Here is a 55,153-nt window from a genome sequence, read left to right on the forward strand (position 1 = left end):
GCATCCCGATGACCGTGCCCTCGGTGACCATCAACAAGGTCTGCCTGTCCGGCCTGGACGCCATCGCGATGGCCGACCAGCTGATCCGCGCCGGCGAGTTCGACATCGTGGTCGCGGGTGGCATGGAGTCCATGACCAACGCCCCGCACCTGCTGCCCGACCTGCGCAAGGGCGTCAAGTACGGCGGTTCGCAGATCGTCGACTCGATGGCGCACGACGGCCTGTTCTGCGCCTTCGACCAGTGCGCGATGGGCGAGTCGACCGAGCGCTACAACGCCAGGCTCGGCATCGGCAGGGCCGAGCAGGACGAGTTCTCCGCCCGCTCCCACCAGCTGGCCGCCGCCGCCATCAAGAACGGCGTGTTCGACGAGGAGATCGTCCCCGTCGAGATCCCGCAGCGGCGCGGCGAGCCGGTGATCGTCAAGGATGACGAGGGCGTACGCGGCGACACGACGGTGGAGACGCTGGCCAAGCTGAGGCCCGCCTTCGCCGCCGACGGGACGATCACCGCCGGGTCCGCCTCGCAGATCTCCGACGGCGCGTGCGCCGTGGTGGTCATGTCCAAGGCGAAGGCGGAGGAACTCGGGCTCACCTGGCTCGCCGAGATCGGGCGGCACGGGAACGTGGCGGGGCCCGACGCCTCACTGCAGTCGCAGCCGGCCAACGCCATCAAGCACGCGCTGGGCAAGCAGGGGCTGTCGGTGGAGGACCTCGATCTGGTGGAGATCAACGAGGCGTTCGCCAGCGTGGTCATCCAGTCGGCCAAGGAGCTCGGCCTGCCGTACGACAAGGTGAACGTCAACGGCGGCGGTATCGCGCTGGGTCACCCGATCGGCGCCTCGGGAGCGCGGATCGTGCTGACGCTGGCGTACGAGCTGAAGCGGCGCGGCGGCGGACTCGGCGCGGCGGGGCTGTGCGGGGGCGGCGGACAGGGCGACGCTCTGATCATCCGCGTTCCCTAGGACATCGCCTTCCCTGAGGACGGGCTCGCGGGGCAGGAACCCGGTCAAGGAAAAGGGAAAGCCCGGCCGCTGAGGTGTTGGCGGCCGGGCTGTCGGACGGGGATCATGCGGCGCGGAGGCGGGCGAAGAACGAACGCTGGCGGCGCTCGGCTCGCGGCGCCTTGCGGGCCTCCCTTACCTGCCGCTCGTGCGCGGCGGCGGCGTGCAGATCGTTGATCCTGCTGCGCATGATCTGGAAGTTGACCTCGGGGTTCATCCGGTGCTCCCGTGATGTCGTGTTTCTTGCTGACAGTCTCTAGATTCGTGCTAAGTCCCACCCCGCCACATCGGACGGATGCCTTATCTCCCGGTCTGGCCCCGGCTCAGGGATGCCTAAGGCGGGGCGGTGGACGCCTAGGCATACGTGAAACAGGAGGTCGGTGCGGGATGGCGGACGCGGGCAAGCTGCTCAGGGATCTTGCGGAACGGTTCTGGGAGTGGCGCGTGGCCACCGCTCCCGACACCTCTGACGACATCACCAGGGTCGAACGCCCGCCGGGCTGGACGCCCGACTGGTCGCCCGCCGCGGTGGCGGCCAGGCGTGAGGCGTGGCGCGGCTTCGACGCCGAGCTGCGCGCGCTCGACCTGGCCGGCGAGCCGGTCGAGGTCAGGGTGGACGCCAGGCTGATGGGGTCGGCGCTGGCCAGGGTCAGGTGGGAGCTGGACGTGCTCGCCGCGTGGCGGCGCAACCCCTGCTTCTACGTCGACCAGGCGCTGGTGTCGGTCTACAACCTGCTGCTGCCCCCACCGCCGTTCACCGCCGAGAGGTCGGCCTCGATCGTCAGGGTGCTCGGCGCGATCCCCTCGGTGCTCGGGCAGGCGCGCGAGAACCTGGAGGGGCACGCGGCCGCGCCGTTCGCCCGCTCGGCGATGGCGCTGCTCGACGACGCCGGCGAGCGCCTGCGCGCCGCCATGTCCGCGCTGGCGCCCCTCCTCGAGTCCGGGAAGGGCTCCGGGGGCACAGGGAAGGGGCTGCTGGAGGCGACGGAGGCGGCCGTGGAGGCGCTCGACGGCTTCAACCGGTGGCTGGGGGAGCGGGTCGGGTCGTTCGCGTCGGAGACGGCGGTGGGGGCCGAGGGGCTGGCCTTCTTCCTGCACAGGGTGGCGCTGCTGCCGTACGGGGCCGAGCGGCTGCGCGCCATGGGCAGGCAGGAGTGGGACAGGGCGGTGGCGATGGAGGCGACGCTGCGGCACCGCCACCGTGACGCCGGTGATCCTCCGCTGCCGGCCGACGCCGCGGCACTGGTCGAAGGGGAGGCGGCCGACGAGCGTGCCGTCCGGGCCTTCTACGTGGACAGGGGGCTGCTCAGCCAGCCTGACACGCTGCGCCGCTACCGGTTCGCCGAGATGCCCGCCTACCTGGCGCCGCTGGCGTGGCTGGGCGTCCCGCACGAGATCGGCGTCGAGTCGCGCCCTGACGCCGACGCCTTCAGGTACGTCGAGCAGCCCAGGCAGGACCTGCCGTACTTCGAGCTCGCGGCGGCGCGCGACCCGCGCACCCAGATCGCGCACGAGGGCGTCCACGCGCAGCAGCTCGCGCTGTCGTGGCGGCACCCCGATCCGGTACGGCGCCGCTACTACGACTCGGCGGCCAACGAGGGCATCGCCTTCTACCACGAGGAGCTGATGCTGCAGTCGGGGCTGTTCGACGACGCTCCGCACAGCGCCGTGTTCGTGGCCAACGCGATGCGGTTGCGGGCGTTGCGCGTGGAGGTGGACCTGGCGCTCGCGCTCGGCGACCTGACTCTGGACCGGGCGGCGGACGTGCTGGCCGAGGCGGTGCCGATGGACAGGGCCACGGCCTGGGAGGAGGCGGTCTTCTTCTCCGGCAATCCCGGGCAGGGACTGAGCTACCAGATCGGCAAGCTGCAGGTCCTCGACCTGCTGGCCACGGCCGTGCGAGGGCAGGGCGAGGCGTTCGACCTCGGAGCATTCCACGACCGGTTGTGGCTGGAGGGCAACGTGCCGCTCTCGCTGCAGCGCTGGGAGCTGCTCGGCCTCGCCGATCACATCGAGGAGGCCGACAGGCTCGCGGACGGGATCGCGTAGGGAGCGGTCAGGTGGCGGGCGCCGCGCTGACCGTGACCTTGGTGAAGCCGAGCGACTTCAGCAGCCCCTCCAGCATCGCCTTGGTGTTGGCGTCGGCGCGGGCCCGCAGGTCGCTGGAGACCGCCGCCTCGGAGATCTTCTTCTCGGCCAGCACGTACAGCTCCTGCTGGTTCTCGGGCGAGGACGACAGGAAGCCCTGCACCCTGTCGAAAAGCCCGCGCTGCTGGGCGAAGACGTAGGAGCGCTTGTTGTCGAGGTTGGCCTTCTCGAGCTGGGCGGCGGGCAGGCGCACGGTGACCTCGGTGCGGTCGGCGTTGACGGTCACCGCGTCCTTCGCCAGCGACCCGAAGTCGACGTAGGCGTCGACGTTGCCCGCGCCGACGAACAGGGTGCGCGATCCCTTGACCGCGTCGGGCAGGAACGGCGCGTCCTTCTCCAGGTCGACGACGACCTGGAAGGAGCCGGTGGCCGCCTCGAACCTGGCCAGGTCGTGGATGGACTGCAGCAACACCGGCTGGCTGCGGTCCACGGTCCGCTCGTCGAAGGGATTGAGCCACGTCCAGGCCAGTCGCGCGCCCACCATCAGCAGGACCGCGAGCACCAGCAGTCCCGCCACATATCGCCAACGCCTGCGCTTGGCCACCGTCTGAACACTCATGCAGACACCCCTGCCCTCATAGAAACAGTGTCTACATGATCAACGCCAGCTCTGAGGTGACATCTCCGGACCCCAGCTCGCTCCGCTGGAGGTCGGATAGACGGGATAGCTCTGGGTGGCGCTCGGCACCGGCGAGGCGACGGCGGGACCGCCGCCGAAGTGCCTGGCCGACAGGTGGCACGACTGGAAGTCGGTGTAGAACATGCGCAGCCACTCGCGGCGCTGGTGCTCGGTCAGCCCGGAGAACCAGGCGGCGGCGTACTGGTGCTCGGTCAGCGGCCCGCCCGGCAGCGGCTCGCCGCGCAGCCACGCCATCACGATCTCCCTGTAGCCGCCCGCGGACGTGTCGGAGCAGGTGGCGGCCAGGCTCTCGACGAAGTCGTAGGCGACCTGGTCGGCGAAGCCCGCCGACAGGTCGGGCACGTGGATCGGCACGATGCCGGTCGAGGCGCGCAGGCTCTCGCCCAGCGGGCGCTGCTCGACCCTGGTGAACGCGGCGGGCGTCCCCGACAGCTTGGAGGCGATCTTGGTGAACTCGTCGCCAACCTCCGTCAGCCCCGCGCGCATGCCCGGGTGCAGGCAGACCGTGATCGGCCACTCCTGGCAGCTGTAGACCAGAGGCTGCGCGCTGGCGGCCTTGGGCTCGGTCACCAGCCGCGCCACACCCGTGCCCGCCGCCAGAACGGCCAGCAGCGCGAAGGCCAGCACCAGGGCCTGCCTCGTCACCGCCGCCGCCCAGCCGAGCAGCAGGGCCAGCGCGATGCCCAGCAGCCACAGCGTCTGGTCGAGGAAGGCGGCTCCGGCCAGTCCCTGGAACAGGTCGTAGGGCTCGCCGGTGCCGGGGGCGAGCTTGTCGACCCACGTCCTGCCGTCGGCCAGCCAGGTGAACAGCCCGTAGCAGCCCAGGCCCGCCACCAGCGGCGTCGCCGCGCGCGGTACGAGCCAGCCGGCCACCCACCCGATGACGGCGTAGAGGGCCAGCCCCGCCATGCCCATGCCGAGGCCGGCGAGGTTGAGCCGGCCCGCCTGCTCGGTCAGCACGGTCTTGACCGCCAGGACCAGCACAGTGGCCGTGAACGAGCCCACGACCACGACCACGATGGCCAACGGCGCCTTCAGCGCGATCCACGTCGAGACCGCCCTGCCGCGCAGCGCACGGCGCTTGCGGGCGGCGACCCACGCCGCGAACGCGGCGGCGACGGGACCGGTCAGCTTCAGCGACCCGATCACCGCGACCACGATGTTCTCCCATGCGTCGACGCCGGGGATCAGGACGCTCCAGGCGGCGACCAGACCCAACGCCAGCAGGACGGCCGTCGTGACGGCCGCGCTCTGCTTCAGCTCCTCGCGCGTGACGCCGGCGTGCTCACGCACGGCGAAACCCCCCGCTGAAATACATCAAGCACCCCCCGTGCCCCATCAGCGACCGCGGAACACCGGCTCATGGCCGTCCCCTGGGCTCCGCGTCACCGTTTCGTGCGAGAACCATAACTGAGCGTGATGATTAGCGCCCGGGTTCTTGGTCAAGCGGTGAATATGGTTGCGCTGAGTAATCATACGAACCAGGACGAGGGCACGCTAACGTAACGGTGTGTCGCTCAACCTGCCGTTCGATCCCATCGAGCGCGCTGCTGAGACCTGGCGTGTTCACTTCGGGCCGTCCTCCGCCATGGCCGCGGTCACTTCGATCATGAGAGCGCACCAGATCCTGCTGTCGCAACTGGACTCGCTCCTCAAGCCGTATGACTTGACCTTCGCCAGATACGAAGCGCTCGTGTTGTTGACCTTCAGCAGAACAGGCGCCCTCCCGCTGTCCAAGATCGGTGAGCGGCTCATGGTGCATCCCACCAGTGTCACCAACACCGTCGATCGCCTGGAGAAGGCCGGTCTGGTCGTGCGTCTGCGCAATCCTCGCGACGGCCGAGGGGTCCTCGCCCAGATCACCGGCAGGGGGCGGGAGATCGTGGAGTCCGCGACCGCCGATCTGATGAACGCTGACTTCGGCATGACCATGTACGGCGAGAGCGAACTCGACGACATGTTCGGCCTGCTCCGCACCCTCAGAGTGGCGTCGGGTGACTTCAGTGCCTGATGGTCGCGCCCGCCTCGGCCTCCGTTGGCTCCTTCGTCGCTCTCTCCGGCCGGGCTCCTGCGCTTGGTGCGGCGGCGATGCGGCAAGATGAGGAGCATGGCTGACATCTCTAGGCCCGGCTCGCTCTACGGAGCGGTGGATCTGGGCGCCAGGAAGCAGGCGTTCGAGGCGCAGGCCAGGCGGGAGGCAGCGGGTCCCCAGGCAGCCGCGTCGGTGGTCGACGTCACGGACGAGACATTCACGACCGACGTCATCGACAGGTCGATGAGCGTCCCGGTCATCCTCGACCTCTGGTCGCCGCGCGCCCCCGGCAGTGCCCAGCTCAGCCCCATCCTGGAGAAGGTCGTCACCGACCTCGGCGGCAGGGCGACGCTGGCCAAGGTCAACGTCGACGCCAGTCCCCAGGTCGCGCAGGCGCTGCGGGTGCAGGCCGTGCCGACGGTGCTGGCCATCTTCCAGGGTCAGGCGGTGACCGGCTTCCAGCAGGTGCTGCCCGAGGAGGAGGTGCGCCGCTGGCTCGACGAGCTGATGGGCGCGGTCGAGCAGTTCTACGAGGCCAACCCCGACGCCAGGCCGCCGGCCACCGAGCCGGGCGCCGCCGCGCCCGAGGCTCCTCCCGTCGACCCCGACCTCGCCGCGGCCGAGCAGGCCATCGACGAGGGCGACCTCGACGCGGCCGCCGCGGCCTACGAGCGCCTGCTGGCCCGCTCGCCGGGCAACGAGGACGCCAAGATGGGTCTGGCGGGGGTGGGCCTGATCAAGCGCACCGCCGAGGTCGATCCCGCCGACGTGCAGCGCCGCCTGCAGGATCCCGCCGACATCGAGGCGCAGCTGCTGGCCGCCGACATGGAGATGCTCTCCGGCAACGTCGAGGAGGCCTTCGACCGGCTCGTCGGTTTGGTCAAGCGCACCTCGGGCGAGGAGCGCGACACCGTGCGCAAGCACCTGCTCGGTCTGTTCGACGCGCTTCCTGCCGACGATCCCGCTTTGGTCAAGGGACGTAGAGCGCTTTCGAGCGCGCTGTTCTAGCCTGGAGGCATGCGGGTCGTCACCATCTCGGCGACGTACGGCACGGCTGGGAGCATCATCGGCCCGGCCGTCGCCGAACGCCTTGGCGTGCCCTTCGTCGACAGAGCGATTCCCAGCGCGGTGGCCCAGGAGCTCGGCTGCTCGCTGGAGGAGGTGCTGGTCCACGACGACAGGGCGGAACACGGCCTCGGACGGCTGCTCTCAGGGGCGATGCGGCTGCCGACGGTCACCTTCGGGGGAGTCGACATGTACCTGCCGGGGGCGATGCCGCTGGCGCCGGAGGAGTTCGTCAATCGCATCGAACGCATGATCAAGGAATCCGCCCGGTCCACGGGCGGGGTGTTCCTCGGTCGCGCCGGCGCGCTGGTCCTGGCCGAGCATCCCGGCGCCCTGCACGTTCGTCTCGACGCGCCGTTGCGCAGGCGGGTGCTCCAGACCGCCTCGCTCGCCGACGTGTCCGAGCGGGCGGCGCGCAAGCTGGTGGAGGACAACGATCGGGCCAGGTCGGCATATGTCCGGCATTTCTACCGGGCCGACCCGGCCGATCCGCAGCACTACCAGCTCGTCCTCGACAGCACCATGATCCCCGTGGGGGCCTGCGTCGAGATCATCGTCACGGCTGCTGAGGCGCTTGCCTGACGCGAGGCTCCAGCGTGTGGTCGCGGCAGCCGCGCTGCGCGATGACCGGGTTGCAGCGCGCGGTCGCGCCGCCCGGCAGCTCGGCCACGTAGTCGGTGCCGTTGCGCGCCGACAGGCCGACCACGGGGAAGTCCGTGCTGATCATCTGGGCGCCGCTGTCGAGCGCCGCCTTCAGCCGCGTGGTGTCGCCCGACCTGGCCTCGGTGAACGGGACGTCCGAGCGGGTGCGGACGTAGTAGCCACGCCGTACGAAGTCCTGGATCTGGGCGGTGTTGGCGCCGAGCGGGTCGTTCCAGCCGATGAAGGCGGCGTCGGGGCGGCCAGGCCTGGAGTTGGTGAACAGGACCCTGCCCTCCAGGTTCGGGTGGCCCGTGAGGTAGGGCGTCTGGACGGCGGGCGCCGAGTTGTCCATGAAGAACATCACCTTGCCGCGCGAGGACTCGAGGCGCGGCCAGCCGTGCTTCAGCACGCTCTCCTCCAGTGACAGGCCCGGCTTGCGCAGGTCGTCGGCGGTGATCAGTCTGTCCTCGGAGAACACGGTGCGGATCTCCGCGTCGAGCGCGCCGAGCAGGGCCGCGTCCCAGGCGGGGCTCTTGGCGCCGCCCATGGCCTCCTTGGCGGGGTCGGTGCTCTTGAGCTCGGTGAGGATGGTCAGCGGGACGTGCCCGGGGTTGGCGTCCGACCAGTCGCGCACCTGGCGCAGGCAGGCGGCCAGTGTCGAGCAGTTGGTGCCGTAGTCGTGGTCGGCCCAGTGCAGGACCTTGAAGCCGGGCGCGGCCAGGCTCGGGTCCTGCAGCGGCGGCAGCCCCGCGTCCCTGCGGACCAGCGGCTTGGTGTACAGGCCGCCCTGCGGGTCGGGGAAGACGTCGAGCTCGATCCCGCGCACCCGCTGCGTGCCGAACTGGTGCGGGATGGCGGGATGGGAGTACTGCAGGTTCCACCAGTTGGCGTCCGTCTTGCGCTGAACGTCCTTCTCGGCGTCGGTCAGTTCGCGGTGGTAGCTGTTGTGGGTGGCCATGGTCTGGATCTGGTTGATCCTGACGTCGGACCTGCCGGTGGTGCCGACGGCGGGGGCCGCCGACGTCAGTACGGCCAGTGCCGTCGCGGCGAGCAGGGCGGTCACGCGGGACATGGTGCTCCTTGAGGGGTTCGTGGGGGCGCCTCAGACGGTTGCCTGGGACGGTGAACACCCGATCAAGAAAGAGTTCTCCCTTTCCGGAAATGTCCGTAAACAAGCTCGTAAAGGCTGCTGTCGAGAGGACTCGTCGGAGGTGGCACCATGGATGCATCCTTGGTCAGGCGCAAAGGAGCGATAGACGTGGCCACCGTCCCGAGCGTGTCCTACTCCATCACCGTGCGGCTCGAGGTGCCGGCGGGAGGCAAGGCGGTCAGCCAGCTGACCCACGCCGTAGAGTCGGCCGGTGGCGTCGTCACCGCGCTCGACGTCACCAACGCGGGTCACGAGAAGCTCCGCATCGACGTCACCTGCGCGGCCAGGGACACCGACCACGCCCAGCAGATCGTCGACCAGCTCGAGGCGGTCGAGGGTGTCGTCATCCACAAGGTCTCCGACCGCACCTTCCTCATGCACCTCGGCGGCAAGATCGAGATGAAGTCGAAGGTGCCGCTGCGCAACCGTGACGAGCTGTCCATGGCGTACACGCCGGGCGTCGCCCGCGTCTCCATGGCCATCGCCCGCAATCCCGAGGACGCGCGCCGCCTCACCATCAAGCGCAACAGCGTCGCGGTCGTCACCGACGGCTCGGCCGTGCTCGGCCTCGGCAACATCGGCCCCGCCGCCGCGCTGCCCGTCATGGAGGGCAAGGCGGCGCTGTTCAAACGGTTCGCGGGCATCGACGCGTGGCCGATCTGCCTCGACACGCAGGACGTCGACGAGATCGTCTCCATCGTCCGCGCCATCGCGCCCGGCTTCGGCGGCATCAACCTGGAGGACATCTCCGCGCCGCGCTGCTTCGAGGTCGAGGCCCGCCTGCGCGACCTGCTCGACATCCCGGTCTTCCACGACGACCAGCACGGCACCGCCATCTGCGTGCTCGCCGCGCTGACCAACGCCCTGCGTGTCGTCGACAAGCCGCTCGAGGACGTCCGCATCACGATGGCGGGCGCGGGCGCGGCCGGCACCGCGGTCCTGAGGCTGCTGCTGGCCGCGGGCGCGCGCAACGTGATCGTCTGCGACTACCTGGGCGCCGTCCACCGCAACCGCGAGGACCTCGACGACTCCCTGCGCTGGATCGCCGAGCACACCAACGCCGAGGGCTACTCAGGCGACCTGCGCGGCGCGGTCAAGGGCGCGGACGTCTTCGTCGGCGTGTCGGCCCCCGGCATCCTGAACGGCGACGACATCGCCACCATGGCCTCGGACGCGGTCGTGTTCGCCCTGGCCAATCCCGAGCCCGAGGTCTCGCCCGACGACGCCCGCGAGCACGCGGCCGTCGTGGCCACGGGCCGCTCCGACTACCCCAACCAGATCAACAACGTGCTGGCCTTCCCCGGCGTCTTCCGCGGCCTGCTCGACGCCCAGGCCACGGAGGTCACCCAGCAGATGCTGCTGGCGGCGGCGGGGGCGCTCGCCGCGGTGGTGACGCCCGAGGAGCTCGGGCCCAACTACATCATCCCCAGCGTCTTCCACCCGGACGTGGCCACCGCCGTGGCCGCCGCCGTCCGCGACTCGGCCGGCGGCCGGGCTCGCGGCTTCACCGAGGCCTGATCCGGCCCGGAGGCCGGAGCCTCCTGGCTCGTCACCGCTGCCCCGCCGTGTCCAGGGCAGCAGCCGAGAAGCCGCTCTCCCCGGGTCTTCGTGCCCGGGGGAGCGGCGACGGTCGTGCGGCCGGAGCGCGGGTCATTCCGAGGCGGCCGGCTTCCGCAGGGTGGCGCTCACCGCGATGCCCAGCAGGACGAGGGCCGCGTTGACGAGGACGGCGACCCGGACGCCGCCGAGGACGTCCGCGTCCACCGACATCGCCGCCGTGACGACGGCGCTCATGACCGGGATGCCCATCGTGATCCCCACCTGCTGCGTCATCGTGGCCAGGCCGGTGGCCAGGCCCTGCTCGGAGTCGGGCAGGCCCGAGGTGGCGGTCACCATGAAGCCGACGATCGCGAGCATGTTCCCGACGCCGCCGACGAAGGTGGACACCAGCAGCAGCCAGATCCACTCCTGCGAGGTCCCGAGCAGTGCCAGCGAGGCGGTCGCCGCGGCCTGGACGGCGAAACCGGTGATCAGCGTGGCGCGGCTGCCGAGACGGGCGATGACGCGGGGAGCGCCGACGCCGCCCACCACCGTGCCGAGACCGAGCACCCCGAACGCGAGCCCGGTGGCCAGCGCGGAGTAGCCGAGCACCTTCTGCAGGTAGAGCGTCATGAGGAAGACCAGCGACGTCTCGGTGGCGAAGGCCAGGAGCCCGGCCAGGTTGCCCCACTTGACGCTCGGCCGCCTGAGGATCGTGACGGGCACCAGCGGCGAGGCGGCCCTGCGCTCGGCGAACCAGAACGCCACCAGCAGAACCGCGCCGGCGGCGAGCCCGCCGAGCGCGACGGGCGAGGCGAAGCCGTACTCGCCGGCCTGGGTGAGGCCGAAGACGAGCGCGAGCAGCCCTGCGGTCACGGTCACCGCGCCGGGGACGTCCATCGTGGGCCGCCGCTCGTGCCTGCTCTCGGCCAGTACGGCAGGCGCCGCGACCAGGACGGCGAGCGCCACCGGCACGTTGATGAAGAACGCCCAGCGCCAGCTCAGCAACTCGGTCAGCACGCCGCCGAGCACCGCGCCCGAGGTGAAGCCCGCCGACATCAGCGCGCCGTTCAGGCCGAGCGCCTTGTCGCGCAGGGGACCCTCGGGGAAGGACGTCGTCAGCAACGACAGGCCCGCGGGTGTGACGATCGCGGTGGCCAGGCCCTGGGCGACCCTGGCGACCAGCAGCATGCTCGGCGAGGTGGCCAGCCCGCCCACCAGGGACGACAGGCCGAGCAGCGCCATGCCGCCGAGGAAGAGCCGCCGCCTGCCGAACAGGTCGGCGATGCGGCCGAACAGCAGCGTGAACCCGGCGGCCGCCAACGCGAAGGCGGTGGCGATCCACTGGAGGTTCGACAACTGGAAGCCGAGGCCCTGTCCGATGACGGGCAGGGCGACGTTCAGGATCGAGAAGTCGACGGCGAGCATGAACTGGGCGCCGAGCAGCAGGACGAGGGTCAGTTTCTGCCGGCCCGCCATCGTGGTGGCGGGAGCGCGCACGGCCAACGTGGTCATCAGCATCCCCTTAATGGGTCGCAAGTTCCTTTAAGATGGAGCAGACAGTAGCACGCTCGCGGTCGTTAAGGGAACTGCAGACCCATTTGGCTGCAACGGGGGCCTGGGGGTAGTACGGCGAGTGCGCGCGGCCGGACAGGCGCGCCGCGGCTCGCCGTGTGACCAGCCGTGCGGCCGGGACCAGGGCGGGCTACGGCTTGAGCTTCGGGTAGCGGCGGCGCGGTGTGCGGGTGCCGGTGAGCGGTCCGTCGGGCGTCTGGCGCGGCCAGATCGACCCGTACCACCACACGATCCCGCCCATGAGCACCAGCCCGGCCCCGGTCGCCAGCTTGCCCATCAGGTCCGCGGGCGGCCCCGTGTACGGCAGGCGCCCGTCTCCGTCCCGCCAGTTCTCCCAGCGGCCGTGCCCCCAGTCGTCGTCACCCCATCCGCCTCCGGACCGACGGCAGCTGTTGTACACCCGCTGGGAGTCGACCAGCTTGTCGTCGGAGTCGCCGCCCACGTAGTTGGCCTCGATGTTGGCCGACCTGCCGCGGGCGAGCGGCACGTACACCGTCGTGCTCCTGCGCGCCCGCACCGTGCCGCGCTCCACCAGGTGGTCGTCCTTCTGTACGGTGAACCCCGCCGCGTAGTCGCTGTTGCTCCTCAGGACCACGGCGACCATGTTCGTGTCGCACTTGGCGTCGCTGAGCGACATCGTGAAAGGGTCGTTGTCGTGCGCGGAGACGGCGGTCCCCGGTGAGAAGAGTTTCGCCCCGATCGGAACGGACAGCGCGAGGAGGGCCAGTCGGCTTCCGGTGATCATGGCTCCTCCCGAGCGCGCAAAGATTACGATCTTTGCTACCTACGGTGCCCATTTGTGTTCGCTCTGTAACATCGCGAACCCGGGGGCGCGGGATGGCCCGTGCACCGGTCATGATGGATGCATGGCGGAGGCGATCTACGTCGGCGGGTTGTTGGTGGCGACGCCACTGCTCGACGATCCCAACTTCCGGCGGAGCGTGGTGCTGATCCTCGAACACGACGTCGACGGTGGCACCCTCGGCGTCGTGCTGAACCGGCCGAGCGAGATCGCCGTCACCCAGGTGCTTCCGGTGTGGGACACACTCGTGAGCGGGCCCGCCGTCCTGTTCGAGGGCGGTCCCGTGCAGACCGACAGCGCGCTGGCGCTGGCCGCGGTGCCCAGCGGGGAGGAGCCGCTGGGCTGGCGGCGGCTGCACGCGGGCACGCCGTCGGTGGCCAGGCTCGGCACCGTCGACCTGGACGCGCCGCCGGAGATCCTGGCGGGGGAGATCGCCCAGATGCGGATCTTCGCCGGTTACGCGGGGTGGACGTCGGGCCAGCTGGAGAGCGAGATCGCCGAAGGGGCGTGGTACGTCGTCGACTCGGAGGTGGGCGACACCTTCGACGCCGATCCCGGTCGCCTGTGGCGTGCGGTGTTGCGCAGGCAGCGGGGTGAGCTGGCCTTCGTCGCCACCCACCCCGACGATCCGACGATGAACTAGCCGGCCAGATCCCACCCGGGCAGGAAGCTGCGCTCGGAGAGGGCGAGGCAGGCCTCCACGCGCCCCAGCATCTCCTGCGTGTTGGTCACCTTCGGCCGCGGGCACTCGAAGCCGACGCGGATCGTCGCCATCGCGTAGGCGACGACGAGGTGGGGGAGCTGGTCGGTCTCGGCGTCGAGGCCCTGGCGCCGGGCGATCTCGACGGCCAGGCGCCGCTCGGTCTCGACCCCGCGCGCCACGCTCCTGCCCGCCAAGGCGGGATTGCTCTCGAGAAGCTGCTGCATCTTGAGGAATCTCTCGTTCTCCTCGGGCGTTGCCTCCCTGAACACTTGCATCATGGTTCGCAGGGCACGCAGGAGTGCGGTGTAGGGCGGCTCGTCGTCAGGGCACTCCTCGAGGGCCTCGGTGAGAAGCTCCTCACTGTTGTCGTGGAACCACAGCACGACGTGTTCCTTGCTGGTGAAGTAGCGGAAGAACGTCCGGGCGGAGACTTCTACCGACCCCGCGATCTGCTCGACCGTGGTCGTCTCGTATCCTTGTTCGAGGAACAGGTCGAGCGCCGCGTCGAGAATCGCCAGACGCGTCTTCTCTTTTTTACGCTCCCGTAGCCCCATGGCCACCTCCCTGTCACAGTGTGCCATATGTCGGAAGATGGCAAACAAACCCATTTGTCATCTGTCAGTCTGTGCCATAAATTACTCAGGCTACCGAATCGTCAGTACTTAGGGGGACTCCCATGGCTCAAGCCAAGACCGTGGCGGCGCCATCGCCGTCTGCCGATGAAGGGGATGCGAAGGGCAGTCCATGGTTGACGCTCCTGGCGGTCTCGCTTGGTGTGATCATGGTCATGCTCGACGGCACCGTGGTGGGCATCGCCAACCCGGTCATCGGCAGGGAGCTGCAGGCATCTCTATCCGACCTCCAGTGGGTGACGAGCGGTTACCTTCTGGCCCTGGCGGTCTTCCTGATCACCGCGGGCAAGCTGGGTGACCTGTTCGGCCACAAGCGGATCTTCCTGATCGGTGTCGCGGGCTTCACCGTGACGTCGCTGGCGATCGGCTTCACCGGTTCCATCACCGCGCTGATCTTCTTCCGTGTGCTCCAGGGCCTCTTCGGCGCGCTGCTGCAGCCCGCCGCCCTCGCCCTGCTCCGCAACGCCTTCCCCGGCCCCAAGCTCAACCAGGCGATGGGGGCGTGGGGTGCCATCATCGGCCTGTCCAGCGCCGCGGGGCCGATCGTGGGCGGCCTGCTGGTGGAGAACGTGAGCTGGCAGTCGGTCTTCTTCATCAACGGCCCTGTCGGCGTCGCCGCCCTGATCATGGGTGTCGTGATCATCAAGGAGAGCAAGTCCCGGCTGCTGTCGAGGGTCGACTGGCTGGGCGTGGTGCTGCTGTCCGGCGCGATGTTCTCGCTGATCTGGTCGATCATCAAGGCCCCCGAGTGGGGATGGGGCGACGCCAAGACCATCGGCTTCCTGATCGGTTTCGCGGTGCTGACGGCGGTGTTCATCTTCTGGCAGACCGCGGCGCGCACCCCGCTGGTGCCGCTGTCGATCTTCAAGAACCCCTCGGTCTCCATCGGCACGGGCCTGATGATGATGGTGGCCTTCGCGATGTTCGGCGCGATGTTCTTCCTGGGCTTCTTCTTCCAGGGCGTGCACGGCCTGACCCCGCTGGAGGCGGGCCTGCGCATGCTGCCGATGAGCGCCGGGATGATCATCGCCTCGCCGCTGGCGGGCATGGCGATCGGCAAGCTCGGCCCGAAGATCACGATGGCGTCCGGTCTGCTGATCACCGCCCTGGCGATGTTCCTCATGTCCCGCCTGGGCGTCGAGGCCACCTTCGTCGAGAGCGGCATCCCGTTCCTGGTGCTGGCCTTCGGCCTCTCGCCGGTCTTCGTCGGCGCCACCGAGATCATCGTGGGCAACGTCGACCCGCAGTACGCGGGTGTGGCGGGCGGCGTGCAGCAGTCGGCCATGCAGGTCGGCGGCGCGCTCGGCACCGCCATCCTCGGCGCGGTCATGGCCGGCGAGATCGCCGACAAGCTGCCCGGCCACCTCGGCCCCGCCGCGCAGGCGATCAAGCCGGAGCAGATGCACCTGCTGGAGAAGGCGGCGGCCTTCGGCACGGCCCCCACCCAGGGCCTGCCCGCGGAGGTCGCCCAACTGGTCACGACGGCGGTGCACAACTCGTTCATGGACGGCATGCACCTGGCGTTCCTGGTGAGCACCGGCGTCGCGATCCTCACCGCGGTCCTGGCGCTGTTCGTCAAGCGCGGCAGCGCGCCGACCGAGGGCGCTCCCGTCCACGTCGGCTGAGATCGCGCCTCCCGTACGGCTCCCGCCACCCTCGGCGGGAGCCGTCTCCTTTTCATGGACGGGCTCCGGATCGGCATAGACTCGATGGCGTGAGCACGAAGATCCTTCCCGAGCAGGAAACGACGCCGCGGCTGTCGCACGGCGACGGCGACCACGAGCGGTTCGCCCACTATGCCGACAAGCACAAGATCACCGAGAGTATGGTGACCGGCACGCCGATCCGCGCTCTGTGCGGCAAGGTCTGGGTACCCAGTCGCGACCCCAAGAAGTACCCGGTATGCCCCGAATGCAAGGAAATCTATGAGGGCCTGCCCAAGGGTGGCGGCGACGGAGACGACAACAAGCAGTAACACTCAGTGAGTGTCGATCACGGGTGATCGCCCCACGGTGGAGCTAAGGTCGCGATATTGACCAGCTCATGCCGTATCGGGGGATCGCATGGCTCGGCGCGCGTCTGCCGCTGCTCTGATGTGCCTGCTCGCAATGATCGGGCACATTGTCGTACCACCCGCGGACGCGTCCGCGGCCACATCTGAGGGCTGCTGGCCCGCCGTGCCGGACGGGCACGGCCGGGCCGAGCCTGGCCATGCGTCCGTCGCTGGCGTGCTCGGCGACCTCGGCCAGCGGCTGCGCAGGCTGCAGGCCGCCCCTCCCGCCGTCGTCACCGTGCCGACGTGGGTCCACGTGCTGACCGACGGCCAGTTGCGGCCGACCGACGAGGCGGTCCGTGCCCAGGTGGCCGTCATCAACGCGGCCTACGCAGGCCAGTACGGCGGCGTCGACACCGGCATGCGCTTCCGCCTCGACGGCGTGACGGTGACCAACAGGCCGCAGTGGTTCGCCAACCCGCTGGCCAACGACACCGCGATGAAGACGCGGCTGCGCCAGGGCGGGTCCGACACGCTCAACCTGTACATCGGCCAGCTGACACCGCTCATGCTCGGCTACTCGACCTACGCCTTCTGGTACCAGGCCATGCCCGTCAGCGACGGCGTCGTCATCGACTGGCGCAGCCTGCCGGGCGGCACGCTCGCCAACTTCAACAGGGGCGCGACCGCCGTCCACGAGATCGGGCACTGGCTCGGGCTGTTCCACACCTTCGAGAACGGCTGCACGGGCACGGGCGACGGCGTCGACGACACCCCGTTCCAGGACCAGCCGACGGCGGGCTGCCCGGAGGGCAAGGACACCTGCGCCCAGCCCGGTCTCGACGCGATCCACAACTACATGGACTACAGCTTCGACGCGTGCATGACGGAGTTCACCCAGGGGCAGGCGGTCCGCATGCACGAGATGTGGACGGCCTACAGGGCGGTGGAGAACAGGGAGGCCGCCGCTGCGGAGGGTACCGAGCCGGCCAGGTGAGATTTCGGTGCAACTAGGATGTTGGGGTGACAGCACCGAAGACTCCCGACACTCCATACGCACCCCCTCGCATCTTCGGTCCTGAGTACCGCACGGCCACCGTCGGCATCCTGCTCTGTGTCACTCTCGTGGCCTTCGAGGGGATGTCCGTCGGCGTCGTGATGCCCGCGATCTCGCGCGAGCTCGACGCCCTCGACCTGTACGGCATGAGCTTCTCCGCCTTCCTCATCGCCGGCCTGTTCGCCAACGTCGTGGCAGGCCTGTGGTCGGACAGGAAGGGTCACGCGCTGCCGTTCGTGGCGGGCGTCGGGCTGTTCGTCGTCGGCATGGCGCTGGCCGGCGCGGCGGGCAACAAGGAGCTGTTCGTCCTGGCCAGGGTCGTGCAGGGGCTCGGTGGTGGCTCGACCATCGTCGCCATCTACGTCATGATCGCCCGCGTCTACCCGCCCGAGGCCAGGGGCAAGGTCTTCGCCGGGCTCTCGGCCGCGTGGGTGGTGCCCGCCATGGTCGGCCCGGCCGTGGCGGGGCTCGTGGCCGACTCCGTCGGCTGGCGCTGGGTGTTCTACGGCATCTGCCCGCTCGTCGTGCCGGCCCTGGTCATGCTGCTGCCCGCGCTCAGGCAGAGCTCCCACGAGGCGGCCGAGCCGGAGCCGGGGGCGGCGCTGCGGATCCTGTCGGCAGCCGCCACGGCGGCGGGCGCGGGCCTGCTGCTGTTCGGCATCGACAAGCTGCACGCGGCGCCCCTCGCCGGCGCGCTGGAGACCGTCGGGGGCCTGGCCCTGCTGGCCATCGGACTGCCCAGGCTGCTGCCCAGAGGAGCGCTCAGGCTGGCCCGAGGCCTGCCCACCACGATCATGATGCGCGGCATGTACTCCGCCGCCTTCTTCGGCGTGAACTCCTTCATCCCGCTCGTCCTCATCCAGGTCCAGCACTTCGGCACCACGCAGGCGGGCATCGCGCTCACCACCGGCGCGCTCGGCTGGTCCACCGGCTCCTACCTGCAGAGCAGGCGGGCCCACGCGCCCGAGAAGCTCCTGCGCCTCGGCGCCACCGCCGTCCTGTTCGGCGTCCTGCTCACGATGCTCACCGCGCTGCCCTCCTTCAGCGGCTGGATCGCCGTGCCCGCCTGGATCGTCGCGGGCCTGGGGATGGGCATCGCCGTCACCACGGTCAGCGTGACCATGATGAAGCAGTCGCCCGAGGCGGAGCAGGGCAAGAACTCCGCGGCGCTGCAGGTCATGGACACCCTCGGGTCCGCTCTGGCCATCGGCGTCGGCGGCGCCCTCATCAACCTGATCGGCCACGCGCCCGACCGGATCTCCGTCGGGTTCGTCGTGATCGCGCTTCTCATGGGCGCCGTCGCGCTGACGGCCGTGGTCGTCGCCTCCAGGATCAGGTCCTGAACTCATTTCCCCCTCGCGTCCCAGCGATCACGAATCCTCTGATGGCGGCGTGAAGGAGTGATAAGACGGCGGCATGGAGGACGATCGCCGGGTGTGGCCGCCGGGTTCGCAGGATCCGGAGGCGCCCTGGAACCCCCGGCTCAGGCGCACGGTGGAGCGGTCGGCGCCGGAGCCGTTCACCGAGCCGCTTCCGCCGTCCGCCCGGTTGTACGGCGCCCCCACCGCGCCCAGGAGGGCGGGTGGCGGGTGGCGTGCCAGGGCGGGGGCCGTCCTCGCGCTGGTCGTGGCGGGCGGGATGGTGGCGGGGCTGGTCGTGGTCGTGCTGCGGCTGGCCGTACCGGAACGGGCCCAGGCGGCGCGGCTGAGCGACGCGGCGGCGGGCGTCACGATCCCGCTGCCCGAAGGGTGGCGGGAGGATCCCGTGCCGCCGGTCACCGGCTTCACCTCGGCCGCGCGTTCGGCGGGCGGGGCTCTGGTGATGGCCAGGCCGAGCGAGCCCGCCGGGAGCGCCCCTGGCGCCGCCGCCAGGGCCACCGCGGAGGCGGCCGAGCTGTACTCGCGCCTGCTGCTGCACGGCGACAAGGTGACCGTCGTCGAGGACAGATCCATCGCGATCGGCCCATACAGTGGGCACACGCGTTCGCTGCGCGCGGAGTACAAGGACGTGGTGAACCAGCCCGCGTATCTTCGAGTGATGCTTCTCACGAAGCCGGGGAGGAGTGTGGTCGTCGTCGGCCTGCTCCAACCCGACCAAACCCCCAGCAGGCAGGCGCTCGAGGCGGTCATGACGAGCGTGCGATAAGCCCAATAGCACGCAGAGGTGAGCTTGGCCAGGATCCCCATAGCACGGCACGTCTTGTCGGTGCCCCCGATTACCCTTGGGTCACTGTGAGAGAGCGAAGCACACGAGTCCCAGAGGTGATGGCGTGAGTACGTTCGCGGCATCCCACCTGTCGCCCTCCTATCCCGACCGCGCCGCATGGGGCACGGCGACCAAGCTGCGTGCCTGGCAGCAGGAGGCGTTCGACCTCTATTTCCGGCGCGAGCCACGGGATTTCATGACCGTGGCGACCCCCGGAGCCGGCAAGACCACCTACGCGCTGCGCATCGCCAGCGAGCTGATCGCCCAGGGCGTGATCAGGGCGATCACCATCGTCACGCCGACCGAGCACCTCAAGCGGCAGTGGGCCGACGCGGCGGGCAAGGTCGGCATCGCGATCGACCCCGAGTTCAAGAACAGCCAGGGCACCACCTCGCGTGACTACATCGGGGTCGCGGTCACCTACGCCCAGGTCGCCATGCACCCCGCGCTCCACAGGGCCCGCACGGAGGCCCGCAAGACGCTCGTCATCTTCGACGAGGTCCACCACGCGGGTGACGCCAAGTCCTGGGGCGACGGCATCAGGGAGGCCTTCGAGCCCGCCACCCGCCGCCTCCACCTGACGGGCACGCCGTTCCGCTCCGACGACAGCCCGATCCCCTTCGTCGAGTACGCCGACGACGCCGAGGGCTTCAAGCGCAGCGTCTCCGACTACTCCTACGGCTACGGTCCCGCGCTGGCCGACGGCGTCGTCCGGCCCGTCATCTTCCTGGCCTACTCCGGCGAGATGAAGTGGCGCACCCGCGCCGGCGACGAGATCGCCGCCACGCTCGGCACACCGCTGACCAAGGACCAGCTCTCCCAGGCGTGGCGGGCCGCGCTCGACCCCAAGGGCGACTGGATCCGCCAGGTCATGCAGGCCGCCGACCGCCGCCTCACCGAGGTACGGCGCGGCGTCCCCGACGCGGGCGGCCTGGTCATCGCCACCGACCACGAGGCGGCCCGCGCCTACGCCCGTCACCTGCGCAACATCACCGGCGAGGGCGCCACGGTCGTGCTCTCCGACGACCCGGGCGCGTCCAAGAAGATCAAGCAGTTCGCCGCCTCGCAGGACCGGTGGCTGGTGGCCGTCCGCATGGTCTCCGAGGGCGTCGACATCCCGCGCCTGTGCGTCGGCGTCTACGCCACCTCGACCTCCACCCCGCTGTTCTTCGCCCAGGCCGTCGGGCGTTTCGTGCGCGCCCGCAAGCGCGGCGAGACCGCCTCGGTCTTCCTGCCGTCCGTGCCGACCCTCATGGGGCTGGCCAACGAGATGGAGGTCGAGCGCGACCACGTCCTCAACAAGCGCCCGCCGGAGGACGGCCTCGACGACAGCCTGCTGGACGACGCCAACCGCAAGAAGGACAATCCTGACGTCCTCGGCGACGAGTTGCCGTTCGAGACGATGGAGGCCACGGCGACCTTCGACAGGGTGCTGTTCGACGGCGGTGAGTTCGGCACCGGCGCGGAGGTCGGATCGGCCGAGGAGGAGGACTTCCTCGGGCTGCCAGGACTGCTGGAGCCCGACCAGGTGGCCTCGCTGCTGCGCAAGCGGCAGGCGGACCAGCAGGCCGCCAAGCGGCGCGCGCCCAAGCCGGCCGAGCCCGTGCTGTCGCCGCACGAGCAGCTGGCCGAGCTGCGCAAGGAGCTCAACGGCCTGGTGGGCGCGTGGAACCATCGCACGGGGCAGCCGCACGGAGTGATCCACTCCGAGCTGCGCCGCGCCTGCGGGGGGCCGCCGATCGCCCAGGCGACGGGCGAGCAGGTCAAGGAGCGCATCGACAAGATCCGTCACTGGGCGACGCAACGCTCCCGATGAACGCGCGCAGAAGGGCGGCCACCGAGGATCACCTGGTGGCCGCCCTTCTTCGTGGCCTGGTCAGAGCACACCGGTCGTCCCGGAGCGGTGGGGCGATTCAGCGCCCCGATCGAAGGGACGTCACCGGCGCCTCGAAAAGGTCATTGCTCGTGTCTGGGGGCGATGTCCCTGCCGCTGCGCCCGTCGACCGTCCGGTAGTGGGCTCGCTCCGGCAGGTCGAGGGCGAGCCGGAGCGAGGCCGTGCCGCCCTCGACACGCACCGGAACCGTCCGCACGCCAACGTGGTGACCGCGCAGCGGGCCCTCGTGCACCCAGACCCGCAGCTCGCGTCCCCTGTGGCGCAGGACGACCTTGGCGGTCCTGCACTCGTCGGGCTCGGCCGACCAGAACAGCTCCAGGCTTTCGTGGCCCTTCTCCAGCCGGGCCGTCTGCGGGACGGGCGTCCGCTCCGCGCAGTCGGCGGCCGAGGGACGCGGGGGAGCGGGGACGTCGTGCGCCACGACCTGCGGGGCCTCATGGGCGGGGCGTACCGCCACCGTCGCCACCTCCATCGCGGCCAGCGTGAGCACGGCGCCGACCTTGGCTCCCATGCGGCCGCGGACGATGATCCAGAGGCACAGCGGCGACAGCACCAGCCAGGCGATGCCAAGAGCGATGGCGAGCATGAGGCGTTCCTCTACGCGTCGGGTGAGCTTGCTAGCTCTCCGTAGTAGTTCAGAAGCGGAGAGTTCTCATCGCCTTGACTATCACATATCCCGAGCGTTGCGCGCTGTCTACACGCCGTGACCTCACGCGACCATGGGAGCTCCGCTGAGGATCGCGCCCGCGTCCTTCAGCTGGCCCAACGCCGCCTGCGTGGTGTTCCTCGCCACGCCCGCCGTCAGGCCGAGCAGTACCCTGACCGCCAGCCCGTGCTCCACCGCGTCGAGCGCCGTGGCGCGCACGCAGTGGTCGGTCGCGATGCCGACGACGTCGACCGCGTGCACGCCCCGTTCTGCCAGCCACTCGGCCAGGGACACGCCCGAGCTCGACGCGCCCTCGAAACCGCTGTAGGCGGCCGCCCCCGCGCCCTTGCTGAAGACCTCCTCGACCTTCGAGGTGTCGAAGTTCGGGTGGAAGTCCGCGCCGCTGGTGCCCGCGACGCAGTGCGCCGGCCAGGTCGTGGCGTAGTTGGGATGGTCCGCGAAGTGGGCGCCAGGGTCCACGTGGTAGTCACGCGTGGCCACCACGTGGTCGTAGGGATGCGCGGCGACGTGCGCGCTGATCGCCGTCGCGACCGCCGCGCCGCCCTGCACCGGGAGGCTGCCGCCCTCGCAGAAGTCGTTCTGCACGTCCACGATGATCAATGCGGTGCTCACACCATCGAGCCTACTCACGCCGGGCGCGTCGTGCCGGGGGTGGTGGGGGTCCTGACAGGCCGCTCGCCTCAGGCGAACTCGGTCGAGATGGCCGCGTACCCCCTTCCGAGGTGGAGGGCCTCCTGCGGCAGCCGCCCGACGACCGCGCGATGCCTTTCGCGCGCCGCCTCCAGCGGCTCCCTGCCGACGAGTTCGCCGTCGCGCACCAGCTCGTGCAGCAGCGCGATCCCGCCCTCCGGGGCGACGTCCGACGTGGTGACCAGCTCAGTCTCGAAATGGCCCTGATCGTCCAGCAGACGGTAGGCGTACTTGCGCCCGCCGCGCGACGGCTTGCCCACCGAGCGCTTGGCGACCGGCTCCAGCTTGCCCGACGCGGTCTCCCTGGCCACCATCTTGTAGACCAGCGCGGCCGTCGGCACACCCGACCCCGTCACCAGCGAGGTGCCCACGCCGTACGCGTCGACGGGAGCCGCGGCGAGCGCGGCGATGGCGTACTCGTCGAGGTCGGAGGTGACCAGGATGCGCGTCTTGAACGCGCCGAGCGCGTCGAGCTGCTCGCGCACCTCCTGCGCCGCGGCGGCCAGGTCGCCGGAGTCGATGCGGACCGCGCCGAGCTCGTTGCCGGCCAGCTCCACCGCCGTCGCCACGGCCTCGGCGACGCTGTAGGTGTCGACCAGCAAGGTCGTGCTCTCGCCGAGCGAGGCGATCTGCGCCTCGAAGGCGGCCCGCTCGGTGTCGTGCAGCAGGGTGAAGGCGTGCGCGGCTGTACCGGCGGTGGGAAGGCCGTACTCGTACCCGGCCATCAGGTTCGACGTCGCGGCGAACCCGGCGATGTAGGCCGCGCGGGCGGCCGCCACCGCGGCCCGCTCATGGGTACGGCGCGAGCCCATCTCGATGAGCGGCCTCGTGCCGGCGGCGTTCGCCATGCGGGAGGCCGCCGAGGCGATCGCGCAGTCGTGGTTCAGGACGGACAGGACCAGCGTCTCCAGCAGGACGGCCTCGGCGAACGTGCCCTCCACGACGAGGATGGGCGAGGCGGGGAAGTAGAGGTCGCCTTCGCGGTAGCCGTAGATACTGCCGGAAAATCGGTAATCGGCGAGAAACGCCAGAGTCGGCTCGTCCACCACCTTGTGCTCGCGCAGGAAGGTGAGCTCATCGTCACCGAAGCGGAAGCGCTCCAGCTCGTCCAGCACTCTGCCGACGCCGGCGACCACCCCATACCGTCGTCCTCCAGGCAAATGGCGCGCGAACACTTCGAAGACCGCTCGCCGGTGCGCCGCTCCGCTGCGGAGCGCCGCCTGCAACATCGTCAGCTCATAGTGATCTGTAAGCAACGCAGTGCTCATGGTCATTCTCACGAGTTCGAGACTACGGCCCAGATAGGGCAGACTCGGGGATGTGGGTAGCACCGCTCCAATCGCCGTCGAGCGTCCTTCAACGGACGTCCGGCCCGATCTGCCGTGGGTCACGATCGTCTGGAACGACCCGGTGAACCTGATGTCGTATGTGACCTATGTGTTCCAGACCGTGTTCGGCTACTCCAAGGAGAAGGCCGAGAAGCTCATGATGGACGTTCACCACAAGGGTAAGGCCGTCGTGTCGAGCGGCACGCGTGAAGAAATGGAACGCGATGTGCAGATTCTTCACTCCTACGGCTTGTGGGCGACACTCCAGTCGGACTCGCTCTCGTGAGGTGGTGCCGGTGAGCTCGGGCTTCAAGTCCCGCCATGGCGGCGGGGTCATCGCGCAGTTCGAGGCCGCCGAGGTCTCGATCCTGCGGTCACTGGTGACGCAGGTGCTCGGCCTCGTCGCGCCGGGGGAGACCGGCGACGACCCGCTGGAGCGCGCGCTGGGCATCGGCTCGGCCGAGGCGCCCACCGACCCGGTGCTGGCCCGGCTGTTCCCCTCGGCGTACTCCGACGACGCGTCGGCGGGGGAGTTCCGCCGCTACACCGAGGCGACGCTGCGGGAGGGCAAGCGGGCCGACGCGCAGACGATGCTGGACACCGCCAAACCGGGGCGCACCGACCTCACGGCCGAGCAGGCACAGGCGTGGCTGCGCTCGCTCAACGACGTACGGCTGGCGCTGGGCACGCGGCTGGAGGTGACGGAGGAGGTGCACGAGGAGATCGCGACGATGTCGGAGGACGATCCCCGGTATCCGGCTTTCGTGACCTACGACTGGCTGACCTACCTCCAGGACACCCTCGTCCGCGCCCTCTGGTAGACCCGCCCGCCTCGGGCCCGGGTCCTGCTTCGGAGGGTCGCGCGACAGGCCCCCGGGCGTCGAGTCGGTCGCGACCGCCCGGGTAATCTCTGCAGCATGCTGACGATCTCGCAGGATCTTGTCGACAAGATCATTGCGCACGCCCGTGCCGATCACCCCGACGAGGCGTGCGGGGTGATCGCGGGTCGTGGCGGCGTTCCCGAGCGGTTCGTCCCGATGGAGAACGCCGAGCGCTCGCCCACCTTCTACCGCTTCGACTCGATCGAGCAGCTGAAGGTGTGGCGCGAGATGGACGACCGCGACGAGGAGCCCGTCGTGATCTACCACTCGCACACCGCCACGGAGGCCTACCCCTCACGCACCGACGTGTCGTACGCGTCGGAACCGAACGCCCACTACGTGCTCGTCTCCACCAGAGAGGAGCTGGGTGAGCGGGCGGAGCTGCGCTCGTACCGCATCGTCGACGGGGTGATCACCGAGGAGGAGGTGACCATCACATGAGACGGCGAACCGGGGCGATTCACGCCGTGGGTACACTGCTGTCCATGACGGTCCGGCCTGTGCAGAGCTTCCTCTTCGCGCACACTCCGTCCGTTGTCGTCTACGACTGTCGCTGACCGGCAGTTCTACGGAATCCCTTATCCCGCACCGGCGTTTGCCCGGTGGACGACGACATGAACGAGGAGACTGACCCGCGATGGCCATCGAGGTTCGCATTCCGACCATCCTGCGCAACTACACCGACGGCGCCAAGGCCGTCGACGCCGAGGGCGCCACGCTCGACGAGTTGATCAGCAACCTGGAGTCCCGGCACCCGGGCATCAAGGAGCGGCTGGTCGACCAGGGCGCGCTGCGCCGCTTCGTGAACGTGTATCTCAACGACGAGGACGTCCGCTTCCTCGGCGGGCTCGGCACGCCTGTCGCCGACGGCGACACCGTGACCGTGCTGCCCGCCGTCGCCGGTGGCTCCCGCTGACCCGGACGCCACCACGCCCACGGCCGCACCCGGCGCCAGTCGGTCCGGCCCGGCCGGTCGCCGTTCGCCCCGTCCGGTCCTGATCGGCACCAGGCGGTCGATCGGGGCCGAAACGGTCGGTCCGGCCCGGTCGGTCGCGACCCGGGCCGAAACGCTCGGTCCGGCCAGGTCGGTCGCGAGCCGGCCCGGACGGTCGCCACGGTCGCGGTCGCCGGTCGGTCGCCATCCGGCCGGACCGGCAGGGCCCGGATGGCCGGGCTGAACGACGGGCCGGGTGACCGGCTTCGGTCGGCCCGACCCCAGCCGGTGACGAACCGACGGGGCCCGCGCAGGCGCCGGTCTGACGGCCGGTCCACGTCGCGGGCGGAGGCGCCCTTGATGGACACAACCCAGATCCCTGTGAACGCCGAAGCGGAAGCCGTACACCATGCGCTTTGACTCCCTGATCGACTCCGTCGGTCGCACGCCGCTCGTGGGCCTGCCCAGGCTCTCGCCCTCCGACGACGTCCGGATCTGGGCCAAGCTCGAGGACCGCAACCCCACGGGATCCATCAAGGACCGTCCCGCGCTGTGGATGATCGAGCAGGCGGAGAAGGACGGCCTGCTCACGCCGGGCTGCACGATCCTGGAGCCGACCAGCGGCAACACCGGCATCTCGCTGGCCATGTCGGCCAAGCTCAAGGGCTACAGGCTGATCTGCGTCATGCCGGAGAACACCTCGGAGGAGCGCCGCCAGCTCCTGCGGATGTGGGGAGCGGAGATCATCTCCTCGCCCGCGGCGGGCGGCTCGAACGAGGCGGTCAGGCGGGCCAAGCAGCTCGCGGCCGAGAACCCGTCGTGGATCATGCTCTACCAGTACGGCAATCCGGCCAACTGGCGCTCCCACTACGAGTCGACGGGTCCCGAGATCCTCCAGGACCTGCCGACGGTGACGCACTTCGTCGCGGGGCTCGGCACGACGGGCACGCTCATGGGCGTGGGCCGCTACCTGCGTGAACACGTGCAGGACGTGCAGATCGTGGCCGCCGAGCCGCGTTACGGCGAGCTCGTGTACGGCCTGCGCAACGTCGACGAGGGCTTCATCCCCGAGCTGTACGACGAGTCGGTGCTGACCACGCGCTTCTCCGTCGGCTCCGGCGACGCGCTGCGCCGTACCAGGGAACTGCTGGCCGCCGAGGGCATCTTCGCCGGCGTCTCCACGGGCGCGGCCCTGCACGCCGCCCTGGGGATGGCGGGCAAGGCCGTGAAGGCCGGCGTGCGGGCCGACATCGTGTTCGTGGTGGCGGACGGCGGCTGGAAGTACCTGTCGACCGGCGCCTACGAGGGCACGCTCGACGAGGCGGAGACCAGGCTCGAAGGTCAGCTCTGGGCGTGAGCCCAGGGCCAGGCGCTCACCGCAGCTCGGACTCCAGCAGGCCCATCATGAGGAAGTCGTGCCGTTTGCCCCTGCTCCGGAACGCCTCCCTGCGCCTGCCTTCCTCGACGAAGCCGACCTTCTCGTAGACCCGCACGGCGGCGGTGTTGTCGGCGACCACCCAGAGCATCACGCGGTGCAGGCCGATCTCCTCGAAGGCGTACCTGCAGATCACCCTCAGGGCGTCGGTGGCGTAACCGCCGCCCCAGTGGTCGCGGTCGCCGATCGCGATGCTCTGCAGGATGGCCTCGCCGTGGACGAAGTCCGTCTCGCCGAGGGCGACGTAGCCGATCAGCTTCTGCTCGGCGAGCGTCTCGATGCCGAGCAGCATCTCCTCGAAGGTGTTGCGCGGCCTGTTCTCGCCCTTCTCCATGTTCTGCGCGAGCGAGATGGGGGGCGAGCCGTCCATCCATCGGCCGACCTCAGGGTCGTGGTACCAGCGCCACATGGCCTCGCTGTCGGCCGGCTCCAGGGCTCGCAGGCGGACGCGCTCTCCGGTCAGCATGGGACACACTTATCGAGCTTTCCGGCCGGGGTGCAATGGGTTTTCCGCTTTCGGGGGTCAGGCGAGGCGGGCTCGTCGACCGGCGGGGCGAACGGGTCGACCGGCGGGGCGATCGGGTCGAGTGTGCCGCGATGCCGCCGGCGCCCGTCAGCCTCTGACGCGGAACTCGTCCATGTCACGTGCCCTTCCTCTGGGTGGAACGGCGGTCACGCAGAGCCTCGATGCCGTCAAGCAGGCGGTTCATGCCGTGGTGGACGCTCGGGGTGAGGTCGCCGCCGTCGTCCTCGACGAGGCCGTCCTCGGCCATGAGCGACGACAGCACGGGGAAGCGTCCGGGATCGACGTGCCGGGCCAGAACCTGGCCGTAGGCGGCCGCGGCCGCGGGGTCGAGCTCGGTGGCCGCTCTCGCCAGGCCGCGAACGGCGCCGCTGATGAACGTGGCCATGGGGATCAGTTCGGCGCGATCCAGCCCGGCGCGGGACAGCGGGCCCAGCAACGCCTCGAGCCACGCCAGTTCGTTGGGGCCGACGGGCGCGCTGTTCGTCGGCACCCGCACGAGCCAGGGGTGACGCAGATAGACCTCCCACACCGCGTCGACCCACGACTCGATCTCGGCGCGCCAGGACGGCGGCGGGGACGTGGGCGCGGGCGGGCGGCCCGTGGCCACGTCGGTCATGGCCGCGACGAGCTGGTCCTTGCCGGGGACGTGCCGGTAGAGCGCCATCGAGGTGTAGCCCAGCACGGACGCCACCCGTTGCATCGACAGCGCGTCCAGGCCCTCGGCGTCGGCGATCGTGACGGCCGCCTCCACGATCAGCCGGGCGCTGAGCCTGACGCGGCCGTCGTCCGCCCGCTCGTCGCCCGCGCGCCACAGCAGGTCGGCGACGGCGTCCAGGTCGGTCGAGCCGGTACGGCCCGCAGCGCGCATCGCTCCTCCGTTCCGTGATGTTTATGTCATATACTCGGTTTATAACATAAACGTCAGCTACGGGGGAGGTGACGTCGTGATCGCACTGGTCACCGGCGGGAACCGCGGGATCGGGCTCGAGATCGGCAGGCAGCTCGCCGGGCTCGGACACACGGTCCTGCTCACCGCCCGCTCCATGGAGGCGGCCACGGCCGCCGCGGACCGGCTGGGGCCCGGCGTCCACGCGCTACAGCTCGACGTCACCTCGCAGGCCGACGCCGAGCGGGCGGCCGCCGAGATCGCCGAGCGGTTCGGGCAGCTGGACGTCCTGATCAACAATGCCGCCATCACCTACGACACCTGGCAGCGCGCCATCGACGCGGACCTGGACATCGTCAGGGAAGCGGCCGAGACCAACCTGTACGGGCCGTGGCGGCTCACCCAGGCGCTGCTGCCGCTGTTGCGTAAGAGCAGGCACCCCAGGGTCGTCAACGTCTCCAGCGAGGCGGCGTCGCTGGCGAGCATGGGAGGCGGCACCCCGGCCTACAACACCACGAAGGTCGCGCTCAACGCGCTCACCAGGATGCTGGCCGGTGAGCTGCGCTCCGAAGGGATTCTGGTGAACGCGATCTGCCCGGGGTGGGTCGCCACCGACATGGGCGGCCCGGGCGGGCGGCCCGTCGAGGAGGGCGCGGCCGGCATCGTCTGGGCGGCCACCCTGCCCGACGGCGGTCCCACGGGCGGCTTCTTCAGGGACGGCCGGCCGCTCCCCTGGTGAGCCGCACGCCCCATGAACCAGTCTCACGCGCCGTCTCGCGCGCCGGTGCCTGCCGTTCGGGGGTGGGCCTGCCGTTCAGGGGTGAAACGAGCAGGGTCGGGGTGGGCCGGCTGTTCAGGGGTGAAAACGAGCAGGGCCGCGCCCCGGGAACACCGGGAGCGCGGCCCTTCGGTCAGTCGCTCAGTTGAACAGGACGCGGAGCGAGAAGCTGGCCTCGCCGCCGCTCTGCTTGCCGCTGAGGCCCACCGCGCTGAGGACCTTGGCGTTGGCCTGGTCGTCGCCGGTGAGGTTGTTCAGGTACAGCGGCTCGATCTTGTCCACGTCCACGAACAGGGCGAAGGTCGCGCTGCCCGCGTCGGGGATCGCGGTCTTGAAGCTCTCGCTGTCGCCCAGCGAGCCGTCCTCCGACAGCAGCTTGGCGTACTCGGGCGTGGTCGCGATGGTCATCGTGCCGTCGCCGGGCACCTTGGCGAGCTGCGGGGCGGGCTGGCCCTGGTCGGTGAAGGCCTTCTCGATCTTTCCGATGACCTCCTGCGCCTTGGCGGGGTCGGTGACGATCTTCACGCCGGCCTTGGGCATCTGGCCGCTCTGACCGAGGTTGGCCAGGCCCTCGCCGTCGACCGCGAGGGTCAGGTTCTTGCCGAGCAGCGTCGACAGGTCGGCGGGCAGGGCCAGGCCGTACTTCTGCTGGGCCATGTCCACGAACTGCTGGAAGCCGGCGCCCTCCTGGGAGGAGGCCATGGTCTTCTGCAGCTCGGCCCACTGCTTGGTGATCGCCTCGTCCAGGCCGGAGATCGACAGCGCGCCCACCGTGGAGACGGGCAGCGTGGAGAGGTCGGCGGCCTGCGGGTCGCCCACCGCCATGGCCTCGGCGCCGCGGACGACGCCCGCGAACTCGGCGTAGGCGGAGTCGAAGCGCAGGGCTGCGGCGAACCGGGCGTTCTTCGCCTTCTCCAGCAGCTGCTTCTCCTGCTCGTTCATCTCCCCGGCCATCTCGGCCATCTTGCCGACGCTCATCCACGTCGACAGCACGCCGGGCTCGCCGAGCGCGTCGAAGTCGGAGCTGAAGTCGGCGTTCTCCGCGAGCGTGGGCCCGGCGGCGTACTTGTCGGCCGCGGCCTGGTCGGAGGACAGGATCGCGTAGTCCTCGCGGAAGGCGATGCCGTACTTGTCGTCACCCATCAGCTTGGCGATGCCGGCCTTGGCCGCCGCCTCGTCCTTGACCTGGACGGCCACGGCGAAGCCAGGCTCCTGGCCCTTGGGCGCGGGAAGGGCGGCGACGCCGATCCTGCTGCCGAGCCACGGGTCGACGTCCTTGGCGAAGTCGATCTTCTTCAGGTCCTCGCTGTCGGCCTTGATCGCGTCGAACAGAGCCTTCCGCGGGTCGTCGCCGGTGATCCTGTCCTTGGTGACCGTGAACTTCCTGGCCAGGTTGAACAGCGCGATCTTCTGGTTGGCGGCGGGGTCGAGGTCGAGGCGCACGTACGCCATGGCGCCGCCGGGGAGCACCTCGTGCGGCTGCGTGCCGCCTCCGCCAAGGAAGGAACCGGCGGCCCAGACGCCGCCGCCTCCGACGAGGACGACCAGCAGCGCCGCGATGCCCGCGATCAGCCAGCCCCTGCCGCTCTTCTTGGCAGGCTGCTGCTGGGGGGGACCCCACCCGTCAGGGCCCTGCTGCTGCCATCCCGCAGGCTGCTGCACGGTCTGGTCACCGTAGGAATACTGCTGGTTCTGCTGCTGGTACGGCTGCTGCTGTCCGTAGCCGGGCTGCTGCTGCTGGCCATAGCCCTGCTGGGCGTAGTCCTGCTGGCCGTAACCTTGCTGGGCGTAGTCCTGCTGGCCGGGGTTCGACTGCCCGTAGCCCTGCTGGGCCTGGCCCTGCTGGCCGTACTGCGGCTGCTGCTGATAGGGCTGCTGGTACTGCGGCTGCTGCTGGGGAGGGTAGGGCTGCTGCGGGTACGGCTGGCCGCCCTGCGGCGTCGGCTGACCCTCGTTCCATCGGTAGGCCGTGGTCCGCTCAGGGTCCTGGCCGCCGGGGGGCGTATTCGCAGACATCACTCAACTCACAATGTGGACTTATTGACCACAGTGAAGTTAGTGCATGTGACTAGAGAGCTGGTTGCAAAGCACTGAAACCGACCAATTTGCGGCGATCTACACCCGACTGAGCTGCTTGCGGTGCGCGCTGAGGTGCACCTCGCCCGTGTCGCTGGAGGCGACCACGTCCCAGGGCACGAACGTGCATCCCGCGTAGACGACGCGGGCCAGGATCTCCGACAGCCAGCCGAGCCTGCCCTCCCTGTCGCGGGTCAGTCCGAGCATGACGGGTGCCCGCCTGGCCGAGACCAGGAGACCCATGACGGTGTGGCTCTGCATGGACTCGCTCTTGTTCTTGACCACGCGGATGTCGACCACGTGGCCGACCCATATGCCCTGGGCATCCCAGACGGACTGGCCCATCAGTGCTGTCAACCCCATGATCCAACAGTCCCATCGGGTGGACGTTTCCGCAGGTAGGCGCGCTGGAGCGGGGATGTCGTAGAGTATGGAGCCACTAGAACTTAGTTCGGGAGTGGGCATGACGAAGTTCGACGAGGCGACGCAGGCGATCAGGGTGGAAGAGGGCGTCTACGACGTGTGCCTCGATCCGGGCTATTCGATCGGCGGCCCCCTCAACGGCGGCTACCTGATGGCGGTCCTCCTGCGGGCGGCCGTGGACGCCTCGCCGCACGACCATCCGGTGAGCACCACCACGCAGTTCCTCCGCGCTCCGCGCCCCGGGCCCGCCAGGGTGGTGGTGGAGCAGATGAAGGCGGGCAGGACGGCGGCCTTCGCGAGGGCGAGGCTGGTCCAGGACGACGCTCCGCAACTGGAGTCGCTGATCACGACGGCCACCCTGAACGACGTCCAGCCCATATATACGGATAAATCAGCTACTGGGATGCCTGCGATGGAGGATTGCGTCAAGCTGCCCGACCCCAAGCCGGAGTCGGGCATGACGTTGAACGCGCAGATGGAGATGCGCTTCGACCCGCCCACGATCGGATGGCTGCACGGCAGGCCGACGGGACGCCCCGAGGCTCGCGCGTACTTCAGGATGGCCGAGCCGCAGGACCCCGACCCTTACGTGATCGCGCTGGCCGTGGACGCGCTGCCGCCGGTGGTGTTCTCGGCGGGCCAGCGGGGCTGGGCGCCGACCGTCGACCTCACCTGGCACCTGCGGGCGCTGCCGTCACCGGGATGGCTCACGCTGCTCGGCAGCGGGCGGCTCGTCGCGGACGGGTGGTTCGACGAAGAGGTGGAGGTGTGGGACTCCGCGGGGCGGCTGGTGGCCCAGTCCCGCCAGCTCGCCAGAGTCGGACGCGGCTGAGCCCCGGCTCGCGGTCTCCCTCTGCCCCCTTCGGGAAACGGCGGCCGAGCCCCGGCTCGCGGTCTCCCTCGGTCCTCTCGGGGAACGCCGGGGCGGATGCGGGCCCGGGGTCGTCGAGGGGCGGGGGGCGCGGAGGAAACAGGAGAGGCATGGCTCTCGTGTGAGGATTCTTACGCTGTGGTGATCCCGCAGGTCGCCTACCCTCTGAAGCGTGCCGGACGCGAGCATTGGAATCTTCGACAGCGGGGTGGGCGGCCTGACCGTCGCCAGGGCGATCATCGACCAGCTTCCCCATGAGTCCATCACCTACGTGGCCGACACGGCCCGCCAGCCGTACGGGCCGAAAAAGATCGCCGAGGTCCGCGAATACGCGCTGGAGGTGATGGACCACCTCGTCGAGAACGACGTCAAGATGCTCGTCATCGCCTGCAACAGCGCCAGCGCCGCCGTGCTGCGGGACGCGCGCGAGCGGTACGACGTCCCGGTGATCGAGGTCATCCAGCCGGCGACCAGGCGCGCCGTCAGAGCCACCCGCAACGGCAAGGTCGGCGTGATCGCGACGCGCGCCACGATCGGGTCGATGGCCTACCAGGACGCCTTCGCCGCCGCCCCCGACGTCACTCTCACCGGCGTGGCCGCCCCGCGCCTGGTGGAGTACGTGGAACGCGGCGAGACGATGAGCGACGAGCTCATCGAGGTCGTCCGCGACTATCTGGCCCCCATCCAGGAAGCCGGGTGCGACACCCTCATCCTCGGCTGCACCCACTACCCGCTGCTGACCGGTGCCATCTCCTACGTCGCGGGCGACGGGGTGACACTGGTCTCCAGCGCGGAGGAGACGGCCAAGGACGTCTACCGGATCCTGCACGACCGCGGTCTCGCCAACGGTGCCACCTCCCCCCAGCACCGCTTCAGCGTGACCGGCGACTCCACTCTCTTCGCCGAACTGGGCAGGCGTTTCCTCGGGCCCGAGATCGAAGCTGTCGAGCCGGCCGCAGTTGGGGGTACCACCACCTCGAACGGGAGGTCCGCATGAAGGTGACGATCGTCGGATGCTCGGGGAGCTTTCCCGGACCCGACAGCCCCGCGTCCTGCTACTTGGTCGAGGCCGAAGGCTTCCGCATGCTACTCGACTTCGGCAACGGCTCCCTCGGCCCGCTCCAGCGCCACATCGGTCTCTACGACGTCGACGCCATCTGCCTGTCGCACCTGCACGCCGACCACTGCCTGGACATCTGCGGCTACCACGTGGTCCGCACCTACGGGCCCGCCGCGCCGTACCCGAGGATCCCGGTCTACGCGCCGCGTGACGCGCCCCGCAGGCTGGCCGCCGCCTACGGCATGCCGGAGGAGCCGGGGCTCGAGACCGCCTTCTCGTTCGTGCCGCTGTCGCCAGGGCGGTTCGCCGTCGGCCCGTTCGAGGTGACGGCGGGCCTGGTCAACCACCCCGTCGAGGCGTACGGCTTCCGCGTCTCGCACGCGGGCAGGACGCTGGCCTACTCGGGCGACACCGGCGAGAGCGCCGAACTGGTGAAGCTCGCCGACGGCGCCGACCTCCTGCTGTGCGAGGCGTCGTTCATGGAGGGCCCCGACCTCACCCCCGACCTCCACATGACGGGACGCCAGGCGGCCGAGCACGCCGCCAAGGCGAAGGCAGGCAGGCTGGTGCTGACCCACCTGGTCCCGTGGAACGACAATGCGCGAGTCCTCGACGAGGCCTCGCGCGGCGCCTTCGGCGGGCCGATCGAGCTGGCCCGAAGCGGCGCCGTGTACGACCTGACCTGAACGGTCAGGGCCGTTCTTGAGCGGGGATAGGGTGATCTGCATGTCTCGACAGGATGGACGCGCTCCCGACCAGCTTCGCCCGGTGAAGATCACCAGAGGGTGGATCAGCCATGCAGAGGGATCGGTGCTGGTGGAGTTCGGCGGCACGCGCGTGCTCTGCGCCGCCTCCGTCCAGGACAGCGTGCCACGCTGGCGCAGGGGCAGCGGGCAGGGCTGGGTGACGGCCGAGTACGCGATGCTTCCGAGGGCGACCAACACCCGCAACGACCGCGAGTCGGTGAAGGGCAAGATCGGCGGTCGGACGCACGAGATCTCCAGGCTGATCGGCCGCTCGCTGCGCGCCTGCGTGGACTACAAGGCGCTCGGCGAGAACTCCATCGTGCTCGACTGCGACGTCCTGCAGGCCGACGGCGGCACCCGCACCGCCGCGATCACCGGCGCGTACGTCGCGCTGGCCGACGCGGTCGCGTGGATGCGCGCGCGGAAGATGTGCCCTGGCGACCCGCTGGTCGACTCCGTGGCGGCGGTGTCGGTGGGCGTCGTGAAGTCCACGCCCATGCTCGACCTCTGCTACGTCGAAGACGTCGCCGCCGAGACCGACATGAACGTCGTGATGACAGGATCAGGAGCGTTCGTCGAGGTGCAGGGCACCGCGGAGGGCGCGCCCTTCGACCGCCGCGCCCTCGACGAGCTGCTCGACCTCGCGGTCGCGGGCTGCGAGGAGCTGACGCTTCACCAGCAGGAGGCACTGGGCCGATGAGAATCGTGCTGGCGACCCGCAACGCGGGCAAGATCGTCGAGCTGCGCCGGATCCTCGGCGGATTCGAGGTCGTGGGCCTCGAGGAGTTCCCCGAGATCGGCGAGGTGGCCGAGACAGGGCTCACGTTCGCCGAGAACGCCCTGCTCAAGGCGCACGCGGTCGCCCAGGGGTCCGGCCTGCCCGCGGTGGCCGACGACTCCGGGCTGTGCGTCGACGCGCTCAACGGGATGCCGGGCGTGTTCTCCGCGCGCTGGTCCGGCAAGCACGGCGACGACGACGCCAACCTCGACCTGCTGCTCGCGCAGGTGTCCGACGTACCCGACGACCGGCGCACGAGCAGGTTCGTGTGCGCGGCCGCGCTGGCGCTGCCGTCAGGCGAGGAGCGGGTGGTCGAAGGGGAACTACAGGGACGGCTGCTGCGGGAACGCCGGGGAACGAACGGGTTCGGCTACGACCCGATCTTCGTGCCGGACGGGGACACGAGGACCACGGCGGAGATGACCGCCGAGGAGAAGGACTCGATCAGCCACCGCGGACGCGCCTTCCGCGCCCTGGCCCCGATCGTCACCGCCACCCTCGCCTGAACCGCGCGACCTCCCCGCCCCGGCCCGCGCGCTGTGCCGGTCTGTGCGCCGCGCCGGTCTGTGCGCTGTGCCGGTCTGTGCGCCGCGCCGGTCTGTGCGCCGCGCCGGTCTGTGCGCCGCGCCGGTCTGTGCGCCGCGCCGGTCTGTGCGCCGCGCCGGTCCCAGCCTGTACGGCAAGCCGGGTCAAGGCCACCGTCGTCACCGCCGGCCGTCCGTCCACCACGCCACTCCAGCCGCGCCGCGCACCCGCCGTGACGTCGGCCCCGGTTCGTAACCGGTGCGTAAGATCTCGCGTCGCGCGGCAGGCGTAGCGTTTTCCCGTGGAGAGCTACAGGGTCGTACCCGCTTGGGCGGGGGCCGTCATCGGACTGGTCGCGGGAGCGGTGGCGCTCGGCGTCGCGTATGTGGTCGCGGCGGTGGTGGGGCCGACCTCGTTCCCGGTCGTCGCGGTGGGCGACGCGGCGGTGGACCTGGCCCCCGCGTCCGCCAAGGAATGGGCGATCGCGACGTTCGGGGAGAACGACAAGGCGGTCCTCGTGACCGGTGTGGTGGTCGTGCTCACGCTGGTCGCGGCCCTGCTGGGGGTGCTGTCGAGACGGAGCGTCGGTTTCGGGCAGGCCGGGTTCGCGGTGTTCGGGGTGGTGGGGTTGCTGGCGGCGCTCACCAGGCCGGACTCGGGAGTGGCCGACGGGTTGTCGACGGTGGTCGGAGCGCTGGCGGGGTCGTGGACGCTCACCCTCCTGTTCAGACGCGCGGTGGAGTCCCTCCCTGCCACGTCCCGCTTCCGCCTGAGTGACGGGGAAGGCGGCCCCGGTGCGCGATCAGGTATCGGGGACAGTGCCGCCGGGGTCGGTCCTTCGAGAAGCGGTGCCGGGGATCCTCGGGGTGGCCCGATGGGTTCTTCCGGGGAGGCCTTGGGCGATGCCGGGGATCCTCGGGGTGGCCCGATGGGTTCTTCCAGGGGGGCCTTGGGCGATGCCGGGGATTCCGGGGTCGGCGTGGTGGGTTCTCCCGGGGAGGCCTTGGGCGATGCGCGGGACTCTCGGGGTGATGGAGAGCGTCCGGAGGTTCGGGAGCGGGTCGCGGAGCTGGGGGCTGGAGGGCCCCTGGAGAGTGAGCGGCCTGCCGTGATGCGGGCGGGGGCCGAGCTCTACGCCTTCGACAGGCGGCGGCTCATGATCGGTTTGGCGGGCGGGATCGCCGTCGCCGGGGCGGCCGCCGTTGCCGGGCAGGTGCTGTCGGGACGCAGGGTGGGGGACACCGCCAGGGTCGGGGTGGCGCTGCCGAAACCCGCCACTCCGGCCAAACCACTGCCTGCCGGGGCCGATCTCCGCATCGGCGGGCTGTCGCCGTTCGTCACCCCGAACAAGGACTTCTACCGGGTCGACACCGCCATCATCGTCCCGCAGGTGAACCCGAACGACTGGACGTTGCGTATCCACGGCATGGTCGACCGGCCGATCGAGCTCACCTTCGACGACCTGCTCAAGCGGCCCCTCACCGAGGCGGACATCACGCTCACCTGCGTGTCGAACGAGGTCGGCGGGCCGTACGTCGGGAACGCGCGGTGGTTGGGGGCGCGGATGGCCGACGTCCTCCGCGAGGCCGGTATCCAGAGGAACGCGGACATGCTGTTGTCCACGTCGGCCGACGGGTTCACCTGCGGCACGCCCGTGGACGTCGTGATGGACGGCAGGGACGCGCTGTTCGCCATCGCGATGAACGGCGAGGCGCTGCCCGTCGACCACGGTTTCCCGGCCCGGCAGGTGGTTCCCGGGCTTTATGGCTACGTGTCGGCCACCAAGTGGGTCGTGGACATCAAGGTGACGCGGTTCGACACGGACGAGGCCTACTGGACGCCGCGCGGGTGGGCGGCCAAGGGGCCGATCAAGACCCAGTCGCGGATCGACGTGCCCAAGGCGGGGGCGCGACTGAAGCGGGGCCGTACGACGATCGCGGGAGTGGCGTGGGCGCAGCACACCGGGGTGGAGGCGGTGGAGGTGCGGATCGACGGGGGCGCGTGGCAGCAGGCCAGACTGGCGGTGGTGCCGGGCCCGGACACCTGGCGACAGTGGGCGTTCGACTGGGACGCGACGCCGGGCAGGCACACGATCGAGGTACGGGCGACCGACGCGGCCGGCCGTACCCAGACCGAGCGGCAGACGTCCGTCGCGCCCGACGGGGCGACCGGCTGGCACACCATCTCGGTGCGCGTCGACTGAACGGGACGGCGGCGGCTCGTCTTGGGATTGTGGATGGGCGTGGCGGCTCGTCTTGGGGTGTCGGCTGACGGTGGGCGGGTGGCGGCTCGTCTTGGGGTGTCGGCTGACGGTGGGCGGGTGGCGGCTCGTCTTGGGGTGTCGGCTGACGGTGGGCGGGTGGCGGCTCGTCATGGCGCGTCTACTGACGGTGGATGGGTGACGGCTCCGCGTGGGGCGTCGGCTGACGGTGGGTGGGCGGCGGCTCGTCCTGGAGGGTGGGGCTCGGCGGCTGCATCGACGCCGCCTTCCGCCACGTTCTGCCTGGTCTTGCGGGTGTGGGGAAGAGGCCGCGGCCTTGAGAGGTTCACCCGCTCGGTCGGCGGCGGGCCGGGAGCGGCATCGGGGGGCCCAGGTAAATCTTCGAACCTCGTGACTGTGGGCGATAGGCCGCCTACGATCGGTCGTCGATGACGAAGGAGGCGGCGAGATGTTTCGCGAGAGCCTTCCCGAGGGCCGCTACAACCCGCTGATCGCCGAAGGCGTGCGGTGGCGCGACTACGAGCAGGCCGCCGAGTCGGCGCCCGAGCCCGTCGTGCAGGATCCCACCGCGCTCGAGCCTGCCACGCCGGATCCCCTGACGCCTGAGTCCGGTGTGCAGGGTTCTACCGTGCCGGGTCAGGTGATGCCTGAGTCCGGTGTGCAGGGTTCTACCGTGCCGGGTCAGGTGATGCCTGAGTCCGGTGTGCAGGGTTCTACCGTGCCGGGTCAGGTGATGCCTGAGTCCGGTGTGCAGGGTTCCGCCGTGCCGGGTCATGCGACGCCCGAGCCCGCCGGGTCCGAGCCCGCCGTGGTGGAACTCGCCGGGTCCGAGGTCGCCGTGCAGGATTCCGCCGCGTCGGGTCTTGCGGCGTCCCGGTCCGGTGTGCAGGGTGGTGCCGCGCCGGATTCCGCGCTCCAGTCCGCAGTGCATGATTCCGTCGCACCGGGCCCCGCGACGCCGGAGGCCGCTGTGGAGGCTCTCGCCGGGGTCGAGTTCGCTGGGGTCGAGTTCGCCGGGCGGGATCCCGCTGTCCGGGATCCCGCCGCTACAGAGATCGCTGGATTCGAGCCTGGCGTGCGGGATCCCGCCGCGTCGGCGACCGGCGTGCACGATCCTGACTGGTTCGACCTGCCGAACCGTCCGCCGCGCCTGGCCGACTGCAGGCCGTACGGTGTGCCGGGTGGGCTGGCCCGCACCGACCCGCAGGCCGAGTTCGACCTGCTGCAGGCCCTGCCGCCCGGCATCAGGTTCGCCGACCCGCGCGGTACCTGGGTCAGGCTGGTCAACGGCATGGGCGCCGCGGAGGATCCGTTCAGAGCGAGCAACGCGGCCGACTGCGCGCTCGCGGTGGTGTCCACATGGCACGGCGAGCCAGTGGTGGCGGCGCCGCGGCAGCCCGAGTACGACCCGGTGGGCCGCCCGCTGCTCAGGGGAGAGACGGGCGGCACCGCGCGGATCGAGCGCTGGCTGGGTCAGCGGATGGAGTGCGTGGGGCAGGGCAGGCAGGCCTACGCGGTGATCGCCAGGCGGCTGGCGGAGGCGGGGCACGGCGCGTCCGCGGTCATCGTGGTGCGCTGGCCCGCCGGGGGCTCCCACGCCTGGAACGCCGTCAACGCCGACGGCGAGGTGATCTGGATCGACGCCCAGCGAGGGCACATGGCCGTCGAACCGCCCTATGAGAGCGTGACCGGCGTGTTCTGCGCGATCGTCGACAGGCGGGGTGAGCAGGGGTGAACCTGGACCAGGCGCGCGCGGTGGCGGAGGAGTACTTCAACGGCGGCCGGCACGACCCCGTGGAGCTGGGTCTCTACGCGTTCGGCGAGGGCTACGTGGTGTGGGCGAAACCATCCGAGCCCGACGATCCCTCCACGCTGCCTGAGACGGTCGGCGGCGGGTGCATCGTGATCGACAGGCAGACGGGCGAGTTGGTGATCCGGCCGCTGCTCGACCCGGCCACGGTGGCCGAGCAGTGGCCTGGCCGCCACCCCCGCTGACAGCCAGGCCGCCACCCCCGCTGACGCCGGGCCGCCACCCTCCGCTGACGGCTGGGCTGCCGTGAACCGGCCGGGTTGCCGTGAACCCGGCTCGGCCGCCGTGAACCCGGCTGGGCGGCTGTGAAGCGGCGGGACCGCGGCAGGGGGACTCAGCCGCTCGCCAGTGAGGTGACGATCGACGCGCGAGCCGCCTTGCGTGCCGGGAGTACGGCCGCCAGCACGCCCGCCAGCCCCGACAGCGCCACGAACAGTGCGATCTGTCCGAAGGGCACCGACAGCGTCGAGTCGTCCATCATGGTCCTGACGGCCGCCCAGCCGAAGGCGATGCCGAGCGTCACCCCGACCAGCGCGCCGATCAGGCCGAGCACGAGTGCCTCCACCGACAGCATCCGGCGCAGTTGCGGCCTGGTCAGGCCGAGCGCCCGCAGCAGGGCCGACTCGCGGGTGCGCTCGTGGACCGACAGCGACAGCGTGTTGGCGATGCCGAGCAGCGAGATGAGGATCGCCAGGCCGAGCAGCCCCGTGACGATCATCAGTGTCATGTCGAGGGCGTCGTCGTACTCGCCCCGCACGTCGGTCGAGCTGATCACCTGCACGGTGGGGAAGGCCGCGGTGGCGGCCTCGACCAGGTCGCGGGTCTTGTCAGGATCGACACCGTCCTTGATCTTGAGGTAGATCCTCGAATCGGGCGTCCTGCCGAAGTACTGGTCGTAGGAGCCGGGCGAGAGGGTGACGGACGGCAGCAGCGTCTCGTCGTCGAGCAGCTGGCCGACCTTGAGGGTGACCGTTCCCTCCCGCTTGGTGGTGAGCCGCAGTGTGGAGCCCGCCTTCAGCCCCCGCTCCTTGGCCTGGCTCTCGGTGAGCGCGACCTCGCCCGGGCCGAGCGGTTCGAGCTTGGCGGGCCCGGTGAACGTGCCGACCTGACTGTCGACCTTGCCGACCTTCGCGCTCGTGTCGCGGATCTGCAGGACGGAGTCGAACTCGGGCTTGGCCCGCAGGGTGTCGCCGACCGAGCGGGGGATCGCCGCCTCGCGGTCCTGGGTGGCGACCATGTAGTCGGCGGGGAACTGCGAGTCGAGCTTGGCCGCCATCGTCACCCTCGTCGAGGCGGTCATCACCGAGATGACCGTCATCAGCGTCACGCCGATGGTCAGCGCGATCGTCGTGGTGGCCGCCCGCTTGGGGTTGCGGCCCGAGTTGTCGACGGCCAGCCGTCCTGGCACTCCGAACAGCACGCGCGGCACCTGGCCGACCAGCCTGCTGAGCGGCTTGACCAGCACCGGGCCCAGGATGAGGACCGCCAGGAAGATCAGCGTGCACCCGCCCATGGCGACGAAGAGCGAGACCTGCTCGCCGGGGGCCATGAACACCGCCGCGCCGGTCGCCCCCGCCCCCGCGAGCAGCAGGAGCCCTGAGATGACCACGCGGATCAGGCCCGCGCGGTAGGTCTGCTCCTCGACCTGGCTGCGCAGCGCCGCGATCGGTGCGACGGCGGTGGCCGAGCGCGCGGGCAGAAGGGCGGCGCCGACGGTCACGACGAGGCCGACCACGAGCCCGACGGTGATCGTCAGAGGCGTGAGCGACGGGCCGAGCCCGGTGGGCAGCGGCGCGTCCAGCGCGCGCAGCACGGCCATCGCGCCCGCGCCGAGCCCGTACCCGGCCGCGAGGCCGAGCACGGAGGAGAGCAGGCCGACGACCACCGACTCCAGCAGCACCGAGCCGAACACCTGGCCGCGCGTGGCGCCGATGCAGCGCAGCAGCGCCATCTCCCTGGTCCGCTGGGCGACGAGGATGTTGAAGGTGTTGTAGATGACCAGCGCGGCCACCATCATGGCGATCAGGCCGAAGATCAGCAGGCCCAGCTTGATGAAGTCGATCTGCACGCCGTTGCTCTTCGCCATGGCCGCCGCCAGTTCGTGGCCGGTCTTGACGTCGTAGGCCTGGCCGAGGGCGGTGGTGACGGCCTGCTTGAGCGCGGCGGGGTCGTCGCCCGCCAGGTCGATCTCGCGAAAGCCCTTCTCGCCCGTCAGCCGCTGCGCGGTCGCGGTGGTGAAGCCGACCGCACCGGTGTAGCCGAGCTCCTGGTCCAGGCCGATGTCGAAGACGCCGACCAGTTTGAACGCGTGCCTGCCGCCCTTGCGGTCGAGCACCGTGACGGTGTCGCCGACCGCGAACCCCTGCTTGCGCGCGGTGTTCTCATCGACGATCGCCTGGTCGTCCCCGGCGGGGGCGGCGCCGTCCGTGATCGTCGTGCGGGTGGTCGCGGAGATCGCGGTGGTCGGCAGGTCGCCGATCGTCTTGCCGTTCCTGCCCAGCAGCGGGGCGTTGCCGCGCACCTGTCCCTGGACGTCGGTGACGCCGTCGAGACCGCGCAGGCGCTCGACGAGCTTCTCGGGGAGCGCCTGCGCGCCCGGCTTCGGCAGGACGGCGACGGCCACCTTCTCGGCGTCCGCGGTGACCTTCTGCGCGAACCCGGCCTCGATGGTGTCGGTGAGCACGAACGTGCCCGCGATGAAGCCCACTCCGAGCGCGATCGCCAGGGAGGTGAGCAGCAGGCGCAGCCGGTGCGCCCGCAGGCTTGCGAGGGTCGTCTTGATCACTTGGCTTCCAGCCTCATCAGCGTGTCGAGCACCGACTGCGGCGAGGGCTGGGCCACTTCGCTGACCAGTTCGCCGTCGCGGAGGAAGACGACACGGTCGGCGTAGGCGGCGGCGACGGGGTCGTGGGTGACCATCACGATGGTCTGGCCCAGTTCGCGGACGCTGGTGCGCAGGAACGACAGCACCTCGGCACCGCTGCGCGAGTCGAGGTTGCCCGTGGGCTCGTCGGCGAAGATCACCTGTGGCTTGCTGATCAGGGCGCGGGCGACGGCGACGCGCTGCTGCTGGCCGCCGGACAGCTCGGTCGGCCGGTGGCCGAGCCTGTCCTTCAGGCCCACGGTCTGAATGACCCGGTCGAACAGCACGGTGTCGGCCTGGCGTCCGGCGATCTCCAGCGGCAGCCTGATGTTCTCCTCGGCGGTCAGCGTCGGCAGCAGGTTGAAGGCCTGGAAGATGAAGCCGATCCTGTCCCTGCGCAGCAGCGTGAGCTGCTTGTCGCCGAGCCCGGTCAGCTCGACGTCGCCGATGTGGACGTGGCCGCTCGTGACCGTGTCGAGCCCGGCCAGGCAGTGCATCAACGTCGACTTGCCCGAACCCGACGGGCCCATGATCGCGGTGAAGGCGCCGGTGGCGAACGAGACGTCCACCCCGCGCAACGCGTGCACCCGCGTGTCGCCCTGTCCGTAGGTCTTCGTCAGTCCGGTGGCCACCACGGCGGGCCTGAGGGATATCTGTGTCGCTGTCACGCAGAAGACGCTATGAGGGACAAGACGGCTTTCCCTGGGACTCGAGGAGGGACTTACTGTCACACCTCAGATGACCCGGATCAGCCTTTCGGCCGATCCGGGGGACATCCTGGAGCCGCCGCACCACCGATCCGGTCCCGCGACGAAAGCCCCGCACAAGGGGCCCGTCCCGGATCGGCCGCTACCGCGGCCGGTCCTGAGGTCGGGGTGGTAGCCGGTCGGACGGGACGACCAGCCCGGCCTCGTAGGCGTAGACCACCACCTGCGCCCTGTCGCGCAGCCCCAGCTTGGCCAGCACCCTGCCCAGGTGCGTCTTCACCGTCGCCTCCGCCAGGTCGAGCCGCCCGGCGATCTCGGTGTTGGACAGCCCGCGCGCCACCAGCATCATGACCTCCTGTTCCCTGGCGGTCAGCAGGCTGCCGTCGGGCAGCCGTTCGGTGGTCAGCTGCGCGGCGAACTTCGCCAGCAGCCTGCGCGTGGCGCTCGGCGCCATCACCGCGTCACCGTTGTGGACCGAGCGGATCGCGCTCACCAGGTCGGAAGGCGGCACGTCCTTCAGCAGGAAGCCGGAGGCGCCCGCCTTGATCGCCGCGTAGGCGTACTCGTCGAGGTCGAACGTGGTCAGGATGAGCACCTTCGGGCCCTCGATCAGCCTGGTCGCCTCGACGCCGTCCATGCGGGGCATGCGCACGTCCATCAGGACGACGTCGACCTCGACCTGCTTCAGCAGCTCCAGCGCCGTGACGCCGTCGCTCGCCTCGGCGACCACCTCGATGTCGGGCTGGGCGCCCAGCACCATCTTGAAGCCCGCGCGCAGCAACTGCTGGTCGTCGACCAGCATGACCCTGATCATGCGGCGACCGGCAGCCTGGCCAGCACCTCGAAGCCGCCGCCCGGTCTGGGGGCGGCCTGGACGGCTCCGCCGTACATGGAGACCCTTTCGCGCATGCCGAGCAGGCCGTGCCCACCCTCGCTCAGGGGCGCGGCCGCGCCCCTGCCGTCGTCGGTGACGCGCACCACGAGTTCGCGCATGCCGTACTCCATCTCCACCGTGGCCCTCGCGCCAGGCCCCCCGTGCTTGAGGGTATTGGTCAGTGCCTCCTGCACCAGCCGGTAGACGGCCAGTTGCTCGCCCTCCGACAGCTCGTGCGGGGTGCCGGTGACGCGCAGGTCGACCGGCAGGCCGGAGCCGCGCACCAGGTCCTCCAGCTGCGCGAGGCCCGGCTGCGGGGTGTAGTCGGCGGCGTCGGGGGCGGTGCCTGCCGGGTCGTCGCGCAGCACCCCCACCAGGCGGCGCATCTCCGCCAGCGCTTCGCGGCCGGTCTTGGAGATCGCGTGTACGGCCTGCCGCGCCTGGTCGGGGTCGCTGTCGATGGCGAAGCTCGCCCCGTCGGCCTGAACGATGATCACGCTGACGTTGTGGGCCACCACGTCGTGCAGCTCCCTGGCGATCCTGGCCCGCTCTGCCGCCGCCGCCATCCTGGCCTGCTGGTCGCGTTCGCGTTCGGCGCGTTCGGCCCGCTCCTCGAGGCCCTCCAGGTAGCGCTGGCGCGTGTTGGCGTAGATGCCGGTCAGCCAGATCATGATCACGAAGAACGAGCAGCTCAGGAACATGCCGAGGCTGACGGTGTCCCAGTGGGAGAGGGCGAGGAAGATGCCGAGCTCCGAGACCAGGCCGGCCGCCAGCGCCCATCTGAACCTGCATCGGCTGGCCATGGCGTACATCGCGACGAGCACCGCCGAGTTGGCGGGGAAGGCGTCGACGCCTGCCAGCCACTGCCCGAAGCTGGTCAGCGAGACGAGCGCGAACACGGAGCGCGGATGGCTGTTGCGCCAGAAGAGGGGTACGAGCAGCGCCGTCGAGAGGAGCAGGTAGCCGACCAGGTCGACGGGCGCGTTGGCCGGCGACTGGGTGTAGGTCGTGGCCAGGGCCGCGCACAGCGCGATCAGCGGGGTGACCCACAGGACGTCCACGAGCATGCGGCGGCGTTGCGACCACGCTCGAATCTTGCCGAACACTCCCTCACTGTACGTATCGCCTCGTGGCCGTCCTTCCCCCTGGAGTCGGAGGTCAATGTACGACCCTGGTCGCATGCCACATTTACGCGCTATTTATAGGGCGTCGGGCATTGTCATCTCTGGGAGCGCCCTCTGGGCGAGTAAAGGGAGATCGTGATGGCGGATCATGATCACGCCGCAGGGCCGCGCGGTGAAGAGGAAGCATCGCGCGGCCCGGACCCTGAGAGCGCCCCATCACCACCTTCGGGCCCGCCCTCGGAACCGCCGTCCGGCCCTCCGCAGAATGGCCCCGTCTTCGGACCGCCGCCACCTCCGCGCGAAACCTTCGCGACGTTCGTCCGGCAGCGGCACGCCCAGATCATCGGCGCGGGGCTCATCGGACTGCTGATCGGCGGCCTTCTCGGCGGCGGTGCGGTCGCGATCCTGTTCAGGGTCGCCGACCACGGCGACCGGCACCGCGTGTCCCACTGGGAGGGACCCGGCCGGTACGGCATGCAGCCGCCCGCCGACTGCTGGTACACCCCTGACGGCGGCACGGCCTGCGCGCCCCCGTACCGGTACAGGTATCCCCGGCAGGCGCCCGTGCAGCCCATGCCGCCCGTCCCCACGATGTCCCTGCCGCCGAGGACCGGCCTCCCCACTCCGGTGCCGTCGCCGACGGGCTGACCGGCTACCCCGTTTTCCGCACGTGAGGTCGTTTGAAGATCATCGGGTGGCTGTGGTGATCGTCGTCGCGGTATGACGTGGCCGGCGAGACAGCGTGCGCCGCAGTCGCGGGGCATGCGCAGGCCGAGCAAATTGTCGGATGGGTCCGGCAGGATGGCTGCCATGGTTTCTTATCAGCTGGTCATCGACTGTGCGGCACCCGAGCGGATGGCCCGGTTCTGGGCGGGCGCGCTGCGGTACACGGTGGAGCCGCCGCCGGGTGGATTCGACACATGGCGGGATTACTGGCGCAGTCTCGGAGTGCCGGAGGACGAGCTGGGCGAGGGGGACGGCAGCGACAGCATCGTCGATCCCGAGGGGTACGGGCCGAGGATCTGGTTCCAGCAGGTGCCTGAGGGCAAGGTGGTCAAGAACCGGTTCCACCTGGATGTGAAGGTGGGCGGCAAGCGGGAGGACGTACCGCTGGAGACCCGGAAAGCGCGGGTGGACGCCGAGGTGGAGCGGCTTGTCCAGGCGGGGGCGTCCGTTGTGCGGGTGCTGTCGCAGCCCGGGGTTGATCACTATGCGGTGGCGATGACGGATCCCGAGCAGAACGAGTTCGACGTGGTCTAGCGCCGATTTCCGCACGTCGTCACGGCTATCCCGCGTCTCCGCATCCCTCGCCCCCCGCCGCACTTTCTGCCTGGGTCCTTCTGGAAGAGAGGCTTGGGTGGAAGAGAAGGACGGGGCGTGGACGCGGTACCAGGGACGAAGCGGCACGTGCGGAAAACGGGGCTAGCCGCACACCCCGGTGGGGCGGCCGGAGGTGTCCAGGTCGACGCCGACGGGCCTCTCGCCGGGGACGCGCGCCTCGACCCTGTTCCTCCCCGCCCACCGGACGAGGTGAAGTTCGTCCCGCGTGAGGTCGAGGTCGGGACAGCCGAGCGACCACTCGCGGCTGAGCAGGCCCGCGCCGTCGCGGACGCTGAGCGCCATGCTGCTCTCGAACAGGCCGCTCTGCTCCCGCACGATCAGGGTGAGCGTGCCCGGCCCCTTCACGGATGCCACCTCGTAGGAGGTGAAGACCGACCAGCGGATCCCGTAGCCCATCCAGCCGAGCATGCCCGCGATCGTCGCGATCACGACGGCGGCCCGCGCCCATGGCGTCGGCCTGACCAGCTCGCGCACGCCCAGGCCGCCGAGGAGGAGAGCGGCGAGACCGAACAGGACGGGGTGGTCGAGGGTGTCGTTGAGCAGGACCAGTTCGGTGTCGGCGGTCCTGGTGACGACGACCGTGGCGGCGAGTGTGAGGGCCGGGACGAGGTACGCCAGGGAAAGGAGGGGCCTGCGGGGCATGGGGGATATGGTGCCCGATTTATCCGGTAATGGCGATTTCTGGATGACGTGACGGCGGCCCGCCGGAGTCCCGCTGGAGGAGGCGTGAACGACGGACGGCCACCGGTGACCCCGGTGGCCGTCCGCCCGCTTGCCGTACCCGCTGAGAAAGGGCCTAGATGGGCAGCCAGAGCGCCGGCACGTTCGGCGGCTCCCATCCCGGCAGCGAGGTGTGGCTGATCCTGCAGCGGTACCTGACGCCCTGGTAGACGACCACGTCACCCACCGTGTACGGCGTCCACGCGGCCCACGTGGTCTCCCCGTCGCCGCCGACCGTCAGCGTGAAGCGGGCCGAGTGGTCGGCGCTGGCGCCGTCGGCTTCGATGGTGATCGGGTACGCCCCCGGCGCCGTACCCGAGGCCGTGGCGAGCGTCACCGTCGCGGTCTGGCCCGAGGTGATCGTCTGCGGGCTGATGGTGACGCTCACCCCGCCGGGCGCGCCGGCCGCCGAGAGCGTGACGCTCTGCTGGCCGCCCGAGGTGACCTGCGTGCTGAGCGTCGCCGTGGCGGTCTGTCCCGGCTGGACGGTCGCCGACGACGGGTTCAGCGTCACCGAGTAGTCGTCGGCCGCGGTGCCGCCGACGGCGAGCTTCCACAACACGTACGCCGCGGCGTCCGCGTTGCGGTCGAGCGCCGTGGTGTTGACGTTCGCCGGGTAGGTGTCGCACGCGGAGTGGTAGCAGCGGTCGAACGCCTGGCCTGAGGTGCCGCCCCACTTGGCCGCCTGGGCGGCCGACTTGATCGCCTCGGCGCCGGTGAAGACGCCCCCGACCCTGACGCCCGCGTTCTTGAACGGGGCGTGGTCACTGCGGCCGTCGCCCGCCGTCTCGATCTCGGTCTGCACGTTGATGGAGGCGTAGTAGTCGTTGAACAGCCGCTGCAACTGCGGGTCGTCGTCGTAGACGAAGTAGCCAGGGTTGGGCGAGCCGGTCATGTCGAAGTTCAGGTAGGCCTCGATCCCGGACACGCCGCTGGTCTGCACGTAGTGCTGCGAGCCGCGCAGGCCCAGCTCCTCGGCGCCCCACCAGGCGAAGCGCACGTGCTTGGTCAGGGTGGGGTTGCGGCCCGCGAGCGTGAGCGCGAGCTCGAGCATCGAGGAGGAACCCGAGCCGTTGTCGTTGAGTCCGGGTCCCGCGCTGACGCTGTCGAGGTGGCTGCCCAGCATGACGACCTGGTTGCCGGGGCCGCCGGGCCAGTCGGCGATCAGGTTCTGGTGGGTGGCGCCGCCGTAGGTGAAGTTCTGGACCTGGGTGGTGTAGCCGGCGGCGTCGAGCTTGCCCTTGATGTAGGTGAGCGCGGAGATGTATCCCGTGCTCGGCGAGGGGCGCGGGCCGATGCTCTGCAGCTGGCTCAGGTGCGCGGTGATGTTGGCGACCGGGATGTCGGGCGTGCCGGGGTCGGGCGGCGTGCCGACGGTCAGCGAGAACGCCGCCTGCCTGTCGACCTCCGTGCCGTCGGCCAGGACGCTGACGGAGTGGGTGCCGACCGGGGTGCCCGAGGAGGTGGACAGGGTCAGCGTGGCGCTCTGGCCTGCGGTGATGGTGGCGGGGGAGAAGCTCGCCGTCACGCCCGACGGCAGGGTGCCGGTGCCGAGGGTGATCGACTGTGCGGTTCCGATCGCGGTCGTCCGCACGGTCGTGGACGCCTGCCGGCCTGGCTGGACCGTGCGCGAGGCCGGATCGAGCGCCACCGTGAAGTCGCTGCCCTGCTGGCAGGTCGGCTCCCCGGTCTGCTGCGGCACGCTGACGCCTGACCAGGCCTCCTTGACGACGTTGAACTCGACGCAGCTGCCCGGGTAGAGGGTCTTGGCCGCGTTGAGCGTGGCGACGCGCGCCTTGGCGTGGGTCCACGGCTGGGTCTTGGTGTTCAGGGCGCTCATGAAGATCTCGCCGGCCTTGCGGATGCCGATGCCGGTGATCGCCTGGCCGTTGTCGCATCTGGAGCTGGCCGGCTTGCCCTGCGGGTTGGTGCCGTCCGCCACCAGGTAGAACCAGTGGTTCTGCGGTCCTGCGCCCGCGTGCACCTCGGGGGCGGGCAGGCGGAAGCAGTTGGGGTGACCGAGCGCCGAAGGATTGTACATGTTGCGGATCGGGCCCGAGCCGCTCAGGTTGACCTCCTCGCCCACCAGGTAGTCCGGCGGGTCGAGGTTGGCGGGCTCGTTGACGTAGTGCTCGGTCAGCGCGCCGAAGATGTCGCCGGTCGACTCGTTGAGCCCGCCGGTCTCGTTGCCGCTGCCCGGGCCGCCCGGCGTGGTGTGGAAGATGCCGTGGCCGAACTCGTGGCCGACCACGTCCATCGCGGTGAGCTGCTGGGTGCCCGCGGAGTTGCGGCCGAAGGTGGTGTAGGAGCCCGTCCAGTAGGCGTTCACCTCGGCCAGCCCGACACGCGCGGGGAAGCCGCCGCCGCGGCCGTCGATCCCCTGGCGGCCCAGCCAGTCGCGCAGCATGTCCCATTCCTTCTGGACCGCGAACAGCGCGTCGACGCAGGCGGTCTCCAGGTTGGTCCCTGTGCCGTTGCCCCAGCTGTCGTCGGTGCCGGTGTAGGCCTGGCCGTTCTGCCCCCCGCACTGGATGCCGCGCCTGCCGGGGTCGACCATGGAGTACGAGGGCGAGGTGGCGATCTGCACGGGGTTGCCGTTGTAGTAGCTGTTACCGGTGCCCGCGCGCACCTCGTCCCACTCGTCGACGATCGTTCCGGTGACGGCGTCGACGTAGACGTGCAGCTTGCTCGGCGCCTTGGCGGTCAGCCCTTCGACGACCACCTCCCATGCGAGGCGGGGGCGCTCGCCCGCCGCGTGGATCGACAGGGTCGGCGTGCCGACGGCGGACACCGTGGGCACGCGCTTGCGGGCGGTCAGCGCGGCCTGCCCCGCGCTGACGGTGGCGGCGTCGGGGACGGCGAGCCTGGCCCGCTGGCCGGTGGTGACCTGCTGGACGACCTGGCCGGACTCGTCGGTGGCGACGACGACGTCGCCGCCGTAGACGGGCAGGCCCGCGTGAGTGCGGGCGTAGGTGAGGTACTGCAGGCCGCGCACGCCGCCGACCGAGGAGACGAGCGTGAAGTCGTCGTCGGGGGTCGCGAAGAGGGCCTCGCTGTTGGCCAGGAGGGCGCTCTGGGCGGCGGAGACGGCGTTGCGGCGTTCCGCGGGGGTGGGCGGATCCGCCGCCGCGGTCGTGGTCATGACCAGTGCCAACGCGAGCGTGGCGGCGGCACCCAGCCGGAGGGTGGGTTTCACTCTCGTGCTCCTCGGGGGGTCTAGGGCGGGAGTTGCCCCAAGTTGACCGCGAGAGTAAAAGCCTTAGTAACCCAACATTTTCCTATAATTTTGCGTTATATCCGCCCGTGTCGCTTCAGCCAGGCCTGATACGCCGGCGCGCGCCGCGCCTCGCTCCAGTAGGTCTTGGTCACCGTCTGCACCAGGTCGTCGGCCAGCGGCGCCAGCGGACCCTTCTCGTGCCATCCCAGCAGGTGCCGGAAGCGCAGCGGGGCGCCGCGCAGCGGCCTGATCGTGATGCCGTCCCTCGCGGGCGCGGTCGCCTGGAACAGCCCGACGCACCTGCCCTCGCCGATCAGGTCGAGCGCCACCTCCAGGTTCACCCCGTAGGCGACCCGCTGCGTGAAGCCGTGCTCGGCGCAGGTCGTCAGCATGTGCTCGCGCGGCCCCGACTCCAGCAGCGCGGGCTGCGCCCAGTCCTCTCCCGCCAGGTCGCGCAGCTCGACCTCCTCGGCCCCCGCCAGGCGGTGGCGGGAGGAGAGCCCGACGAACAGCGGTTCGGTGGCGATCACCGCGTACCGCGTGCCCCGCGGAGCGACCAGTTCGTGCCCCGGATAGTCGTCGAGGGTGGCCAACTCGATCCGCTCGCTCTCCAGCAGCCCGGGCAGCGGGTCCAACGTCGCCTCGGTGCGCAGGCTGACCTCCGCGCCTGGAAGCAGCCGATCCAGGCTGCGGGCCAGGTAGATGGCCAGCCGGGTCGGCGCGCACCCGACCCTGATCCGCAGCGGCCCGCCGGGCGGCGTGGCGTAGCGGGCGGCGTCGCGCCGCAGCTCGTCGAAGGCGGGCAGCAGCGAGCGCGAGCGCGTCAGCAGCCACTCGCCTCGCGGGGTGGGGCTCACACCGTCGTGCGAGCGGTCGAACAGCGGGCCGCCCACCATCCGCTCGATCCTGCGCAGCTGCGCGGCGATGCCGGGTTGCGACATGCCCAGGGTCGCGGCCGCCTTGGAGATGCTTCCCGTGTCCGCTATGGCGCACAGCACCCGCAGGTGACGAACCTCAAGGTCCACACCGCGAGCTTAAAAGTAAAGAAGCTTTCCAGTAAGGCCCAATCAGGTGGCGGCCACGGGGGCACGTCAGCGACGGACGTGCACGCGGACGATCGCGCCCATGTCGTCCTCGCCGATGTCGCGGCGGACCCTGCCGACGATCTCGCGGTCGAGCTTGGTCACCACCGCGCCCACGTCGGCGGTGATGGGGCAGGTCACCGCCAGCCGCAGCCGGTCCTCACCCACCACCCGCACGCTGGTACGGCTGATCCCGTCCACGTCCTTCAACCCCACGCAGAGCAGGGCCGTACCCGTGCCCGACCGGTTGCCGAGCCTGCCCCAGCCGAGCGCCATGAACAGCCACCGGGTGGCCAGCATGGCGGCCAGCACCAGCGCGAGCGCCAGCCCCCACGAGATCAAGGGGTGCGCGGCGACGAAGCCGTCGAGGTCGGCCTCCATGACCTTGGTGTTCCTGCCCTTGCCGAGCTCGCCGCCGCCGCGCAGGTAGGCGTAGACGCCCGCGCCCAGCAGCACCGCGCCGACCACGCCGAGACCGATCCTGTTGCCGGAGTACTGCCGCATCAGAGCCCCCTCCTGCGCAGCCGCACCACGACCTCGCCCGCGCACATCGCGCCGAGCCCGTTCAGCCGCTCGCCGACGGCGGCGCCGGTCCTGCGCAGCATCTCGCCTGACCGCTCGGCGTCGGAGACGACGGCGACCTCGATCAGGCGGCGGCGCAGCCGCACGCGCACGCTGCGCACCCCGTCGACGTCCTCGGCCACGGACTTGAGCGTCCTGCGCAACCCCGTCCTGGTGATGGCCATGACGATCTTCGGGTCGGCGGTCTCCAGCGCCACCAGCCTGCACCTGCCCGGCACCAGGGCGAGCCCCAGCAGGGCCAGGCCCGTGGCGGCCACCCCCAGCGCTCCCAGCATCAGAGCGGGGTCGGACCATGGGGTCGCGGCCGCCATGGCGACCACCTCGTCGACCGGCACGAGTCCGAGCCTGCCGCCCATCAGCGTGGCCAGGATCTCGGCCGACACCAGCGCCAGCCCGGCCGACAGCGTGAAGGCCACCGCCACGCCCGCGGGGGTACGCGCAGGTCTGAGCACTCTGGCCGCCCTGCGGCGGGGCGTCTCACGCTCGCCCAGAGCGGCTCCGCCAGGCAGGCGCTCCTGGAGTGTTGTCATCACACCGACCAGAGGTACAGGGACCCGCCAGGCCATAAAGCCTTCCCCGCCGCCGGTTTACGGGATCTTTGCCGACGAAAATCGGTATTACCCTGCTTCTATGGACGACCGCCAGCGCTACGACAGGGCCACCGCCGAGTTCGAGCCGCCCTTCGCGATCCTCGATCTGGAGGCGTTGCGCGCCAATGCGGAGAGCCTCGTCCGCCGGGCCGGCGGCAAGCCGATCAGGGTGGCGAGCAAGTCCGTCCGCTCGCGCCCGATCCTGGAGCGCATCCTCGCCATGGACGGCTTCCGCGGCGTCATGGCCTTCACCCTGCCCGAGGCCTTGTGGCTGGTCTCGCACGGCTTCACCGACGTGCTGGTCGCCTACCCCACCGCCGACAGGGCGGCGCTGGCCGCGCTGGCGGCCTCCGAGGAGGCGGCGCGGGAGATCACTCTCATGGTCGACTCCGTCGAGCACCTCGACTTCATCGAGTCGGCGATCCATGACGCCGGTTCCGTCCTGCGGCTCTGCCTCGACCTCGACGCCGGGTACGTCGCCTTCGGCGGGCGGTTCCGCGCCGGCGCGCTGCGCTCGCCGGTCCGTGAGCCCGTCCACGCCGCCGACCTGGCCGCCGAGATCGCCAAGCGGCCCGCCTTCCGCCTGGTCGGCCTCATGGCCTACGAGGCGCAGATCGCGGGCGTGGGCGACGACCCGCCGGGCAACGCGGCCTTCGCCCGCGTCATCAGGCTGATGCAGGCCCGCTCGGCCCGCGAGCTGATCGTACGGCGCGGCCGCGTCGTCAACGCCGTCAGGCAGCTGGCCGAGCTGGAGTTCGTCAACGGCGGCGGCACCGGCAGCGTCGATCGCACGGTCAGGGAGAAGGCCGTCACCGAGTGCGCGGCAGGCTCGGGCTTCTTCCACCCCCGGCTCTTCGACTTCTACCGCGGCTTCAGCGGTCGCCCCGCGGCGCTGTTCGCGCTGCCCGTCGTCCGGCGTCCGGCGCTCGGTGTGGTGACGGTGCTCGGCGGCGGTTACCTCGCCTCGGGGGCGCCCGGCCCCTCGCGGCTGCCCCAGCCGTACCTGCCGGCCGGGTTGCGCTACTCCAGCGACGAGGGCGCGGGCGAGGTGCAGACCCCGCTGCTCGGCCAGCCCGCCGAGGACCTGCGGGTCGGCGACAGGGTGTGGTTCCGCCACGCCAAGGCGGGTGAGCTGTGCGAGCGCTTCGCCACGCTGCTGCTGATCGAGGGCGACAAGGTCGTCGAGGAGGTCCCGACCTACAGGGGCGAGGGCAAGACCTTCCTCTGACTCACCTCCTGCGGCGCCTGCCGCGCCACAGGATGATCGCCGCGCCCACCACCAGCACCGCGCCCACGGCGATCAGCGCGGTGCCGATCGGCCGCTCGTCCTCCCACACGTCCTCGGGCTCGTCGCCGAAACGCACCGGCTTGGGTGTGACCCCCACGAGGTCGCCGACCGACGCCACGAAATGCTCGGCCCTTGACTTGACCTCCTCCACGCCCCGCTGGGCCACCCGCTTGGGGCTGACCCTGTCGGCGATGGCGTCGACGGTCTGCGCGAGCTCGGCGCGCGTCTGGGCGATCTTGCGCTCCAGCTCATCAGGGTCGGTGTCGGCCATGGCTCTCCTCTCTCAGGGTGATCAGTCTGTCAGGTCGCGTCGCCGTACGGCACAGCGGGCGAAGGCCGAGGGCGAAATGTGTCCCGCCGATTGGTTAGGTTGAGCCCGTGACCGAAACCAAGCTCCAGCCGGGAGACGCCGCTCCGGACTTCACGCTACCCGTGGCCGGCGGCGACGCCGTCTCCCTCGACGCCTACCGCGGCAAGCGCGTCATCCTGTACTTCTACCCCGCCGCGATGACGCCCGGATGCACCAAGCAGGCGTGCGACTTCCGCGACAACCTCGGCCAGTTGACCGACGAGGGCTTCGTCGTGCTCGGCGTGTCGAAGGACAAGACGGACAAGCTGGTGAAGTTCGCCGAGCGTGACGTGCTGACCTTCCCGCTGCTGTCGGATGTCGACCTGGAGGTCCACAAGGCCTACGGCGCGTACGGCGCCAAGAAGCTGTACGGCAAGGAGGTCGTCGGCGTGATCCGCTCGACGTTCGTCATCGACGCCGACGGGAAGATCGAGCAGGCCCTCTACAACGTGAAGGCCACGGGGCACGTGGCGGGCCTGAAGAAGAAGCTGGGGCTGGCCTGACGTCTTCGATCAAGCTCGCGGGCTTGATCGCAAACGAGTGTCTCCGCCCCTGCCCGGGCGCTAAGCTGATGGCGGATGCGCGGGCGTGGCGAAATAGGCATACGCGGCAGGTTTAGGTCCTGTTGGTGGAGACACTGTGGGGGTTCGAGTCCCCCCGCCCGCACCTTTCCCTTGGCGGGCCAATCCGTACTACTCTTGC

Annotated in this window: 55 protein-coding genes and 1 tRNA gene (1 of these 56 cut by a window edge); 32 read left to right on the forward strand and 24 right to left on the reverse strand. The window is 70.4% G+C overall.

Annotation, left to right across the window (positions count from 1 at the left end; translation table 11 throughout):
• A protein-coding gene (locus ACFSKW_RS33955) for an acetyl-CoA C-acetyltransferase (protein WP_379576805.1) crosses the window boundary here: on the forward strand, positions 1-962 show its 3' portion. 220 nt of this gene lie to the left of the window's left edge; 962 of the gene's 1,182 nt are visible here — the last part of the coding sequence; its start codon lies beyond the left edge, outside the window; it ends in the stop codon at positions 960-962.
• Positions 963-1,065: 103 nt separating this feature from the next.
• On the opposite strand, the gene ACFSKW_RS33960 is transcribed toward ACFSKW_RS33955, so the two are convergent.
• Entirely contained in the window at positions 1,066-1,218 is a 153-nt protein-coding gene (locus ACFSKW_RS33960; protein WP_379576807.1) for a hypothetical protein, read from the reverse strand.
• 170 nt (positions 1,219-1,388) lie between these two features.
• On the opposite strand from ACFSKW_RS33960, the gene ACFSKW_RS33965 reads away from it, so the two are divergent.
• Entirely contained in the window at positions 1,389-3,050 is a 1,662-nt protein-coding gene (locus tag ACFSKW_RS33965; protein ID WP_379576809.1) for a DUF885 family protein, read from the forward strand.
• A 7-nt stretch (positions 3,051-3,057) separates the two neighbouring features.
• Here ACFSKW_RS33965 and ACFSKW_RS33970 read toward each other — a convergent pair whose 3' ends face one another.
• Positions 3,058-3,708, reverse strand: a complete 651-nt coding sequence (locus ACFSKW_RS33970) for a DUF4230 domain-containing protein (protein ID WP_379576811.1) — start codon at positions 3,706-3,708, stop codon at positions 3,058-3,060.
• Between the two features lie 39 nt (positions 3,709-3,747).
• Complete coding sequence (locus tag ACFSKW_RS33975; protein ID WP_379576813.1) at positions 3,748-5,082, reverse strand: hypothetical protein; 1,335 nt, start codon at positions 5,080-5,082, stop codon at positions 3,748-3,750.
• 217 nt (positions 5,083-5,299) lie between these two features.
• Here ACFSKW_RS33975 and ACFSKW_RS33980 point away from each other — a divergent pair, with 217 nt between their 5' ends.
• The 3 genes from ACFSKW_RS33980 (at position 5,300) to ACFSKW_RS33990 (ending at position 7,468) form a co-directional block, all read left to right on the forward strand.
• Positions 5,300-5,800: a MarR family transcriptional regulator gene (locus ACFSKW_RS33980; protein ID WP_379576815.1), complete on the forward strand. Its 501-nt coding sequence runs from the start codon at positions 5,300-5,302 to the stop codon at positions 5,798-5,800.
• Between the two features lie 96 nt (positions 5,801-5,896).
• Positions 5,897-6,829: a tetratricopeptide repeat protein gene (locus ACFSKW_RS33985; RefSeq protein ID WP_379576817.1), complete on the forward strand. Its 933-nt coding sequence runs from the start codon at positions 5,897-5,899 to the stop codon at positions 6,827-6,829.
• A gap of 9 nt (positions 6,830-6,838) precedes the next feature.
• Entirely contained in the window at positions 6,839-7,468 is a 630-nt protein-coding gene (locus ACFSKW_RS33990) for a cytidylate kinase-like family protein (RefSeq protein WP_379576819.1), read from the forward strand.
• On the opposite strand, the gene ACFSKW_RS33995 is transcribed toward ACFSKW_RS33990, so the two are convergent.
• Positions 7,443-8,600: a phosphatidylinositol-specific phospholipase C1-like protein gene (locus tag ACFSKW_RS33995; protein ID WP_379576821.1), complete on the reverse strand. Its 1,158-nt coding sequence runs from the start codon at positions 8,598-8,600 to the stop codon at positions 7,443-7,445. The genes ACFSKW_RS33990 and ACFSKW_RS33995 overlap by 26 nt on opposite strands.
• A gap of 186 nt (positions 8,601-8,786) precedes the next feature.
• Here ACFSKW_RS33995 and ACFSKW_RS34000 point away from each other — a divergent pair, with 186 nt between their 5' ends.
• Entirely contained in the window at positions 8,787-10,196 is a 1,410-nt protein-coding gene (locus ACFSKW_RS34000) for an NAD-dependent malic enzyme (RefSeq protein WP_379576919.1), read from the forward strand.
• 132 nt (positions 10,197-10,328) lie between these two features.
• On the opposite strand, the gene ACFSKW_RS34005 is transcribed toward ACFSKW_RS34000, so the two are convergent.
• Together ACFSKW_RS34005 and ACFSKW_RS34010 are read right to left on the reverse strand one after the other, a co-directional pair.
• Positions 10,329-11,732 carry an MFS transporter gene (locus ACFSKW_RS34005; RefSeq protein ID WP_379576823.1) on the reverse strand — a complete coding sequence of 468 codons (1,404 nt, stop codon included), beginning with the start codon at positions 11,730-11,732 and terminating at the stop codon, positions 10,329-10,331.
• Between the two features lie 190 nt (positions 11,733-11,922).
• A complete protein-coding gene (locus ACFSKW_RS34010; protein WP_379576825.1) occupies positions 11,923-12,537 on the reverse strand; it encodes a hypothetical protein in 615 nt (204 codons plus the stop codon).
• 121 nt (positions 12,538-12,658) lie between these two features.
• On the opposite strand from ACFSKW_RS34010, the gene ACFSKW_RS34015 reads away from it, so the two are divergent.
• Entirely contained in the window at positions 12,659-13,237 is a 579-nt protein-coding gene (locus tag ACFSKW_RS34015) for a YqgE/AlgH family protein (RefSeq protein WP_379576827.1), read from the forward strand.
• Here the strand turns inward: ACFSKW_RS34015 and ACFSKW_RS34020 are convergent.
• On the reverse strand, positions 13,234-13,851 hold the full coding sequence (locus ACFSKW_RS34020) for a TetR family transcriptional regulator (RefSeq protein ID WP_379576829.1): 618 nt from the start codon (positions 13,849-13,851) through the stop codon (positions 13,234-13,236). The two genes, ACFSKW_RS34015 and ACFSKW_RS34020, sit on opposite strands and share 4 nt — an antisense overlap.
• Positions 13,852-13,973: 122 nt before the next feature.
• On the opposite strand from ACFSKW_RS34020, the gene ACFSKW_RS34025 reads away from it, so the two are divergent.
• From ACFSKW_RS34025 to ACFSKW_RS34050, 6 genes are all read left to right on the forward strand, one after another.
• Entirely contained in the window at positions 13,974-15,554 is a 1,581-nt protein-coding gene (locus tag ACFSKW_RS34025) for an MFS transporter (protein ID WP_379576831.1), read from the forward strand.
• An 89-nt stretch (positions 15,555-15,643) separates the two neighbouring features.
• A complete protein-coding gene (locus ACFSKW_RS34030) occupies positions 15,644-15,904 on the forward strand; it encodes a DUF3039 domain-containing protein (RefSeq protein ID WP_379576833.1) in 261 nt (86 codons plus the stop codon).
• Between the two features lie 133 nt (positions 15,905-16,037).
• Positions 16,038-16,919, forward strand: a complete 882-nt coding sequence (locus tag ACFSKW_RS34035) for a zinc metalloprotease (protein ID WP_379576835.1) — start codon at positions 16,038-16,040, stop codon at positions 16,917-16,919.
• A 26-nt stretch (positions 16,920-16,945) separates the two neighbouring features.
• On the forward strand, positions 16,946-18,322 hold the full coding sequence (locus ACFSKW_RS34040) for an MFS transporter (RefSeq protein WP_379576837.1): 1,377 nt from the start codon (positions 16,946-16,948) through the stop codon (positions 18,320-18,322).
• Between the two features lie 73 nt (positions 18,323-18,395).
• Positions 18,396-19,124, forward strand: a complete 729-nt coding sequence (locus ACFSKW_RS34045) for a hypothetical protein (protein WP_379576839.1) — start codon at positions 18,396-18,398, stop codon at positions 19,122-19,124.
• A 124-nt stretch (positions 19,125-19,248) separates the two neighbouring features.
• Complete coding sequence (locus tag ACFSKW_RS34050; protein ID WP_379576841.1) at positions 19,249-21,000, forward strand: DEAD/DEAH box helicase; 1,752 nt, start codon at positions 19,249-19,251, stop codon at positions 20,998-21,000.
• Between the two features lie 140 nt (positions 21,001-21,140).
• Here the strand turns inward: ACFSKW_RS34050 and ACFSKW_RS34055 are convergent, their stop codons facing one another.
• From ACFSKW_RS34055 to ACFSKW_RS34065, 3 genes are all read right to left on the reverse strand, one after another.
• The gene (locus ACFSKW_RS34055) at positions 21,141-21,665 is read right to left on the reverse strand and encodes a hypothetical protein (RefSeq protein ID WP_379576843.1); all 525 of its coding nucleotides are present in this window, start codon (positions 21,663-21,665) and stop codon (positions 21,141-21,143) included.
• A 123-nt stretch (positions 21,666-21,788) separates the two neighbouring features.
• Positions 21,789-22,358, reverse strand: a complete 570-nt coding sequence (locus ACFSKW_RS34060; protein WP_379576845.1) for a nicotinamidase — start codon at positions 22,356-22,358, stop codon at positions 21,789-21,791.
• A gap of 68 nt (positions 22,359-22,426) precedes the next feature.
• Positions 22,427-23,710: a nicotinate phosphoribosyltransferase gene (locus tag ACFSKW_RS34065; RefSeq protein WP_379576921.1), complete on the reverse strand. Its 1,284-nt coding sequence runs from the start codon at positions 23,708-23,710 to the stop codon at positions 22,427-22,429.
• Between the two features lie 46 nt (positions 23,711-23,756).
• On the opposite strand from ACFSKW_RS34065, the gene clpS reads away from it, so the two are divergent.
• The 5 genes from clpS to ACFSKW_RS34090 all read left to right on the forward strand — a co-directional run bounded on the left by clpS (position 23,757) and on the right by ACFSKW_RS34090 (position 26,936).
• Positions 23,757-24,050 carry an ATP-dependent Clp protease adapter ClpS gene (gene clpS, locus ACFSKW_RS34070; RefSeq protein ID WP_358131639.1) on the forward strand — a complete coding sequence of 98 codons (294 nt, stop codon included), beginning with the start codon at positions 23,757-23,759 and terminating at the stop codon, positions 24,048-24,050.
• Between the two features lie 10 nt (positions 24,051-24,060).
• Positions 24,061-24,585, forward strand: coding sequence for a DUF2017 domain-containing protein (locus ACFSKW_RS34075; protein ID WP_379576848.1), 525 nt, complete (start codon positions 24,061-24,063; stop codon positions 24,583-24,585).
• A 96-nt stretch (positions 24,586-24,681) separates the two neighbouring features.
• Positions 24,682-25,086, forward strand: a complete 405-nt coding sequence (locus tag ACFSKW_RS34080) for a M67 family metallopeptidase (protein WP_379576850.1) — start codon at positions 24,682-24,684, stop codon at positions 25,084-25,086.
• A gap of 196 nt (positions 25,087-25,282) precedes the next feature.
• A complete protein-coding gene (locus ACFSKW_RS34085; protein WP_379576852.1) occupies positions 25,283-25,561 on the forward strand; it encodes a MoaD/ThiS family protein in 279 nt (92 codons plus the stop codon).
• Positions 25,562-25,988: 427 nt separating this feature from the next.
• A complete protein-coding gene (locus ACFSKW_RS34090; RefSeq protein WP_379576854.1) occupies positions 25,989-26,936 on the forward strand; it encodes a PLP-dependent cysteine synthase family protein in 948 nt (315 codons plus the stop codon).
• Between the two features lie 16 nt (positions 26,937-26,952).
• Here ACFSKW_RS34090 and ACFSKW_RS34095 read toward each other — a convergent pair whose 3' ends face one another.
• Together ACFSKW_RS34095 and ACFSKW_RS34100 are read right to left on the reverse strand one after the other, a co-directional pair.
• Positions 26,953-27,480, reverse strand: coding sequence for a GNAT family N-acetyltransferase (locus ACFSKW_RS34095; RefSeq protein ID WP_379576856.1), 528 nt, complete (start codon positions 27,478-27,480; stop codon positions 26,953-26,955).
• A 175-nt stretch (positions 27,481-27,655) separates the two neighbouring features.
• Entirely contained in the window at positions 27,656-28,408 is a 753-nt protein-coding gene (locus ACFSKW_RS34100) for a TetR/AcrR family transcriptional regulator (protein ID WP_379576858.1), read from the reverse strand.
• Between the two features lie 76 nt (positions 28,409-28,484).
• On the opposite strand from ACFSKW_RS34100, the gene ACFSKW_RS34105 reads away from it, so the two are divergent.
• The gene (locus ACFSKW_RS34105) at positions 28,485-29,165 is read left to right on the forward strand and encodes an SDR family oxidoreductase (RefSeq protein WP_379576860.1); all 681 of its coding nucleotides are present in this window, start codon (positions 28,485-28,487) and stop codon (positions 29,163-29,165) included.
• A gap of 180 nt (positions 29,166-29,345) precedes the next feature.
• Here ACFSKW_RS34105 and ACFSKW_RS34110 read toward each other — a convergent pair whose 3' ends face one another.
• Entirely contained in the window at positions 29,346-31,220 is a 1,875-nt protein-coding gene (locus ACFSKW_RS34110) for a DUF3352 domain-containing protein (RefSeq protein ID WP_379576923.1), read from the reverse strand.
• Between the two features lie 99 nt (positions 31,221-31,319).
• Positions 31,320-31,643 (reverse strand): hypothetical protein, encoded by a 324-nt coding sequence (locus ACFSKW_RS34115; protein WP_379576862.1) that lies wholly within the window; start codon positions 31,641-31,643, stop codon positions 31,320-31,322.
• Positions 31,644-31,743: 100 nt separating this feature from the next.
• Here ACFSKW_RS34115 and ACFSKW_RS34120 point away from each other — a divergent pair, with 100 nt between their 5' ends.
• The 8 genes from ACFSKW_RS34120 to ACFSKW_RS34155 all read left to right on the forward strand — a co-directional run bounded on the left by ACFSKW_RS34120 (position 31,744) and on the right by ACFSKW_RS34155 (position 39,899).
• Positions 31,744-32,535, forward strand: a complete 792-nt coding sequence (locus ACFSKW_RS34120; protein WP_379576864.1) for a thioesterase family protein — start codon at positions 31,744-31,746, stop codon at positions 32,533-32,535.
• Positions 32,536-32,746: 211 nt separating this feature from the next.
• On the forward strand, positions 32,747-33,571 hold the full coding sequence (gene murI / locus ACFSKW_RS34125; protein ID WP_379576866.1) for a glutamate racemase: 825 nt from the start codon (positions 32,747-32,749) through the stop codon (positions 33,569-33,571).
• Entirely contained in the window at positions 33,568-34,320 is a 753-nt protein-coding gene (locus ACFSKW_RS34130) for an MBL fold metallo-hydrolase (protein ID WP_379576867.1), read from the forward strand. The genes murI and ACFSKW_RS34130 overlap by 4 nt, the downstream gene beginning before the upstream one ends.
• A 40-nt stretch (positions 34,321-34,360) precedes the next feature.
• Positions 34,361-35,080 carry a ribonuclease PH gene (gene rph, locus ACFSKW_RS34135; RefSeq protein ID WP_379576869.1) on the forward strand — a complete coding sequence of 240 codons (720 nt, stop codon included), beginning with the start codon at positions 34,361-34,363 and terminating at the stop codon, positions 35,078-35,080.
• Entirely contained in the window at positions 35,077-35,664 is a 588-nt protein-coding gene (locus ACFSKW_RS34140) for an XTP/dITP diphosphatase (RefSeq protein ID WP_379576871.1), read from the forward strand. The genes rph and ACFSKW_RS34140 overlap by 4 nt, the downstream gene beginning before the upstream one ends.
• Before the next feature lie 320 nt (positions 35,665-35,984).
• Positions 35,985-37,886 (forward strand): molybdopterin-dependent oxidoreductase, encoded by a 1,902-nt coding sequence (locus ACFSKW_RS34145; RefSeq protein ID WP_379576873.1) that lies wholly within the window; start codon positions 35,985-35,987, stop codon positions 37,884-37,886.
• A 466-nt stretch (positions 37,887-38,352) separates the two neighbouring features.
• Entirely contained in the window at positions 38,353-39,639 is a 1,287-nt protein-coding gene (locus ACFSKW_RS34150; RefSeq protein ID WP_379576875.1) for a toxin glutamine deamidase domain-containing protein, read from the forward strand.
• Positions 39,636-39,899, forward strand: a complete 264-nt coding sequence (locus tag ACFSKW_RS34155; protein WP_379576877.1) for a hypothetical protein — start codon at positions 39,636-39,638, stop codon at positions 39,897-39,899. Before ACFSKW_RS34150 ends, ACFSKW_RS34155 begins: the two co-directional genes overlap by 4 nt.
• 149 nt (positions 39,900-40,048) lie before the next feature.
• Here ACFSKW_RS34155 and ACFSKW_RS34160 read toward each other — a convergent pair whose 3' ends face one another.
• The 4 genes from ACFSKW_RS34160 to ACFSKW_RS34175 form a co-directional block, all read right to left on the reverse strand.
• Positions 40,049-42,499, reverse strand: coding sequence for an ABC transporter permease (locus ACFSKW_RS34160; protein WP_379576879.1), 2,451 nt, complete (start codon positions 42,497-42,499; stop codon positions 40,049-40,051).
• Positions 42,496-43,245 (reverse strand): ABC transporter ATP-binding protein, encoded by a 750-nt coding sequence (locus ACFSKW_RS34165; RefSeq protein WP_379576881.1) that lies wholly within the window; start codon positions 43,243-43,245, stop codon positions 42,496-42,498. The genes ACFSKW_RS34160 and ACFSKW_RS34165 overlap by 4 nt, the downstream gene beginning before the upstream one ends.
• A 181-nt stretch (positions 43,246-43,426) precedes the next feature.
• Positions 43,427-44,098: a response regulator gene (locus ACFSKW_RS34170; protein WP_379576883.1), complete on the reverse strand. Its 672-nt coding sequence runs from the start codon at positions 44,096-44,098 to the stop codon at positions 43,427-43,429.
• On the reverse strand, positions 44,095-45,264 hold the full coding sequence (locus ACFSKW_RS34175) for a sensor histidine kinase (protein WP_379576885.1): 1,170 nt from the start codon (positions 45,262-45,264) through the stop codon (positions 44,095-44,097). The genes ACFSKW_RS34170 and ACFSKW_RS34175 overlap by 4 nt, the downstream gene beginning before the upstream one ends.
• 156 nt (positions 45,265-45,420) lie before the next feature.
• Between ACFSKW_RS34175 and ACFSKW_RS34180 the strand changes: the two genes are divergently transcribed.
• Together ACFSKW_RS34180 and ACFSKW_RS34185 are read left to right on the forward strand one after the other, a co-directional pair.
• Positions 45,421-45,930 (forward strand): hypothetical protein, encoded by a 510-nt coding sequence (locus ACFSKW_RS34180; RefSeq protein ID WP_379576887.1) that lies wholly within the window; start codon positions 45,421-45,423, stop codon positions 45,928-45,930.
• A gap of 162 nt (positions 45,931-46,092) precedes the next feature.
• Complete coding sequence (locus ACFSKW_RS34185; RefSeq protein WP_379576889.1) at positions 46,093-46,542, forward strand: VOC family protein; 450 nt, start codon at positions 46,093-46,095, stop codon at positions 46,540-46,542.
• 162 nt (positions 46,543-46,704) lie between these two features.
• Here the strand turns inward: ACFSKW_RS34185 and ACFSKW_RS34190 are convergent, their stop codons facing one another.
• From ACFSKW_RS34190 to ACFSKW_RS34210, 5 genes are all read right to left on the reverse strand, one after another.
• The gene (locus tag ACFSKW_RS34190) at positions 46,705-47,265 is read right to left on the reverse strand and encodes a hypothetical protein (RefSeq protein WP_379576890.1); all 561 of its coding nucleotides are present in this window, start codon (positions 47,263-47,265) and stop codon (positions 46,705-46,707) included.
• Between the two features lie 154 nt (positions 47,266-47,419).
• A complete protein-coding gene (locus ACFSKW_RS34195; protein WP_379576892.1) occupies positions 47,420-50,539 on the reverse strand; it encodes a M28 family peptidase in 3,120 nt (1,039 codons plus the stop codon).
• A 95-nt stretch (positions 50,540-50,634) separates the two neighbouring features.
• On the reverse strand, positions 50,635-51,585 hold the full coding sequence (locus ACFSKW_RS34200) for a LysR family transcriptional regulator (protein WP_379576894.1): 951 nt from the start codon (positions 51,583-51,585) through the stop codon (positions 50,635-50,637).
• Positions 51,586-51,651: 66 nt separating this feature from the next.
• The gene (locus ACFSKW_RS34205) at positions 51,652-52,146 is read right to left on the reverse strand and encodes a hypothetical protein (RefSeq protein WP_379576896.1); all 495 of its coding nucleotides are present in this window, start codon (positions 52,144-52,146) and stop codon (positions 51,652-51,654) included.
• Positions 52,146-52,754 (reverse strand): DUF6286 domain-containing protein, encoded by a 609-nt coding sequence (locus tag ACFSKW_RS34210; protein ID WP_379576897.1) that lies wholly within the window; start codon positions 52,752-52,754, stop codon positions 52,146-52,148. Before ACFSKW_RS34210 ends, ACFSKW_RS34205 begins: the two co-directional genes overlap by 1 nt.
• Positions 52,755-52,854: 100 nt before the next feature.
• Between ACFSKW_RS34210 and ACFSKW_RS34215 the strand changes: the two genes are divergently transcribed.
• The gene (locus ACFSKW_RS34215) at positions 52,855-54,042 is read left to right on the forward strand and encodes an amino acid deaminase/aldolase (RefSeq protein ID WP_379576898.1); all 1,188 of its coding nucleotides are present in this window, start codon (positions 52,855-52,857) and stop codon (positions 54,040-54,042) included.
• A gap of 1 nt (position 54,043) precedes the next feature.
• Here the strand turns inward: ACFSKW_RS34215 and ACFSKW_RS34220 are convergent, their stop codons facing one another.
• Positions 54,044-54,373: a DUF3618 domain-containing protein gene (locus ACFSKW_RS34220; RefSeq protein ID WP_379576900.1), complete on the reverse strand. Its 330-nt coding sequence runs from the start codon at positions 54,371-54,373 to the stop codon at positions 54,044-54,046.
• Between the two features lie 107 nt (positions 54,374-54,480).
• Here ACFSKW_RS34220 and bcp point away from each other — a divergent pair, with 107 nt between their 5' ends.
• On the forward strand, positions 54,481-54,954 hold the full coding sequence (bcp, locus tag ACFSKW_RS34225) for a thioredoxin-dependent thiol peroxidase (protein WP_379576901.1): 474 nt from the start codon (positions 54,481-54,483) through the stop codon (positions 54,952-54,954).
• A 79-nt stretch (positions 54,955-55,033) separates the two neighbouring features.
• Positions 55,034-55,117, forward strand: a tRNA-Leu gene (locus ACFSKW_RS34230).
• Positions 55,118-55,153: the final 36 nt, after the last annotated feature.

It is taken from the genome of Nonomuraea mangrovi, assembly GCF_042681425.1.
GTDB classification, from domain to species: domain Bacteria; phylum Actinomycetota; class Actinomycetes; order Streptosporangiales; family Streptosporangiaceae; genus Nonomuraea; species Nonomuraea mangrovi.

What these genes read in the sequence shown, in the direction of transcription:
- ACFSKW_RS33960 (WP_379576807.1), bottom strand. Translation starts at nt 1,218, where the DNA reads ATGAACCCCGAGGTCAACTTCCAGATCATGCGCAGCAGGATCAACGAT.
- ACFSKW_RS33965 (WP_379576809.1), top strand. Translation starts at nt 1,389, where the DNA reads ATGGCGGACGCGGGCAAGCTGCTCAGGGATCTTGCGGAACGGTTCTGG.
- ACFSKW_RS33970 (WP_379576811.1), bottom strand. Translation starts at nt 3,708, where the DNA reads ATGAGTGTTCAGACGGTGGCCAAGCGCAGGCGTTGGCGATATGTGGCG.
- ACFSKW_RS33985 (WP_379576817.1), top strand. Translation starts at nt 5,897, where the DNA reads ATGGCTGACATCTCTAGGCCCGGCTCGCTCTACGGAGCGGTGGATCTG.
- ACFSKW_RS33990 (WP_379576819.1), top strand. Translation starts at nt 6,839, where the DNA reads ATGCGGGTCGTCACCATCTCGGCGACGTACGGCACGGCTGGGAGCATC.
- ACFSKW_RS33995 (WP_379576821.1), bottom strand. Translation starts at nt 8,600, where the DNA reads ATGTCCCGCGTGACCGCCCTGCTCGCCGCGACGGCACTGGCCGTACTG.
- ACFSKW_RS34005 (WP_379576823.1), bottom strand. Translation starts at nt 11,732, where the DNA reads ATGACCACGTTGGCCGTGCGCGCTCCCGCCACCACGATGGCGGGCCGG.
- ACFSKW_RS34010 (WP_379576825.1), bottom strand. Translation starts at nt 12,537, where the DNA reads ATGATCACCGGAAGCCGACTGGCCCTCCTCGCGCTGTCCGTTCCGATC.
- ACFSKW_RS34015 (WP_379576827.1), top strand. Translation starts at nt 12,659, where the DNA reads ATGGCGGAGGCGATCTACGTCGGCGGGTTGTTGGTGGCGACGCCACTG.
- ACFSKW_RS34020 (WP_379576829.1), bottom strand. Translation starts at nt 13,851, where the DNA reads ATGGGGCTACGGGAGCGTAAAAAAGAGAAGACGCGTCTGGCGATTCTC.
- ACFSKW_RS34025 (WP_379576831.1), top strand. Translation starts at nt 13,974, where the DNA reads ATGGCTCAAGCCAAGACCGTGGCGGCGCCATCGCCGTCTGCCGATGAA.
- ACFSKW_RS34035 (WP_379576835.1), top strand. Translation starts at nt 16,038, where the DNA reads ATGATCGGGCACATTGTCGTACCACCCGCGGACGCGTCCGCGGCCACA.
- ACFSKW_RS34045 (WP_379576839.1), top strand. Translation starts at nt 18,396, where the DNA reads ATGGAGGACGATCGCCGGGTGTGGCCGCCGGGTTCGCAGGATCCGGAG.
- ACFSKW_RS34055 (WP_379576843.1), bottom strand. Translation starts at nt 21,665, where the DNA reads ATGCTCGCCATCGCTCTTGGCATCGCCTGGCTGGTGCTGTCGCCGCTG.
- ACFSKW_RS34065 (WP_379576921.1), bottom strand. Translation starts at nt 23,710, where the DNA reads ATGACCATGAGCACTGCGTTGCTTACAGATCACTATGAGCTGACGATG.
- ACFSKW_RS34080 (WP_379576850.1), top strand. Translation starts at nt 24,682, where the DNA reads ATGCTGACGATCTCGCAGGATCTTGTCGACAAGATCATTGCGCACGCC.
- ACFSKW_RS34085 (WP_379576852.1), top strand. Translation starts at nt 25,283, where the DNA reads ATGGCCATCGAGGTTCGCATTCCGACCATCCTGCGCAACTACACCGAC.
- ACFSKW_RS34090 (WP_379576854.1), top strand. Translation starts at nt 25,989, where the DNA reads ATGCGCTTTGACTCCCTGATCGACTCCGTCGGTCGCACGCCGCTCGTG.
- ACFSKW_RS34095 (WP_379576856.1), bottom strand. Translation starts at nt 27,480, where the DNA reads ATGCTGACCGGAGAGCGCGTCCGCCTGCGAGCCCTGGAGCCGGCCGAC.
- ACFSKW_RS34100 (WP_379576858.1), bottom strand. Translation starts at nt 28,408, where the DNA reads ATGCGCGCTGCGGGCCGTACCGGCTCGACCGACCTGGACGCCGTCGCC.
- ACFSKW_RS34110 (WP_379576923.1), bottom strand. Translation starts at nt 31,220, where the DNA reads ATGTCTGCGAATACGCCCCCCGGCGGCCAGGACCCTGAGCGGACCACG.
- ACFSKW_RS34115 (WP_379576862.1), bottom strand. Translation starts at nt 31,643, where the DNA reads ATGGGGTTGACAGCACTGATGGGCCAGTCCGTCTGGGATGCCCAGGGC.
- ACFSKW_RS34120 (WP_379576864.1), top strand. Translation starts at nt 31,744, where the DNA reads ATGACGAAGTTCGACGAGGCGACGCAGGCGATCAGGGTGGAAGAGGGC.
- ACFSKW_RS34130 (WP_379576867.1), top strand. Translation starts at nt 33,568, where the DNA reads ATGAAGGTGACGATCGTCGGATGCTCGGGGAGCTTTCCCGGACCCGAC.
- rph (WP_379576869.1), top strand. Translation starts at nt 34,361, where the DNA reads ATGTCTCGACAGGATGGACGCGCTCCCGACCAGCTTCGCCCGGTGAAG.
- ACFSKW_RS34140 (WP_379576871.1), top strand. Translation starts at nt 35,077, where the DNA reads ATGAGAATCGTGCTGGCGACCCGCAACGCGGGCAAGATCGTCGAGCTG.
- ACFSKW_RS34150 (WP_379576875.1), top strand. Translation starts at nt 38,353, where the DNA reads ATGTTTCGCGAGAGCCTTCCCGAGGGCCGCTACAACCCGCTGATCGCC.
- ACFSKW_RS34170 (WP_379576883.1), bottom strand. Translation starts at nt 44,098, where the DNA reads ATGATCAGGGTCATGCTGGTCGACGACCAGCAGTTGCTGCGCGCGGGC.
- ACFSKW_RS34180 (WP_379576887.1), top strand. Translation starts at nt 45,421, where the DNA reads ATGGCGGATCATGATCACGCCGCAGGGCCGCGCGGTGAAGAGGAAGCA.
- ACFSKW_RS34185 (WP_379576889.1), top strand. Translation starts at nt 46,093, where the DNA reads ATGGTTTCTTATCAGCTGGTCATCGACTGTGCGGCACCCGAGCGGATG.
- ACFSKW_RS34190 (WP_379576890.1), bottom strand. Translation starts at nt 47,265, where the DNA reads ATGCCCCGCAGGCCCCTCCTTTCCCTGGCGTACCTCGTCCCGGCCCTC.
- ACFSKW_RS34205 (WP_379576896.1), bottom strand. Translation starts at nt 52,146, where the DNA reads ATGCGGCAGTACTCCGGCAACAGGATCGGTCTCGGCGTGGTCGGCGCG.
- ACFSKW_RS34210 (WP_379576897.1), bottom strand. Translation starts at nt 52,754, where the DNA reads ATGACAACACTCCAGGAGCGCCTGCCTGGCGGAGCCGCTCTGGGCGAG.
- ACFSKW_RS34215 (WP_379576898.1), top strand. Translation starts at nt 52,855, where the DNA reads ATGGACGACCGCCAGCGCTACGACAGGGCCACCGCCGAGTTCGAGCCG.
- ACFSKW_RS34220 (WP_379576900.1), bottom strand. Translation starts at nt 54,373, where the DNA reads ATGGCCGACACCGACCCTGATGAGCTGGAGCGCAAGATCGCCCAGACG.